The 57371-nt window shown below is 62.5% G+C and carries 50 protein-coding genes (1 of these 50 running past the window's edge); 23 read left to right on the forward strand and 27 right to left on the reverse strand.

The features are described 5' to 3' along the window. A partial coding sequence (locus tag HFC70_RS26770; protein ID WP_210259178.1) for a hypothetical protein occupies positions 1-265 on the reverse strand: 265 nt, incomplete at its 3' end. On the opposite strand from HFC70_RS26770, the gene HFC70_RS07195 reads away from it, so the two are divergent. The 3 genes from HFC70_RS07195 to HFC70_RS07205 all read left to right on the forward strand — a co-directional run bounded on the left by HFC70_RS07195 (position 264) and on the right by HFC70_RS07205 (position 1488). Then, on the forward strand, positions 264-500 hold the full coding sequence (locus HFC70_RS07195; RefSeq protein ID WP_168472557.1) for a hypothetical protein: 237 nt from the start codon (positions 264-266) through the stop codon (positions 498-500). The genes HFC70_RS26770 and HFC70_RS07195 overlap by 2 nt on opposite strands. A 112-nt stretch (positions 501-612) precedes the next feature. Further along, a complete protein-coding gene (locus HFC70_RS07200) occupies positions 613-828 on the forward strand; it encodes a hypothetical protein (protein WP_168472558.1) in 216 nt (71 codons plus the stop codon). A gap of 210 nt (positions 829-1038) precedes the next feature. Next, on the forward strand, positions 1039-1488 hold the full coding sequence (locus HFC70_RS07205) for a hypothetical protein (RefSeq protein WP_210259179.1): 450 nt from the start codon (positions 1039-1041) through the stop codon (positions 1486-1488). A 28-nt stretch (positions 1489-1516) separates the two neighbouring features. Here HFC70_RS07205 and HFC70_RS07210 read toward each other — a convergent pair whose 3' ends face one another. Continuing rightward, positions 1517-2773, reverse strand: a complete 1257-nt coding sequence (locus HFC70_RS07210) for an AGE family epimerase/isomerase (protein ID WP_168472560.1) — start codon at positions 2771-2773, stop codon at positions 1517-1519. Positions 2774-2957: 184 nt separating this feature from the next. Between HFC70_RS07210 and metH the strand changes: the two genes are divergently transcribed. Beyond that, on the forward strand, positions 2958-6734 hold the full coding sequence (gene metH / locus HFC70_RS07215) for a methionine synthase (protein WP_168472561.1): 3777 nt from the start codon (positions 2958-2960) through the stop codon (positions 6732-6734). A gap of 84 nt (positions 6735-6818) precedes the next feature. Here the strand turns inward: metH and HFC70_RS07220 are convergent, their stop codons facing one another. The 6 genes from HFC70_RS07220 to HFC70_RS07245 all read right to left on the reverse strand — a co-directional run bounded on the left by HFC70_RS07220 (position 6819) and on the right by HFC70_RS07245 (position 14821). Next, positions 6819-7730, reverse strand: coding sequence for a protein phosphatase 2C domain-containing protein (locus HFC70_RS07220; protein ID WP_168472562.1), 912 nt, complete (start codon positions 7728-7730; stop codon positions 6819-6821). 72 nt (positions 7731-7802) lie between these two features. Then, positions 7803-8588, reverse strand: a complete 786-nt coding sequence (locus HFC70_RS07225) for a carnitinyl-CoA dehydratase (RefSeq protein ID WP_168472563.1) — start codon at positions 8586-8588, stop codon at positions 7803-7805. Positions 8589-8836: 248 nt separating this feature from the next. Next, a complete protein-coding gene (locus HFC70_RS07230; protein WP_168472564.1) occupies positions 8837-10900 on the reverse strand; it encodes an acetate--CoA ligase family protein in 2064 nt (687 codons plus the stop codon). Positions 10901-10905: 5 nt separating this feature from the next. Next, a complete protein-coding gene (locus tag HFC70_RS07235; protein ID WP_168472565.1) occupies positions 10906-12066 on the reverse strand; it encodes an acyl-CoA dehydrogenase family protein in 1161 nt (386 codons plus the stop codon). A gap of 201 nt (positions 12067-12267) precedes the next feature. Continuing rightward, positions 12268-13758, reverse strand: a complete 1491-nt coding sequence (locus tag HFC70_RS07240) for a carnitine 3-dehydrogenase (protein ID WP_168472566.1) — start codon at positions 13756-13758, stop codon at positions 12268-12270. 160 nt (positions 13759-13918) lie between these two features. Next, positions 13919-14821 (reverse strand): 3-keto-5-aminohexanoate cleavage protein, encoded by a 903-nt coding sequence (locus HFC70_RS07245; protein ID WP_168472567.1) that lies wholly within the window; start codon positions 14819-14821, stop codon positions 13919-13921. 115 nt (positions 14822-14936) lie between these two features. Here HFC70_RS07245 and HFC70_RS07250 point away from each other — a divergent pair, with 115 nt between their 5' ends. After that, entirely contained in the window at positions 14937-15908 is a 972-nt protein-coding gene (locus tag HFC70_RS07250) for a GlxA family transcriptional regulator (RefSeq protein ID WP_168472568.1), read from the forward strand. Positions 15909-15919: 11 nt separating this feature from the next. On the opposite strand, the gene HFC70_RS07255 is transcribed toward HFC70_RS07250, so the two are convergent. The 5 genes from HFC70_RS07255 to HFC70_RS07275 form a co-directional block, all read right to left on the reverse strand. Next, on the reverse strand, positions 15920-16978 hold the full coding sequence (locus HFC70_RS07255; RefSeq protein ID WP_168472569.1) for an ABC transporter ATP-binding protein: 1059 nt from the start codon (positions 16976-16978) through the stop codon (positions 15920-15922). Positions 16979-16991: 13 nt separating this feature from the next. Next, positions 16992-17774: an iron ABC transporter permease gene (locus HFC70_RS07260; protein WP_168472570.1), complete on the reverse strand. Its 783-nt coding sequence runs from the start codon at positions 17772-17774 to the stop codon at positions 16992-16994. Then, positions 17771-18664, reverse strand: a complete 894-nt coding sequence (locus HFC70_RS07265) for an ABC transporter permease subunit (protein ID WP_168472571.1) — start codon at positions 18662-18664, stop codon at positions 17771-17773. The genes HFC70_RS07260 and HFC70_RS07265 overlap by 4 nt, the downstream gene beginning before the upstream one ends. A 98-nt stretch (positions 18665-18762) precedes the next feature. After that, positions 18763-19872: an ABC transporter substrate-binding protein gene (locus tag HFC70_RS07270; protein ID WP_168472572.1), complete on the reverse strand. Its 1110-nt coding sequence runs from the start codon at positions 19870-19872 to the stop codon at positions 18763-18765. Positions 19873-20039: 167 nt separating this feature from the next. Continuing rightward, positions 20040-20912 (reverse strand): MurR/RpiR family transcriptional regulator, encoded by an 873-nt coding sequence (locus HFC70_RS07275; protein ID WP_168472573.1) that lies wholly within the window; start codon positions 20910-20912, stop codon positions 20040-20042. A 176-nt stretch (positions 20913-21088) separates the two neighbouring features. On the opposite strand from HFC70_RS07275, the gene HFC70_RS07280 reads away from it, so the two are divergent. The 8 genes from HFC70_RS07280 (at position 21089) to HFC70_RS07315 (ending at position 29409) form a co-directional block, all read left to right on the forward strand. Beyond that, the gene (locus tag HFC70_RS07280) at positions 21089-21859 is read left to right on the forward strand and encodes an N-formylglutamate amidohydrolase (RefSeq protein WP_168472574.1); all 771 of its coding nucleotides are present in this window, start codon (positions 21089-21091) and stop codon (positions 21857-21859) included. A 120-nt stretch (positions 21860-21979) separates the two neighbouring features. Then, positions 21980-23524, forward strand: coding sequence for an amino acid permease (locus HFC70_RS07285; RefSeq protein WP_168472575.1), 1545 nt, complete (start codon positions 21980-21982; stop codon positions 23522-23524). A 106-nt stretch (positions 23525-23630) separates the two neighbouring features. Beyond that, complete coding sequence (locus HFC70_RS07290; RefSeq protein WP_168472576.1) at positions 23631-25001, forward strand: glutamine synthetase family protein; 1371 nt, start codon at positions 23631-23633, stop codon at positions 24999-25001. Positions 25002-25068: 67 nt separating this feature from the next. Continuing rightward, the gene (locus HFC70_RS07295) at positions 25069-25515 is read left to right on the forward strand and encodes a helix-turn-helix transcriptional regulator (protein ID WP_168472577.1); all 447 of its coding nucleotides are present in this window, start codon (positions 25069-25071) and stop codon (positions 25513-25515) included. Then, positions 25505-25924 carry a type II toxin-antitoxin system VapC family toxin gene (locus HFC70_RS07300; protein WP_168472578.1) on the forward strand — a complete coding sequence of 140 codons (420 nt, stop codon included), beginning with the start codon at positions 25505-25507 and terminating at the stop codon, positions 25922-25924. Before HFC70_RS07295 ends, HFC70_RS07300 begins: the two co-directional genes overlap by 11 nt. Before the next feature lie 17 nt (positions 25925-25941). Next, the gene (locus HFC70_RS07305) at positions 25942-27327 is read left to right on the forward strand and encodes an aldehyde dehydrogenase family protein (protein ID WP_168472579.1); all 1386 of its coding nucleotides are present in this window, start codon (positions 25942-25944) and stop codon (positions 27325-27327) included. After that, entirely contained in the window at positions 27324-28469 is a 1146-nt protein-coding gene (locus tag HFC70_RS07310; RefSeq protein ID WP_168472580.1) for an iron-containing alcohol dehydrogenase, read from the forward strand. The genes HFC70_RS07305 and HFC70_RS07310 overlap by 4 nt, the downstream gene beginning before the upstream one ends. A gap of 220 nt (positions 28470-28689) precedes the next feature. Continuing rightward, positions 28690-29409 carry a ParA family protein gene (locus HFC70_RS07315; RefSeq protein WP_168472581.1) on the forward strand — a complete coding sequence of 240 codons (720 nt, stop codon included), beginning with the start codon at positions 28690-28692 and terminating at the stop codon, positions 29407-29409. A 105-nt stretch (positions 29410-29514) separates the two neighbouring features. Here HFC70_RS07315 and HFC70_RS07320 read toward each other — a convergent pair whose 3' ends face one another. After that, entirely contained in the window at positions 29515-30795 is a 1281-nt protein-coding gene (locus tag HFC70_RS07320; protein ID WP_246735689.1) for a L,D-transpeptidase, read from the reverse strand. A 276-nt stretch (positions 30796-31071) separates the two neighbouring features. Here HFC70_RS07320 and HFC70_RS07325 point away from each other — a divergent pair, with 276 nt between their 5' ends. The 3 genes from HFC70_RS07325 (at position 31072) to HFC70_RS07335 (ending at position 32756) form a co-directional block, all read left to right on the forward strand. Beyond that, a complete protein-coding gene (locus HFC70_RS07325; protein ID WP_168472582.1) occupies positions 31072-31905 on the forward strand; it encodes an aldose 1-epimerase family protein in 834 nt (277 codons plus the stop codon). 77 nt (positions 31906-31982) lie between these two features. Then, entirely contained in the window at positions 31983-32321 is a 339-nt protein-coding gene (locus HFC70_RS07330; RefSeq protein WP_168472583.1) for a TIGR01244 family sulfur transferase, read from the forward strand. 93 nt (positions 32322-32414) lie between these two features. Beyond that, the gene (locus tag HFC70_RS07335) at positions 32415-32756 is read left to right on the forward strand and encodes a RidA family protein (protein WP_168472584.1); all 342 of its coding nucleotides are present in this window, start codon (positions 32415-32417) and stop codon (positions 32754-32756) included. 73 nt (positions 32757-32829) lie between these two features. Here HFC70_RS07335 and HFC70_RS07340 read toward each other — a convergent pair whose 3' ends face one another. The 5 genes from HFC70_RS07340 to HFC70_RS07360 form a co-directional block, all read right to left on the reverse strand. After that, a complete protein-coding gene (locus HFC70_RS07340; protein WP_168472585.1) occupies positions 32830-34482 on the reverse strand; it encodes a thiamine pyrophosphate-binding protein in 1653 nt (550 codons plus the stop codon). Next, positions 34479-35681, reverse strand: coding sequence for a CaiB/BaiF CoA-transferase family protein (locus HFC70_RS07345; RefSeq protein WP_168472586.1), 1203 nt, complete (start codon positions 35679-35681; stop codon positions 34479-34481). Before HFC70_RS07345 ends, HFC70_RS07340 begins: the two co-directional genes overlap by 4 nt. A 10-nt stretch (positions 35682-35691) precedes the next feature. Continuing rightward, positions 35692-36663 carry a DMT family transporter gene (locus HFC70_RS07350; RefSeq protein ID WP_168472587.1) on the reverse strand — a complete coding sequence of 324 codons (972 nt, stop codon included), beginning with the start codon at positions 36661-36663 and terminating at the stop codon, positions 35692-35694. A 164-nt stretch (positions 36664-36827) separates the two neighbouring features. After that, positions 36828-37280: a GNAT family N-acetyltransferase gene (locus tag HFC70_RS07355; RefSeq protein WP_168472588.1), complete on the reverse strand. Its 453-nt coding sequence runs from the start codon at positions 37278-37280 to the stop codon at positions 36828-36830. 26 nt (positions 37281-37306) lie between these two features. Further along, entirely contained in the window at positions 37307-38239 is a 933-nt protein-coding gene (locus HFC70_RS07360) for an alpha/beta hydrolase (RefSeq protein WP_168472589.1), read from the reverse strand. Between the two features lie 302 nt (positions 38240-38541). Between HFC70_RS07360 and ettA the strand changes: the two genes are divergently transcribed. The 4 genes from ettA (at position 38542) to metF (ending at position 45019) form a co-directional block, all read left to right on the forward strand. Beyond that, positions 38542-40191: an energy-dependent translational throttle protein EttA gene (ettA, locus tag HFC70_RS07365; protein ID WP_168472590.1), complete on the forward strand. Its 1650-nt coding sequence runs from the start codon at positions 38542-38544 to the stop codon at positions 40189-40191. 370 nt (positions 40192-40561) lie between these two features. Beyond that, a complete protein-coding gene (locus tag HFC70_RS07370; RefSeq protein WP_168472591.1) occupies positions 40562-42922 on the forward strand; it encodes a methyl-accepting chemotaxis protein in 2361 nt (786 codons plus the stop codon). A gap of 168 nt (positions 42923-43090) precedes the next feature. After that, the gene (locus HFC70_RS07375) at positions 43091-44104 is read left to right on the forward strand and encodes a metalloregulator ArsR/SmtB family transcription factor (RefSeq protein ID WP_168472592.1); all 1014 of its coding nucleotides are present in this window, start codon (positions 43091-43093) and stop codon (positions 44102-44104) included. Next, positions 44105-45019: a methylenetetrahydrofolate reductase [NAD(P)H] gene (gene metF / locus HFC70_RS07380; RefSeq protein ID WP_168472593.1), complete on the forward strand. Its 915-nt coding sequence runs from the start codon at positions 44105-44107 to the stop codon at positions 45017-45019. Between the two features lie 485 nt (positions 45020-45504). Here metF and HFC70_RS07385 read toward each other — a convergent pair whose 3' ends face one another. Further along, positions 45505-46422, reverse strand: a complete 918-nt coding sequence (locus HFC70_RS07385) for a DMT family transporter (RefSeq protein WP_168472594.1) — start codon at positions 46420-46422, stop codon at positions 45505-45507. A 125-nt stretch (positions 46423-46547) separates the two neighbouring features. On the opposite strand from HFC70_RS07385, the gene HFC70_RS07390 reads away from it, so the two are divergent. Next, positions 46548-47912, forward strand: coding sequence for a cation:proton antiporter (locus HFC70_RS07390; protein ID WP_368669569.1), 1365 nt, complete (start codon positions 46548-46550; stop codon positions 47910-47912). A 33-nt stretch (positions 47913-47945) separates the two neighbouring features. Here HFC70_RS07390 and HFC70_RS07395 read toward each other — a convergent pair whose 3' ends face one another. From HFC70_RS07395 to HFC70_RS07410, 4 genes are all read right to left on the reverse strand, one after another. After that, positions 47946-49136: a lytic murein transglycosylase gene (locus HFC70_RS07395; protein WP_168472595.1), complete on the reverse strand. Its 1191-nt coding sequence runs from the start codon at positions 49134-49136 to the stop codon at positions 47946-47948. Positions 49137-49298: 162 nt separating this feature from the next. After that, the gene (locus HFC70_RS07400; RefSeq protein WP_168472596.1) at positions 49299-50081 is read right to left on the reverse strand and encodes a GH25 family lysozyme; all 783 of its coding nucleotides are present in this window, start codon (positions 50079-50081) and stop codon (positions 49299-49301) included. Between the two features lie 131 nt (positions 50082-50212). Continuing rightward, on the reverse strand, positions 50213-50878 hold the full coding sequence (locus tag HFC70_RS07405) for a class I SAM-dependent methyltransferase (protein WP_168472597.1): 666 nt from the start codon (positions 50876-50878) through the stop codon (positions 50213-50215). Then, positions 50875-52122 (reverse strand): DUF3419 family protein, encoded by a 1248-nt coding sequence (locus HFC70_RS07410; protein WP_168472598.1) that lies wholly within the window; start codon positions 52120-52122, stop codon positions 50875-50877. Before HFC70_RS07410 ends, HFC70_RS07405 begins: the two co-directional genes overlap by 4 nt. A 192-nt stretch (positions 52123-52314) precedes the next feature. Between HFC70_RS07410 and HFC70_RS07420 the strand changes: the two genes are divergently transcribed. Beyond that, positions 52315-53874, forward strand: coding sequence for a bifunctional diguanylate cyclase/phosphodiesterase (locus HFC70_RS07420; protein WP_210259180.1), 1560 nt, complete (start codon positions 52315-52317; stop codon positions 53872-53874). Positions 53875-53969: 95 nt separating this feature from the next. Next, complete coding sequence (locus tag HFC70_RS07425) at positions 53970-55340, forward strand: serine hydrolase (RefSeq protein WP_168472601.1); 1371 nt, start codon at positions 53970-53972, stop codon at positions 55338-55340. Positions 55341-55343: 3 nt separating this feature from the next. Here the strand turns inward: HFC70_RS07425 and HFC70_RS07430 are convergent, their stop codons facing one another. The 3 genes from HFC70_RS07430 to HFC70_RS07440 all read right to left on the reverse strand — a co-directional run. After that, positions 55344-56255, reverse strand: a complete 912-nt coding sequence (locus HFC70_RS07430) for a lytic transglycosylase domain-containing protein (protein ID WP_246735681.1) — start codon at positions 56253-56255, stop codon at positions 55344-55346. A 101-nt stretch (positions 56256-56356) separates the two neighbouring features. Then, complete coding sequence (locus HFC70_RS07435) at positions 56357-56992, reverse strand: LysE family translocator (protein WP_168472603.1); 636 nt, start codon at positions 56990-56992, stop codon at positions 56357-56359. Positions 56993-57043: 51 nt separating this feature from the next. Further along, positions 57044-57371, reverse strand: the 3' portion of a protein-coding gene (locus tag HFC70_RS07440; protein ID WP_168472604.1) for a pyrophosphate--fructose-6-phosphate 1-phosphotransferase. Its footprint extends 887 nt past the window's final position; 328 of the gene's 1215 nt are visible here — the last part of the coding sequence; its start codon lies beyond the right edge, outside the window; the stop codon is at positions 57044-57046.

Genomic DNA, 57371 nt, shown 5'->3' on the forward strand with positions numbered 1-57371 from the left:
GGACGGGCCGGGCAGGCGGACGGGCGATGATCCGATTGGTACCGGCGCGCCATTTGAAGGGTGCAGCAGCAGAGATACCAGCCCGTACCGCAGATGGAAGCGGATGGCATCGAAATCCTGCCAGTTTCCCCGAGAGTGTTGCTCGGCGCGAGGCGAACATCAACGGACCGGCACCGGGGTCGATGCCTGTCGCGGCAATCAGCTTGACTTGCGGACAGTAATCGAACAAAAAGAGAACATTGCAACTGGAATCGGAATGCATCATGTCCCTGGCTGAAAAATACATCGTGCTGTCGTTCAAGAAGGTTCGCGGTGGCATTGCGCCGGGCGAGATGCGGCAGGCTTCCAATCCGGTTTCCGCCGAGAAGATCGCCGCTGCGATGGCCGACCGGCATGCCGGTGTTGCGGCCTATGCGGTTCAGGTCGACATGGAAAGCGGTGACATGACAAGCCCGCGCATCCTCTGCCAGTTCGGCGAGATTGCCGATATCGCGGCCTGATCGGCGTTTTAGACGCGATTTTTTCCGTCTCGCCACGTTTTCGCCATCGCCACGACATCTGCGCGTTACACCTTGTCGCTATTGTCTGGCTGCGACGGAGAACAAGCCGATGATGAATGACATGACAATGGCGGAAGTGCTGAGGGACCCCCTGATCCGGCAGATGCTGCGTGCCGATGGCATCTCGCTCAGCGATTTTGCATCCCTGCTTCAGAATGCGGCGCGGCAGAAAAGCGCCGACCGTAACGCGGCTTTGGTGGCTGCGGACAGGATGCCCTATTTTGTTCCAGCCCGGCCGGACGGCTGCTGCGTCGCATTGGCGCGGTAGGCAGCGGAAGAGCGACCGACACATTTCACTGCGGCCATCGCGAGATGGATCTGAGCGCTGTCGGCATGGTCGAGAGTGCTTCTTCGGACCCTTGATTGGCGGCAGCATGCAGCCGGTCGCCTTGCTTTGAGAGCGGGCAGGGGCCATGCTGGCCGGCATGGACAAGCGGAGGCCGGTGCGATTCTCGTTACCCTGAAAACAGTTCTGGCAATGGCCTGTATGCTGGTGTTGCCGGCGGGCCTCGCCGGGGCGCAAGATGTTGCCACGCCGCCGATCATGATGCTGAGCGGCAAATGCCTCAGGGTCATCGTCGGCGAACAGGACATGACGGCGGCCTGTTCCGGCAAGCTTGGGCGCACCGTGCTGGCCGACGGCCGGTCCGGCTTCTATTTCCTGCTCGGGCAGAACCATATCCTGACGTTTAGCGGCACGGATGTCATGCGGAAGAATGCCAAGGGCGCGTCGATCAAGGTCGACCGGCTGATCTTCAACGAGGGGCTGGAAACCAACAAGCCGAAGGTGCTGTCGGCGCGCGGCCAATGCACCTATGGCAATCCGTCCAAGGGACAGATCACCGTTCGCTGTTCCGGCTCGTTGCGCCAGGGCACGAAATTTTCCGCGTCCTTCCAGTCCGACGGAACGCCGCCGCAGCAGCCCTGACGGACGGCTGCGGCGACGCTTGGCTTGGTCAGAGCGTGCCGCCGGTCTCCGAGATCATCTTGGTCAGGCTACCATCGGCCGGGAAAAGCGGGATCAGGCAGGCCTGCAGGGCGTGGTAGATGTCGCCCTTGCCCGGAAACAGGCTGTTGGCGGGTTGCAGATCCTCGGTCAGTTCCTCATGCCACCCGCCGAAGGTCCGGTCGAGGCTGTGACTGGCGATGAAGCTCCAGATGCGGCGGTAGCTCTCTTCGTGGAAATCGCTGGGGCTGTGGGCATTGAGGAAATGGGCGGCGGCTGCCCCTTCGCAGAGCGGCCACCAGAGTTTTGATGTCTTGTCGGGCACATTGGCCCAGTCGAGCGTGTAGAAGAAGCCGCCCTTCTCCTTGTCCCAGCCGAGCGACATGGACTGGAAGAACAGGCCGCGGGCGGCCTCCGGCATCCAGTCGTGCCGCTTGCCGCCCAGCACCCAGAGTTGCAGCACGAGGCGGGCCCATTCCAGCCAATGGCCGGGCGTGGTGCCGGCCGGGCGGAACATTTCGTTCGGATGGTAATAGCTCCGGTCGACGGTCCACTGCTCGTTGAAATGTTCGGCGACTCGGAAGGCCTCATCACGGGCGCGGCGGTTGATGAGCAGATCGGCGATGCTTTCCGCCTTGTCGAGATAATGGCGCTCGCCCGTCGCCTCGAACGCGGCCATCAGCGCTTCGGTCAGGTGCATGTTGGAATTCTGGCCGCGATAGCCGGGGATCGGCTGCCAATCGGCGGAAAACTCCTCGGCGATGGCGCCATGGGCGGGCTCCCAGAATTTCGTGTCGAGCACGTCGGTGATATCGGCCAGCATGGCGTCCGCCAGCGGATGGCCGACCACCTTGGCGGAGGAGGCGGCCAGCAGCACGAAGGCATGGCCATAACCCTGCTTGGAGCTGTCGGCGGCCCCGGTGTCGTCGACCTGCCAGAAATAACCGCCATTCTGCGGGTCGCGATGGCGGTTCCACAGGAAGGACATGCCGTGGTCGACCATATCGGCCGAGCCCGGCCGGCCAAGCAGGTCGCCGATCGCGAAACAATGTACCATGCGGGCGCTGGCATGGATGCCGCGCAGCGGATTGTCGGTGGCAAGCGGCGCGCCTTGGCGATTGAGATCGTAAAAACCGCCCTTGGGGTTGAGGCTCGGCGCCTGAAAGAAATCGAACAGGCCGTCTGCCTGCTTCAGCAGCCATTTGCGGTGGTAGGAGCGGTTGCTCCAGAGCGCCGGCAAGGGGCTCGTGGTTGGCGTTTCGGTCATGCTGTCCTCCCGGCATGGTCTTATAATCGGTTGAAATCCTATATCGCCCGAGGTCCGGCTTGTCACCGCTCAACTTGCCTCTAGGTGAGGGCTATGATCTTGATGTTTCGCAAATGATATATTGACATAAAGATATCTTTATGTGAATTCGAAGTTGTCGCATTTGGAATAAAGGATTTCGCCCATGCTCGACGATCTGTTCGGTTCTCCCGATGCGAAGCGGGATGGCGCAGAGGTGTTTGCGGCGCTGAGAAAAGCGGCGCGCGAACGCATCCTCATTCTCGACGGTGCCATGGGCACGCAGATCCAGGGGCTGGGTTTCGACGAAGATCATTTCCGTGGCGAGCGATTTGTCGGCTGTGCCTGTCACCAGCAGGGCAATAACGACCTGCTGATCCTCAGCCAGCCCGATGCGATCGAAGAGATCCATTATCGCTATGCGATGGCCGGCGCCGATATTCTGGAAACCAATACCTTTTCCTCGACGCGCATTGCCCAGGCGGATTACCAGATGGAAGCGGCGGTCTATGACCTCAACCGTGACGGTGCGCTGCTGGTGCGACGGGCGGCCATGCGCGCCGAGCGGGAAGACGGCAAGCGCCGTTTCGTGGCCGGCGCGATCGGCCCGACCAACCGCACCGCCTCGATGTCGCCCGACGTCAACAATCCCGGCTACCGCGCTGTCTCCTTCGACGACCTGCGGCTGGCCTATGCCGAGCAGATCGACGGCCTGATCGACGGCGGCGCCGATATCATCCTGATCGAGACGATTTTTGACACGCTGAATGCCAAGGCGGCGATCTTTGCCTGCGAGGAGCGCTTTGTCGAAAAGGGTATCCGCCTGCCGGTGATGATATCCGGCACGATCACCGATCTCTCCGGCCGCACGCTGTCGGGCCAGACGCCGTCGGCCTTCTGGAACTCGGTGCGCCATGCCCGGCCGTTCACCATTGGGCTGAACTGCGCGCTCGGCGCCGACGCCATGCGGCCGCATCTGCAGGAATTGTCGGGGGCTGCCGACACCTTCATCTGCGCCTATCCGAATGCCGGCCTGCCGAACGAGTTCGGCCAGTATGACGAGAGCCCGGAGGACATGGCGCGGCAGATCGAGGGTTTTGCCCGCGACGGCCTGGTCAATGTGGTCGGCGGCTGCTGCGGCTCGACGCCCGAGCATATCAGGGCGATTGCCGAGGCCGTTGCACCGTTCAAGCCGCGCGAGGTGCCGGAGCACCGGCCGTTCATGTCGCTGTCGGGGCTGGAGCCCTTCGTGCTGACCAAGGACATTCCCTTCGTCAATGTCGGCGAGCGCACTAATGTCACGGGATCTGCCAAGTTCCGCAAGCTGATCACCGCCGGCGACTATTCGGCTGCCCTGGTGGTTGCCCGCGACCAGGTGGAAAACGGCGCGCAGATCATCGACATCAACATGGACGAAGGCCTGATCGACAGTGAAAAGGCCATGGTCGAGTTCCTCAACCTGATCGCTGCCGAGCCGGATATCGCCCGCGTTCCTGTGATGATCGACAGTTCGAAGTTCCAGATCATCGAGGCGGGTCTGAAATGCGTGCAGGGCAAGGCGATCGTCAATTCGATCTCCATGAAGGAGGGCGAGGAGGCCTTCGTCAAACAGGCGAAACTGGTGCGCAATTATGGTGCTGCGGTGGTCGTCATGGCCTTCGACGAGAAGGGCCAGGCCGATACCTACGAGCGCAAGGTGGAGATCTGTACGCGCGCCTATGAGCTGCTGACCCAGGAGGCGGGGTTTGCGCCGGAAGACATCATCTTCGACCCCAATGTCTTTGCCGTCGCCACCGGCATCGAGGAGCACAACAATTACGGCGTCGACTTCATCGAGGCGACGCGCACGATCCGCCAGAACATGCCGCTGGTGCATATATCCGGCGGTGTCTCCAACCTGTCCTTCTCGTTCCGCGGCAACGAACCGGTGCGCGAGGCCATGCATGCGGTGTTCCTCTATCATGCGATCCAGGCCGGCATGGACATGGGCATCGTCAATGCCGGCCAGCTGGCGGTCTATGAGAGCATCGACCCGGAGCTGCGCGAGGCCTGCGAGGACGTGGTGCTCAACCGCCGCGACGATTCCACCGAACGGCTGCTGGAGATTGCCGAGCGCTATCGCGGCACCGGCGAGAAGCAGGTCCGCGCCCAGGACATGAGCTGGCGCGAACTGCCGGTCGCCAAGCGGCTGGAACATGCGCTGGTCAACGGCATCACCGAATTCATCGATGCCGACACCGAAGAGGCACGGCTTTCGGTCGAGCGGCCGCTGCATGTCATCGAAGGACCGCTGATGGCCGGCATGAATGTCGTCGGCGACCTGTTCGGCGCGGGCAAGATGTTCCTGCCGCAGGTGGTCAAATCGGCCCGCGTCATGAAGCAGGCGGTGGCCGTGCTGCTGCCCTACATGGAGGCGGAAAAGCTGGCCAATGGCGGCAGTGGCGAGCGCGAGGCGGCCGGCAAGGTGCTGATGGCGACCGTCAAGGGCGACGTGCACGATATCGGCAAGAACATCGTCGGCGTGGTTCTGGCCTGCAACAATTACGACATCATCGATCTGGGCGTCATGGTGCCGGTCACCAAGATCTTCGAGACGGCGATCCGCGAGAAGGTCGATATCATCGGCCTGTCGGGCCTCATCACCCCGTCGCTCGACGAGATGGTGCATGTCGCCGCCGAGATGGAGCGGCAGGGCTTTTCCATTCCGCTGCTGATCGGCGGGGCGACGACCAGCCGCGTGCACACGGCGGTGAAGATCAGCCCGCAATACAAGGCTGGCCAGGCGGTCTATGTGACCGATGCCAGCCGCGCCGTCGGCGTCGTCTCGGCGCTGCTGTCACCGGATAGCAAGCAAAGCTATGTCGAAACGATCCGCGCCGAATATGCCAAGGTGGCCGAGGCCCATGCCCGCAACGAGCGCGACAAGCAGCGCCTGCCGCTTGCCAAGGCGCGCGACAATGCCGCCCGGCTGGACTGGTCGGGCTACGCGCCCGTCAAGCCGTCGTTCTTCGGCACCAAGGTGTTCGAGGATTACGATCTGGCCGATCTGGCGCAGTATATCGACTGGACGCCGTTCTTCCAGACCTGGGAGCTGAAGGGACGGTATCCGGCCATCCTGCAGGACGAGGCGCAGGGCGAGGCGGCGCGCCAGCTGTTTGCCGATGCGCAGGCCATGCTGTCGAAAATCATCTCGGAAAAATGGTTCCGGCCGCGCGCCGTGGTCGGCTTCTGGCCGGCCAATACCAGCGGCGATGATATCCATCTCTACGCCAGCGACGACCGAGGCGAGGCGCTGGCCACCTTCTACACGCTGCGCCAGCAGCTGTCGAAACGCGATGGCCGGCCGAATGTGGCGCTCAGCGATTTCGTGGCGCCGAAGGACAGCGGCGTGGCCGATTATATCGGCGGCTTCGTGGTAACGGCGGGCTTTGAGGAAATCGCCATTGCCGAGCGTTTCGAGCGGGCCAATGACGATTATTCCTCGATCCTCGTCAAGGCGCTGGCCGACCGCTTCGCCGAAGCCTTTGCCGAGGCCATGCACCAGCGGGTGCGGCGCGAGTTCTGGGGCTATGCACCGGACGAGACGCTGGCGCCGGAAGAGCTGATCGGCGAAACCTATGCCGGCATCCGCCCGGCGCCGGGCTATCCGGCCCAGCCCGACCATACCGAAAAGGCGACGCTGTTTGCGCTGCTCGATGCAGAAGCGGCGACCGGCGTGACTCTCACCGAAAGCTACGCCATGTGGCCCGGCTCCTCGGTCTCCGGCCTCTATATCGGCCATCCCGACAGCTACTATTTCGGCGTCGCCAAGGTCGAGCGCGACCAGGTGGAAGATTATGCGGCCCGTAAGGGCATGCCGGTCGCCAAGGTCGAGCGCTGGCTGGGGCCGGTGCTGAACTATGTGCCGAAGCCGGCGGGGGACGTGGTGGAGGATGCGGCGTGATGAGGGGCTTGGGGCTGCTTTGCGCTTAAGAGATTGATTCAACGACCTTGGTATCTGAATCATCCTGTTGGTCCAAGGCCTTGTTTAGAAACGAAAATCCCGAAGCGGACTATTCGCCTCCACGCTCAGCCGCAACAATATCGCCGTCGTATCGTCGCTCTGCTTGAAGCGTGGATATTGCAATCCGTCCGGGTCGAGTTCTCGTTCGAAATGGCGGAGTTCGGCGACCAGAGCGGCGAGGCCTTTGTCCATGGCGGCGCGAACCAGCGAACCGGCATCATAGGCTTTGTAGAGGGCGACGAGATCGGCCAGGCCATCCGAGCAGAGCAGGGCAGTGGCACCGCCGCCAGACACGGGCACGTCGACCATAACCAGATGATCGGCGGCTTCCGGCACGATGCCGAAGGTCCAGGTGAAACCGTCGGGCGTGTTCTGCAGGGCGCGGCCGCGGCGCAGGTCTTCGAGGGTTTGCGGATCGCTGTTGGCGCTGCCTGTTGCGCCGATGCCGCCGAGGCGGGCGATGTGTTCGGCGGCGCGGTGCTGCTCCCATTCATAGGCGCCGGGAATGGGGATGACGAAGTCGCTCGTGCCGCCATCGTGCAGCAGGTAGAGGCAGCTGTCGCCGAGGCCGAAATACTGGAAGCCGGTCGGCGTGGTGCGCAGCGCCGTCAGGCTGCAGAGCGGCCAGGCATAGCGCGGCTGGTCGCCGGCAATGGCCAGGAAGGTGTCGCGGGCTTCCGCCGAGATGGCGCGCAGGATGTCTCGGGGATCGGCATGAGCGTCCAGCCGCTGCGTCAGCCGCTCCGTGCCGAACTCGGCGATCCAGGCGGCATCCGAGCCATAGCCGTCGATGAACTGACGGTCGCCCAGCCCCGTCGCGCCATCCAGCACGAAGGCGGCATCGGCATTGTGACCGAAACGGTCCTCATTCGGCCGGCCGGGTTTGCCGGCGTCGGTGATGGTGTCGAGAACGGTGAGGCGACAGGGTTGCGGCATGAAAGGGACTCGTGTGGGGGAGCAATGACCTCAGACTATCGGCCCGATCCCGGTTGGCAAAGTGCCTAAACCCTATTTGCCCTTCCACACCGGATCGCGCTTTTCCGCAAAGGCGCGGGCGCCTTCCAATTGGTCCTCGCTGGAATAGAGCACGTCGACGGTCTTCAATTGCCGGCGGGTGACTTTGTTCATGGTGTCCTGGAATTTGGACCCTTCCGCCTCGCGCACCACTTCCTTGATGGCGGCATAGACCAGCGGCGGGCCGCTTTCGAGCAGGCGGGCGAGCGCCCAGGCGCGGTCCATGAGCTTGTCGGCCGGCAGGATCTCGTTGACGAAACCCCAGCGGTGGCCTTCCTGGACATCAAGCCAGCGGCCGGTCAGAAGCATGTCCATGGCGATGTGATAGGGGATGCGCTTCGGCAGCTTGATCGAGGCGGCATCGGCGACCGTGCCGGAGCGGATTTCCGGCAGCGCGAAGGTGGCGTGCTCGGCGGCCAGGATGAGATCGGCCGACAGAGCGATCTCGAAGCCGCCGCCGCAGCAGATGCCGTTGATGGCGGCGATGACAGGCTTGTTGAGGTCGCGCAGCTCCTGCAGGCCGCCGAAGCCGCCGACGCCATAATCGCCATCGACCGCATCGCCCCCGGCGGCGGCCTTCAGATCCCAGCCGGCACAGAAGAACTTTTCGCCGGCCGCGGTGATGATGGCGACGCGCAGGGTCTCGTCATCGCGAAAATCCCGAAAGATCTCGCCCATCTGCCGGCTGGTGACGAGATCGATGGCATTGGCCTTCGGCCGATCGATGGTGACCTCGAGAATGCCGCCCTCGCGGCGGGTTTTGATGGGGGTGTCGGTCATGATGGTCTCCCTGGTTATTTCGTTGTGTGCGGGGACACCCCCCTCTCTGTCCTGCCGGACATCTCCCCCACACGGGGGGAGATCGCCTTGCCGCTGATGCCGTGCCTCAATCCCGCGGTGTTGGCCCTAGACTACGTTCGCGTTTGGGCAAGACGGTCACTCCATCCTATCTCCCTCCGTGTGGGGAGATGTCCGGCAGGACAGAGGGGGGTAAAACCGCTGCCGCCAGCACTGCCATAAACCTCATCCTACACGCGCATCCTGACCAGCGCATCCACCGCGACGACGCCCTGTCCCTCGGGCAGGACCATCAGCGGGTTGATGTCGAGTTCCTCGATCTCAGCGGCATGAGCGGTGACGAAATCGGCGGCGGCGGAGACGGCGTTGACGAGGGCCGCTAGGTCGCCCTTCGGCTGGCCGCGATAGCCGTTCAGCAATGTCGAGATCTTCAGGCCGGCGATTGTCCTCTCGATCTCGGCTTTGGTGGTCGGCAGGGTGATGACGGCGGAATCGTCGAGCAGTTCGACCAGAATGCCGCCGGCGCCGATGGTCAGCACCGGGCCTGCGACCGGATCGCGCAGCGCGCCAAGGATCAGTTCGGCAACCGGTTTGGCGGCCATGCGCTCGACGAGATAGCCGTCAGCGACCGCGGCCATGGAGCGGGCGGCGGCGATGACCTCGGCTTCGCTCGACAGGTTGAGCCGGACTGCGCCGGCCTCGGTCTTGTGGGCGACGCCCGAGCCCTTGAGCGCCACCGGGAAACCGATCGCCGTTGCGGCCTTGGCGGCGTCTTCCGGCGCTTCGGCAAAACGTCCGAGCGGTACGGGAAGCCCGAAGGGGCTCAGCACCCGTTTGCTGTCATATTCGCTGAGCGTCACCGCTTCGCCGGAGGCGAGGCCGGAGCTAAGGAGCGGGGCAGGCAGCGGTGCGGCCCAGGCCCGATGGATGCCATGGGCGATCTCGGCGGCGGCAAGCGCCTCGTCGATGCCGGAAAACGGCGTCACGCCGGCAGCCACCAGCCGTTCGGCGATCACCTCCGGCATATTTTCCGCCATGCTGGCCACAACGCCGGCATTGGCGCCGGTGGTTTGTGCCGCGGCGATCACCGCGTCGACGGTGGTCACCCAGTCCAAGGGATCGCAGCGGTCAGCGCGGGGAAAGTCGAGCACGACAAGATTCAGGGCATAATCGCCCTGCATCATGGTGGTGAAGGCGGCGGTCTGGCGGTCGAGATTGCCCCAGACGAAGGTGTGGTAATCGAGCGGATTGGAGATCGTCACCATCTCGCCGAGGATCTCGCGCAGCGGCTGGCGCTGCTCATCCTTCAGGTCGCGGAAGTGGATGCGGCGGCCGGTGCCGGCATCGGCGATCAGCGAGGCCTCGCCGCCCGAACAGCTCATCGAGGAGATGGAATTGCTCATAAGCGGGCCTGCGACATGCAGCAGTTTCAGGGTTTCCAGCAGTTCGGGAAGCGTCTCGACCTGGCCGATGCCGAAACGGGCCAGTACCGCCGAGGAGACCTTGTGATTGCCGGCCAGCGATGCGGTATGGGACACCGTCGCCTTGCGGGCGGCCTCCGATTTGCCGACCTTCAGCGCGATGACAGGTTTTTTCAGCTCGCGGGCGCGGCTGCCCAGTCTCTCCAGCGTGGCGAGGTCGTCGAAACCTTCGATATGCAGGCCGACCGCCGTGACGCGCGGGTCTTCGAGTGCGGCCAGCGCCAGTGCCGACAGGCCCGTCTGCGCCTGGTTGCCGGCAGTCATCAGATAGGCGAGCGGCAGGCCGCGCTGCTGCATGGAAATGTTGCAGGCGATGTTGGAGCTTTGGGTCAGCACCGCCACGCCGCGGTTCTGGCGCTGCATGCCGTGCTGGTCGGGCCAGAGCAGGGCGCCGTCGAGCATGTTGATGAAGCCGTAGCAATTGGGGCCGACGACCGGCATGTCGCCGGCGGCTTCGACCAGCCTGGCCTGCAGTTCATCGCCATCGGGCAGTTCCTTGACCGCTTCGGAAAAGCCCGAAGCGTAGCAGATCGCCCCGCCGGCGCCGATCCCGGCCAGCGCGCCGATGATCTCGATGGTGAGCATCCGGTTGACGCCGACGAAGCTGGCATCGGGGGCGGCCGGCAGGTCGGCGACCGTGCGATAACATTTCCGGCCGAGAATCTCGTCGAGTTTCGGATGCACCGGCCAGATGGCGCCGGCAAACCCCATCTTGTCGCATTGCTCGATGACCCGCCGCGCCTCCTTGCCGCCGAACACGGCGATGGAGGTGGGGCGGATGAGGCGGGAGAGGTCTTTCGGCATATGCCTCATACCGCTCACGCTCCAAACGGCCGCAGCAGATCGCGGCTGATGATGTGGCGCTGGATCTCGGAAGTGCCGTCCCAGATGCGCTCGACGCGGGCGTCGCGCCAGAAGCGGGCGAGCGGCAGGTCGTCCATCAGGCCCATGCCGCCATAGATCTGGATGGCCTCGTCGGTGACGCGGGCCAGCATTTCCGACGCGTAGAGTTTTGCCGAGGCGATTTCGCGATTGGCCGGAAGCTTCTGATCCAGCCGCCAGGCGGCAGCCAGCGTCAGCCAGTCGGCGGCATCGATTTCGGTGATCATGTCGGCCAGCTTGAAGGAGACGCCCTGGTTGGCGCCGATCGGCTTGCCGAACTGTTTGCGCTCGGCGGCATAGGGCAAAGCCAGATCGAAGACGCGGCGCGCCCGGCCGACGCAGGTGGCGGCAACCGTGATGCGGGTGGCATGGAGCCAGTCATTGGCGATGTCGAAGCCCTTGTGCACTTCGCCGAGGATCTGGGCCGAGGGCAGGCGGCAATCGTCGAAGGTGAGGATGCAGTTCTTGTAGCCGCGATGGGAGACGGAGGAATAGCCTTCGCGGATCTCGAAGCCTGGCGTGCCACGATCGACCAGGAAACAGGTAATCTTCTTTTTCGGGCCGCGCGGCGTGTCTTCTTCGCCGGTGGCGATGAAGACGATGACGAAATCGGCGATATTGGCATGGCTGATGAAATGCTTGGTGCCGTTGACGATCCAGTCGTCGCCGTCGGGCCTGGCAAAACATTTCATGCCGCGCACGTCGGAACCGGCATCCGGCTCGGTCATCGCCAGCGCATCGAATTTTTCGCCGCTGACGGCGGGCAGAAGATAGCGTTGGCGCTGCTCGTCATTGCAGGCCATCAGGATGCCCGAGGGGCGGCCGAAGAATACGGTGAGGCCCATCGAGGCGCGGCCGAGTTCGCGCTCGACCAGCGTGAAGGTCAGGTGATCCAGACCGGCGCCGCCGACCTCTTCGGGGAAATTGCAGCCGAAGAAGCCGATCTCCTTGCATTTGCGGGCGATGTCCTGACCGAGCTCCGGCGGAACGATGCCGGTGCGCTCGACCTCGTCCTCATGGGGATAGATCTCCGTCTCGACGAAATCGCGGACCGTCTTGACGATCATCTCCTGTTCGTCGGTCAGTGCGAAGTTCATGGCTGCTCCTCCTGATTTTTATGGTCTGCTGCCCCTCATCCCCGGCGCAACGTGTTGCGCCTGACCTGCCGGCACCTTCTCCCCGTAAACGGGGAGAAGAGATCCGCGGCTCCCTCTTGCACCGTAGCTCTGCTCAAGGCAGGTCCCCTCTCCCCGTTTACGAGGAGAGGGCTAGGGTGAGGGGCTGCCTTGCCGTGTCCGTTACCGCTTCTGTCCAACGGCGCGTCCGACACCGTCCGGCTTCGGCAGGCCGGCATGGGCTTCGGCGATAGCGGTAACCCTGGTCAGCACGTCGGGCAGGGCGGCGACGGATTTGCCGGCCTTGCTGTCGACATGCAGCATCATCTGTTCGGCGGTGGCAATGGCCACGTTTGTGTCGGCATTGTAGATCGTCGAGAAGATGTGCAGGCGTTTGTCATCGACCGAGAGAATCTGGCAGGTCGAATAGAGCGCCTCACCGAGTCTCGCTTCACCCAGATGCCGGATATGGGTTTCGACGGTGTAATAGCTGTGGCCGTTCTTGACATAGTCGAGATCGACGCCGATCAGCCGCAGCAGGCCGTCGGAGGTATCGCCGAACACCTGCAGATAACGATGCTCGGTCATGTGGCCGTTATAGTCGACCCAGGCGGCATTGACGCGGGTGTCGATGATGCGCAGCGGCTTGGCCTCGCCGAGATCGGCGGCAGGCTTTTCGGCCTCGGCCCAGAGGCGGGCCTCGAAATCGGCCAGCAGCTTGCCGGCACCCCAGCCGGCGCCGCCATTGCCGCCCTTCAGCGCCTGCATGATGCCGACCAGGTTCTCGTCGCGGATGCGCTCCAGCTCGCGGATCGAGCGGCCGGCGGCCTGGGCATCCGACTGCGCGCCGATCTTTTCCACCAGTTCGTCGGTAAGATCGACGACATCGGTGAACTTGGTCCAGGGCCATTTCAAGCATGGGCCGAACTGCGCGAGGAAATGGCGCATGCCGGCCTCGCCGCCGGCAATGCGATAGGTCTCGAACAGGCCCATCTGCGCCCAGCGCATGCCGAAGGAATAGCGCATGACATTGTCGAGGGTCTCGGTGTCGCAGATGTCGTCCTTAATCAGCCACAGCGCTTCGCGCCACAGGGCCTCCAGCAGGCGGTCACCGACAAAGGCCTCGATCTCCTTCTGGATGACGACGCCCTTCATGCCGATCTGCTCGACGCCGGTCATGGCGCGGGCGATCGTCTCCGGCGTCGTCTTGCTGCCGCCGACCAGTTCGACCAGCGGCAGCAGGTAGACCGGGTTATAGGGATGGGCGACGAACAGGCGCTCGGGATGGGCCATGTCGCGCTGCAGGTCGCTTGGCAGCAGGCCCGAGGTGGAGGAGCCGATCAGCGCGGTCGGGTTGGCGACGGCATCGATTTCGGTGATCACGCCGCGCTTCAGGTCGAGGCGCTCGGGCACGCTTTCCTGAATCCACTCAGCGCCTTCGACAGCTTCGTGAATGCTGTTGCGGAAGGTGAGGGTGCCCTTTTTCGGCAGGGGCGCCATGGTCAGCAGCTTGTAGGCGCGCTCGGCATTGGCGAGCACCTCGCCGACGATGCGGGCCGCCTCCGGATGCGGATCGAACATCGCCACATCGATGCCGGCCAGCAGAAAGCGCGCCGCCCAGGCCCCGCCGATAACCCCGCCGCCGATGCAGGCGGCTTTTTTGATCTTGGTCATGAATTCACCTTCCATGAAGAGAGCGCACGGCCTGGCCCCTCACCCTGACCCTCTCCCCGCAGGCGGGGAGAGGGGAAAGAGACGCTGCGGCATATGCCTTCTCCCCGTCTGGACGGGGAGAAGGTGCCGGCAGGCGGATGAGGGGCGGCCGCACGAGACATTACCGCTTCGTCAGCTTCAGTTTTTCCCGCACCTCGGCCGGCCCGATGATCCTAGCACCCATGCCTTCGATGACGGTGACGGCTTTTTCGACCAGTTGCGCATTGGTGGCGAGCTGGCCCTTGCCGATATAGAGATTGTCCTCAAGCCCGACGCGCACATTGCCGCCGGCCAGCACCGCTGCGGCCGGGTAGGCCAGCGCATTGCGGCCGATCGAGAAGGCCGAGAAGGTCCAGTGTGCCGGCACGTTGTTGACCATGGCCATGAAGGTATTCAAATCGTCCGGCGCGCCCCAGGGAATGCCCATGCAGAGCTGGATCAGCACCGGATCCTCGATCAGGCCTTCCTCGACCAGTTGCTTGGCAAACCACAGATGGCCGGTATCGAAGGCCTCGATTTCCGGGCGCACGCCGAGATCGGTCATCATCTTGGCCATGGCGCGCAGCATCGACGGCGTGTTGGTCATCACGTAGTCGCCGAGCGAAAAGTTCATGGTGCCGCAGTCGAGCGTGCAGATTTCCGGCAGGCATTCGGCGACGTGGCTGACGCGCTCGGTGGCGCCGGCCATGTCGGTGCCCTTCGGGTTCAATGGCAGGGGATTTTCGACATTGCCGAAGATCAGGTCACCGCCCATGCCGGCGGTAAGGTTCAGGACGACATCGACATCGGCGGCGCGGATGCGGTCGGTCACTTCTCGGTAGAGGTCATTGCGCCGGGAGGCGGCACCGGTCTCCGGGTCGCGGACATGGCAGTGCACCACCGCGGCGCCGGCCTTGGCCGCATCGATGGCGCTTTCGGCGATCTGCTTGGGGGTGATCGGCACATGGCTCGATTTCGAGACCGTGTCGCCGGCGCCGGTGACGGCACAGGTGATGAAAACGTCGCGGTTCATGGTCAAAGGCACGGGGTAAGCTCTCCCTTTTTGGTGAGGGTATTACGGGCCAAATTTTTAGCGCATGCTTTGCAGATTTGGTGCTAAACTGTACATTATCGGAAATAGCAGGGAAGGCGGAGAGTCCATGAACGGCCCATCCGGGGAAACGCTTGCCGTCGATATCCTGGTTCTGCCGGAGACCAACCTGATCCTGGTGGCCTCCGTCATCGAGCCGATGCGTGCGGCCAACCGGATCTCCGGGCTCGATCTCTACGACTGGCGGATCTTCAGTCCGGATGGTGCTGCGATCGAGACGCGCAGCCATATTCCGATCCCGGTCGATGGGCCTTTCCGGCCGGCACGCGAGACGGGACCGCTATTCGTGTTGTCGAGCTATAACTGGCAGCGCAGCGCCACGCCGCAGCTGAAAATGCTGCTGTCGCAGACGGCGCGGCATCGCTCCGTCGTGGCCGGCATCGAATCCGGCACCTGGCTTCTGGCGGAGGCGTCATTGCTGGACGGGTTTGCCGCGACCACCCATTGGGAGGATTTCGACGAGTTCGCGGCCGCCTATCCGCAGATCGCCGCTGTCCGCGAGCGTTACGTGATCGACGGCAAGCGGATCACCACGGGCGGATCGCTGCCGACGCTCGACCTGATGCTGGAGCTGATCCGGCGGCGGCATGGCTACTCGCTGGCGCTCGAGGTGTCGCGGCTGTTCATCTACGAGCAGGCCAGTGCATCCGGCGAGACCTCGGCGCGTCCCTCGACCGGCAGCATGCGCATGGCCGATCCGCGGGTGAGCCTCGCGGTGCGGCTGATGGAGGAGACCATCGAACAACCGCTGACGCTGGCAAGGCTTGCAAAACGCATCGGCATCAGCGCCCGCCATCTGCAGACGCTGTTCCTGGAAACCATCGGCGTGCCGCCGCATGTGCACTATCTGGCGCTAAGGCTCAATGCGGCCCGGCGCAAGGTGATCGAGACGCGGCTGGCCTTTGCCGATATCGCAGCGCTTTGCGGCTTCAACTCGGCCTCGGCCTTCGCCCGCAGCTATCGCGAGCACTATCACGAAAGTGCCTCGGAGACCCGGCGGCGGCTGCGCGCCGGGACATAGTGTCCGGTTGACTATTCGGCCAGGACCAGCAGGTCCTCGGCGGCAAAACGCAGGCCGACGGTTTCGCCGATAGCGGGCGGCTGGGCGCCCGGATCGTTGAACATGTCGAAGGATACCGAGTGGCCCGAGACATCGAGCTTGGTGCGGATGACCGAGCCCAGGAAATGGCTGGACACGACCTTGCCCTTCAGAACCGTATCGCCATGGGCCGCCTCGCCGAGCGAGCCGGCCTCCGGGCGCAGGGCGAGCTGGATGGTCTGGCCGGCCCCTTGTGTCACGGGTGCTGCCAGGCGCACCGTCTGCTCGCCGATCTTGACGGTGCCGCTCGACGGCTCGACGACCACGGCGTCGATGAGGTTGAGCGTGCCGACGAAGGAGGCGACGAAGCGGGTGGAAGGCGTGTTGTAGATCTCGAAGGGCGTGCCGATCTGGTCGGCCTTGCCGGCATTCATCACGACGATGCGGTCGGAGATCGACAGGGCCTCTTCCTGGTCATGGGTGACGAAGACGGTGGTGATGCCGAGCTGGCGCTGGATGGCGCGGATTTCCTCGCGCAGCGAGACGCGGATCTTGGCGTCGAGCGCCGAGAGCGGTTCGTCGAGCAGCAGCACCTGCGGCTTGGGCGCCAAGGCGCGGGCCAGTGCGACACGCTGCTGCTGGCCGCCGGACATCTGGTAGGGATAGCGGTCGGCGAGATGATCGAGCTTGATCAGGCCGAGCATTTCCTTGACGCGGGTCTCGATCTCGGCCTTGGGCTTGCCGGCGACCTTCAGGCCGAAAGCGACGTTTTCAAAAACGGTCATGTTCGGAAACAGCGCATAGGCCTGGAACACCATGCCGATATTGCGCTGGTTGGGCCTGAGGTCGGTCTGGTTCTTGCCATTGATCGTCACGGTGCCGCCGGTCGGCGTCTCGAAACCGGCGATCATGCGCAGCACCGTGGTCTTGCCACAGCCGGAGGGGCCGAGAAAGGACACGAACTCCCCTTTCTCGATGGTCATGTTGAAATCCTTGACCACCTGGATCGGTCCGTAGGATTTCTGGATGCTGCTGAGGGTTAGAAATGTCATCGGGCAAATGTCCTCAGGCCTTGGCGGGCGCGGTTTTCTGGAGGCGGGAAACGAGCTGGATCAGTCCGAGGCAGCCCCAGGTGATGCCGAAGGCGATCACGGCGAGGGCGGCAGGCTCATAGGCGCGGTTGGCGCCCAGAAGCTGCATATAGGGACCGAAGGCCGGGCGGTTGAGCAGGGCGGCCATGGTGAACTCGCCGATGACGATGGCGAAGGTCAGGAAGGCACCCGACAGAACGGCCACCAGCACATTCGGCAGGATGATGCGCGACAGGATGGTGACCCAGCCGGCGCCCAGACTCTGGGCGGCTTCGGTCAGCGTTGCCACGTCTATGGTGCGCAGCCCCGTGTCGACGGCGCGGTACATGTAGGGCAGAGCAAGCGTCGCATAGCCGAACATCAACAGGATATTGGTGCCCATGATCGTGCCGGTCAGCGGCAGCCAGCTCGATGTATTGTAGAGCCGGATATAGCCGAAGACGATGACGATAGCCGGGATGACCAGCGGCAGAAGGGTGATGAATTCGATATAGGGTCGCAGCCACGGCATCTTCAGCCGCACCCAATAGGCGGTCGGCACGATCAGCACCACGCCGAAAATGATGGTGACCAGCGCCATGATAACCGAATAGCTAAAGGTCTGCTGGAATTGCGGGTCACCGAGCACCTTGGCATAGGCGTCGAAGGAATATTCGCCGCGCCGCATCTTCAGCGAGAAATTGGTCATGCCGATCAGCGGCAGGAAGAAATACAGAAGCCCGAACAGCAGGGCTCCCCAGGACCAGATACGGGTCATTTCAGCCACCTTTCGCTGCGGGCGCGCAGCCAGATGTAAATGGCATTGGCAATGCCGGTGATGACGATCATGCCGAAGGCCAGCGCATAGCCGAGATGAGGATCACCCAGCACATCGCCACGGATCTGCGCAAACAGCAGGATCGGCACGATATTGAGCGAAGATCCGGTCAGCGCGATGGCGGTTGCGACGGCGCCGAAGGCATTGGCAAACAGCAGGGCCAGCGTGCCGAGCAGCGAAGGAAACAGGATGGGAAAGGCGACCATGCGCCAATATTGCAGTCCGGTGGCGCCGAGAATGGAGGCGGCTTCCTTCCACTCGCGCTTCAGGCCATCGAGGGCCGGCGTGATGATCAGGATCATCAGCGGGATCTGGAAGAAAAGATAGGTGAGCGTGAGGCCCCAGAAGGACAGAATATTGAAGCCGAGCAGCCGCAGATCGAGGCCGAGCTGAGTCTTGAGGAAGACCGTCAGCAGGCCGACCGGCCCAAGCGTTGCCAGAAAGGCGAAGGCCAGCGGCACGCCGGCAAAGTTCGAGGCGACGCCGGAAAAGGTGAGCAGGGGGCCGCGGATGACGCGCGGCAGGCCGCCGAGGACGACCGCTGCCGAAACGGCAAAGCCGATGGCACAGCCGAGCAGCGCCGAGGCAAGGCTGATCTTGATGGAGATCCAGTAGGCGGCGATGATCGACGGCTTGAACAAGCCGCGGATATTGTCCAGCGTCAGGCTGCCATCGGGCGTCTGGAAGGCGCCGAGCACGATGCGCATGGTCGGCATGATCAGGAATAGCGTCACGAAAATCAAAAACGGCAGCACACCCAGCCAATGCATGGGCAGTTTGCGCTTCGGCGGTATCGCGACCGCGTGGGAGCTGGGTTGGTCCGATGGCATTCTGCTTGTTCCCCGCCAAGTCTTCGTGCTGCTGGCTCATTCATAAGGCAAAACCCGCCCCGGCCAAAGAGGCCGGAGCGGGCAATCGTCAAGTCTGCTTACTGGACGTTGGCGCCGACGACAGCGTCCCAGCCGCCGGTGACGGCAGCCTTGTTGGCATCGACTTCTGCGAGGGTCGGGAAGTAGGCCTTTTCATAGGAAGCAGCCGGCGGCAGCGCCTTCAGCAGATCTTCCGGAACCTTGCCGGCCTTGACCAGCGCGTTGAAGCGGGCCGGGTGGCAATAACCCTTGAGCCAGGCCAGCTGACCTTCGTCCGAATAGAGGTATTCCATCCAGAGCTTGGCAGCGTTCGGGTGCGGAGCGTAAGCCGAGATCGCCTGAACGTAGACGCCGGCCAGAACGCCCGATGCGGGAACGACGACTTCAACCGGCGGGTTGCCGGCCAGCGTGTCCTTGGCAGCAAGGGCGTTGTAGTCCCACATCACGACGATCGGGGTTGCACCCTGGGCGAGCGTGCCCGACTTGCCGATGACCGGCACGAAGTTGCCGGCCTTGTTCAGTTCGCCGAAATACTTCAGGCCGGCTTCGCCAGCTTCCTTGCCGGCCTTGGCGCCGGAGGCGAGGCCAGCGGCCAGAACGCCGAGAATGGCCTGGTTGGAGGCGCGCGGGTCACCGGCAAGAGCGACCTGACCGGCATAGTCCTTCTTCAGAAGATCCGACCAATCGGCCGGGGTATCCTTGACCAGATCCTTGTTCACCAGAAGCGACATCACGCCGTAATAGTCGCCGTACCAGTGGCCGTCGGCATCCTTGACGCCTTCCGGAATTTCGTCCCAGGTGGAGACCTTGTAAGGCATGGTCAGGCCTTCGGCCTTCATCTGCGGGCCGAAGGCCAGACCGACGTCAACGACGTCAGGAGCCTGCGGGCCCTTGTTGTCCTTGTTGGCCTTGATGGCTTCGACTTCGTCGGCCGAGCCGGCGTCCGGATTCAGTTCGTTGACCGAGATCTCCGGATACTTCTTCTTGAAACCATCGATGACGGCGCCGTAGCCGCACCAGTCGTGGGGCAGGGCGATGGTGGTCAGCGCGCCTTCAGCCTTTGCTGCGGCGATCAGGTCGGCGCTCGGCTCGGCGGCGGAGGCCAAAGCGGTGGAGGCGACGACCATGGCGGTCGTCAGCGAAAGCAGGCGGCGGGTGTGGGAAATCACTGGTTTTCTCCTTGTTGGATTTCAGCGTCGCGCGACTGTTAATCGGCTTGCATGATAGTTGTATGACGGTCGTTCAGCTCCCTATCGGCATCCGTCAGCGCCGGCGGTTCCTTGAATTGACAAACGTTTTCTCGTCTCCCTCCCTTGCTCCCTTGGTATCTGGAACGTCAGCGCGGCTTGCGGAACAGGCGTGCCTGCTCGAACAGGCCTTCCAGCGTGTTCATGCGCTCGCGGGTTTCGTCCCAGGCGGTGTTTTGCACGGCTTCGATCAGCGCTTCGACGACGAACAGCGTCACCACGGAGGAATCCCAGGCGGACGGCGCTTCGATCTGGACCTTGAAGGCATGCCGGGCAAGCTTAGCGACCGGCGATGTCCACTGGTCGGTGAACAGGATGATCTCGATGCCGGCGCGGCTGGCGACTTCGGCCAGCGTCACCATGTCGGCCTCGTAGCGGCGGATGTCGAAGATCACCAGCACGTCGCCGGCGCTCATATTCAGCACATGCTGCGGCCAGGAGGAACTGTTGGACGACATCAGCGTGGTCTTGGGCCGAATGACCTGCATATGCGTGAAGAAATATTCGGCCAGTGCTCCGGTGATGCGCCCGCCGACGAAGTAGAGGCTGCGCTTGCGGTCCGATAGCAGGCCGGCGGCCTCGTCGAAGGTCACCGTGTCCAGCTCGCTCAGCGTCTGGCGCATGTTGCTGATCACGGCTTCGGCAAAGCGGTTGAGAATATGGGTGCCCGGTGCGTTCGCCGCCCAGCGGTCGTGCTTGGTGATCGGGTTGGAAATCGTTGCTTCCAGCTCCTGGTGCAGATGGGCCTGGAATTCCGGATAGCCCTTGTAGCCGAGCTTCTGCACCATGCGGGCAACGGTCGGGGTCGAGACACGGGCGTTCTCGGCCACGGTCGTAATGCTGCCGAGGCCTGACACAGGATAATTGTCCAGAAGGCTCTCGGCCAGTTGCCGTTCAGCACGGGTCAGCCCGCCGAAATGGGCGTGGATGACGTCCGATACGGTCCTTGATGGGTTGGACACGTTTTCATTTCCCCCTGGCCGATCTTCTGCCGGCTGTCACAAAATTTATCACGGGCAAACGACGACCTGTCAATCTTCAAAATGAAGAGAATTTTTCAGTTTGCCGATTGACACTGTCTCAAACCTGAAGAATTCTCTTCGGTGGGTGGAGTTAAGATTTCCGAAAGGTTTGCGGCATGCTCTTGAGGTCTGATATTTTGACCAAGGCGGACGGCGATGCCGTTGCCGTGGAAAATATCGACGGCACCGGCCAGGTGGTACTGGTGTGCGAGCATGCGTCACGCACACTGCCGCTCAATGCCGGTGATCTGGGCTTGAGCGAAGAGGCGCTTTCCAGCCACATTGCCTGGGATCCGGGCGCCCTTGCCCTGTCGCGGCTTTTATCGGTGCGGCTTGATGCCGTGCTGGTGTTCCAGCGCTTTTCGCGGCTGATCTACGACTGCAACCGCCCGCCGGAATCGCCCGCCGCCATGCCGGAGAGCAGCGAGATCTATGAGATTCCCGGCAACCGGGACCTGAGCGTGGCCGAGCGTTATGCCCGCACGGCGGCACTTTATGTGCCGTTTCACGACCGGGTGGCGGCGGTGCTGGCCGACCGGCAGGCCAAGTCGCGGCCAAGCGTCGTGGTGACGGTGCATAGCTTCACGCCGGTCTATATGGGCGAGAAACGGACCGTCGAGATCGGTATCCTGCATGACGAGGATAGCCGACTGGCCGACAGCATGCTGGCGGAGGCGGCAAAGGGCTCGGACTTCCGCGTGGAGCGCAACGCGCCTTACGGTCCGGCCGATGGCGTGACGCATAGCCTCAGGCTGCATGGGCTGCCGAACGGATTGATGAATGTGATGATCGAGGTCCGCAACGACCTGATCGCAGACGAGGTTGGCCAAGGGGTCATGGCCGAATATCTGGCGGGACTGATCAAGGCGTCGCTGGACGCCCGCTAGACAATAATAACTGACCCCAGGGAGCAGTTGAACTGCAATCCGGCCGATCGGCAAAGCCGACGGCAAAATTGGAACGGATTCGCCCGCAATTCCGTGGGCGATCGGCAAACGGGGGACGTCATGTCGGACTATTCGGAAACAGACAAGAAGCAGGATATGCATGTCCTGCATTCCATGGGCTATGCCCAGGAACTTGAACGCAGCATGAGCTCGTTCTCGAATTTCGCGATTTCATTTTCCATCATCTGCATCATGTCCGGCGGCATCAATTCGCTGGCTCAGGCGACATCGGGCGCCGGCGGTATCGCCATCGGTATCGGCTGGCCGCTCGGTTGCCTGATGTCCGGTCTCTTCGCCCTGGCGCTGGCACAGATTTCGTCCGCCTATCCGACCGCCGGCGGTCTTTACCATTGGGGTTCGATCCTCGGCAACCGCTTCACCGGCTGGCTGTCGGCCTGGCTCAACCTGCTCGGCCTGATCACGGTTCTGGGTGCCATCAATGTCGGCACCTACTACTTCTTCTTCGGAGCCTTCGGTGCCTATTTCGGCATGGAAGACACGCTGATGGTCCGCATTCTCTTCGTCGGTGCGATCACCGGCCTGATGGCGCTGATCAACCATGTCGGCATCGGTCTAACGGCCAAGCTCACCGACATGTCCGGGTATCTCATCCTGGCGGCCGCGATCGGCCTGACGATCGTTTGCCTGGTATCGGCGCCGTCCTACGAGTTTGCGCGGCTGTTCACGCTCAGCAATTATTCGGGCGAAGCCGGCGGCAATGTCTGGCCTTCGGTGTCGAGCGGCTGGGTCTTTGCGCTCGGCCTGCTGCTGCCGGTCTACACGATCACAGGTTATGATGCCTCGGCCCATACCTCGGAAGAGACCGTGCGGGCTCAGCATTCCGTGCCGCGCGGCATGGTGTCCTCGGTTCTTTGGGCGTCGATCTTCGGCTATATCATGCTGTGCTCGTTCGTCCTGATGATCCCCAACATGGACGATGCTGCCAAGCAGGGCTGGAACGTGTTCTTCTGGGCGATGGACACCCAGGTCAATCCGACGATCAAGTTCGTGCTCTATGTCGCGATCTTCATCTCGCAGTTCCTGTGCGGCCTGGCGACGGTCACCTCGGCCTCGCGCATGATCTTTGCCTTCTCGCGTGACAAGGGCCTGCCGGGCTCCAGCGCGCTGGCCAAGGTCAGCCCGAAATACCGCACGCCGGTTGCTGCCATCTGGACGGCCGCCGTCCTGTCGGTATTGTTCGTCTGGGGCACGTCGCAGGTCACCATCGGTGAGGCGTCCGCCTATGCGATCGTCGTCTCGTGCACGGTCATCTTCCTGTTCCTGTCGTTTGCCCTGCCGATCGGTCTCGGGCTGTTTGCTCATGGCACGCCGAGATGGCATGCCATGGGTCCCTGGGATCTGGGGGCAGCACGCTTCAAGATCGTCGCCATCCTTTCGCTGGTGTCCATGGCGGTGATCTTCGTCATCGGCATCCAGCCGCCGAACGACTGGGCGCTCTACATCACGCTCGGCTTCTTCGTGCTGACGGCGATCGTCTGGCTGGTGTTCGAAAACAAGCGCTTCAAAGGCCCACCGATTGGTGCGGAAGTGGCCAAGCGTCAGGCCGAGATTGCCGCCGCTGAAAAGGCAGTCGGCGAAATCTGATCGCGCATCGCAGGCGGGGGCCGTTTGAGCGGTCTCCGCCTGCCAAGTTTTCCACAGGATTACGGCCTGAACCAGTATCGTCGGGCAATCACGGGACCCAAGCGTTATGAGCACCACTTACACTTTCGACGACCTGAAGAGAGATGTTGCCGAAGGCCGCATCGATACGGTTCTCGCTTGCCAGGTCGATATGCAGGGCCGGTTGATGGGCAAGCGCTTCCAGGCGGAGTTCTTCGTCGAGAGCGCCTACAAGGAGACCCATAGCTGCAACTACCTGCTGGCGACCGACATGGAGATGGAAACCGTTTCCGGCTATGCCGCCACCAGCTGGGAAAAGGGCTATGGCGACTATACGATGAAGCCGGATCTTTCGACGCTGCGCCGCGTGCCGTGGCTGGAAGGTACCGCTCTCGTGCTGTGCGACATGCAGGATCACGCCACTCATGAAGACGTGCCCCATTCGCCGCGCGCCATCCTGAAAAAACAGGTGGCCCGGCTGGAGGCCATGGGCCTGAAGGCCTTCATGGCGACGGAGCTGGAATTTTTCCTGTTCGACCAGACCTATGAGCAGGCCCATGCATCGGGCTATCGCAACCTGAAGCTCGCCAGCCCCTATAACGAGGACTACCACATCTTCCAGACCACCAAGGAAGAGGATGTGATGCGGGCGATCCGCAAGGGCCTGCAGGGCGCCGGCATCCCGGTCGAAAACTCCAAGGGCGAGGCGTCGGCCGGCCAGGAGGAGATCAACGTTCGTTATGCCGAGGTGCTGGATATGGCCGACCGGCATGTGATCATCAAGAATGCCTGCAAGGAAATCGCCTGGTCCAAGGGCAAGGCCATCACCTTCCTCGCCAAATGGCATTACAATGCGGCTGGGTCGTCGTCGCATATCCATCAGTCGCTGTGGAGCATCGATGGCAAGACGCCGATGTTCTTCGACGAGAACGGCACCTACGGCATGTCTTCGACCATGAAGCATTACATGGCGGGACTGCTGGCCCATGCCAGCGAGATCACCTATTTCCTGGCACCCTACATCAATTCCTACAAGCGCTTCATGGCCGGCACCTTTGCGCCGACCAAGGCGATCTGGTCGAAGGACAACCGCACCGCCGGCTACCGGCTGTGCGGCGAGGGCACGAAGTCGATCCGCGTCGAGTGCCGCGTCGGTGGCTCCGATCTGAACCCCTATCTCGCCATGGCGGCTCTTCTGGCCGCCGGTATCGACGGCATCGAGAAGGCGATGGAACTTGAGCCGGCTTTTACTGGCGACGCCTATGGCGCTGCGGAAGCCCGCGAAATTCCGCGCACCTTGCGTTCGGCAACCGAAGCGCTGTCCGGCTCCGCCATGCTGCGCTCGGCATTTGGCGACACCGTGATCGATCACTATGTGCGTGCAGCCGAATGGGAGCAGGAGGAATACGACCGCAAGATCACCGACTGGGAGGTGGCCAGAGGGTTTGAGAGGGCGTAAATCACAACGGTTTTGTTGCTGAAATCGCCTCACGATGATATTATCGCAACGAACAAGGGATACTCTCATGATCGATAGCGAATGGTTTTATCGTGAGCTCGACAGCCGGGGTCGATCGCTGCGCGACATGGCAAAAGCCCTGGGGCTGGATTCCAGCGCCGTGTCCCGGATGCTGCGTGGCGAACGCAAGATGAGTGCGGAGGAGCAGGACCGGATTGCGGACTATCTTGGTGTGACGCTGCATGAAGTCGCGGCGCGGCGCAGGGGCGAGCGGCTCGGCTTTGCCGAGGAGGGGCAGGAGCGGTTCAGCTTTGACGAGCAGGGCCGAAAGGAAGAAACGGCAGTGGTGCTTCCAAGGTTCACGCAAAGGGAGATGGAGGGAGGGCTCAACCTATCGGCTGACAATTTTTACGATCGTGTTCGTGGATGCATGAAGGGCACGGTCACGATTGCTCCGGGCGACGATCTGACGGGGCCGGCTGATCCAGAGTGGGCAAAGGTTTATGACGACTGAGCGATATCTGTTGGATACCTGTGCGCTCATCTATCTTGCCGAAGATCAGCCAGTTCTACCCGCCGCACAGTCGGCCTTGCGTTCGGTGTCGCCTGTATCCGATCGTATATGGGTATCGGTTTTTTCGGCCTGGGAGGTCGGGATGTTGCTGAGCAAGGGTCGATTGACGATCACAAGGGAACCGAAGGACTGGTTCGACAGCGCGGTGGGGAAAATAGCGGCAGGCCTTCTGGCGATCACCCCTGAACTATTGCTGCGTTCGTTCTTCCTGCCGGAGCCCCTACACGGCGATCCCGCCGACCGTATCCTGATCGCGACCGCGCGCGCGCATGATCTGACCATCATAACCCGTGATCGCGCCATTCTGTCGTATGGCGCGGCCGGACATGTAAGAGTACTGGCCTGCTAGGCTTTTTGGAGACGAAAATGACAATGATCCAATGCATTTCGCCGATCGACGGATCGGTTTATGCCGAACGCCCTGCCATGTCGCTGGAGGCGGCGAGCGCTGCCGTGGCGCGGGCCCGCAAGGCGCAGAAGAGCTGGGCGCGGCGCCCGCTCGAAGAGCGCGTGCAACTGGTGCTGAAGGGCGTCGCGCGGCTCAATGAGATGGTCGATGAGGTGGTGCCGGAACTCGCCCATATGATGGGCCGGCCGGTGCGCTATGGCGGCGAGTTCAAGGGCTTCAACGAGCGCTCCAACTATGTCGCGACGATTGCTGCCGATGCCCTGGCGCCGCTGGTGATCGAGGCCAGCGCCACCTTCGAGCGCCGCATCGAGCGCGAGCCGCAGGGCGTGGTCTTCGTCATCGCGCCGTGGAACTATCCCTATATGACGGCGATCAACACGGTGGCTCCGGCGCTGATGGCCGGCAATACCGTCGTCATCAAGCACGCCACCCAGACGCTGCTGGTCGGCGAACGCATGGTGCGCGCCTTTGTCGAGGCGGGTATTCCGGATGACGTGTTCATCAACCTGTTCCTCGATCATGGAACGACCTCAGCGCTGATCGCTGCCGGCAATTTCAATTTCATCAACTTCACCGGTTCCGTCGAGGGCGGCCGGTCGATCGAGCGGGCCGCGGCCGGCACCTTTGCCGGCCTTGGCCTCGAACTCGGCGGCAAGGATCCGGGCTATGTGATGGAGGATGCCGATCTGGAGGCCGCCGTCGATACGCTGATGGACGGTGCCACCTACAATTCCGGCCAGTGCTGCTGCGGCATCGAGCGCATCTATGTGCATGAATCGCTGTTCGACAGCTTTGTCGAGAAGTCGGTCGCCTGGGTGTCGAACTACAAGCTCGGCAATCCGCTCGATCCGGAAACCTCGCTGGGACCGATGGCCAACAAGCGTTTTGCCAAGGTGGTGCGCGAGCAGATCGCCGATGCGGTGGCCAAGGGCGCCAAGGCACTGGTCGATCCGAAACTGTTCCCGGCCGATGATGGCGGCGCCTATATCATGCCGCAGGTGCTGGTCGACGTGGACCATTCGATGGCCTTCATGAAGGACGAGACTTTCGGTCCGGCCGTTGGTATCATGAAGGTCAAAAGCGACGAGGAGGCCTTGGCGTTGATGAACGACAGCCCCTATGGCCTGACGGCGTCGCTGTGGACGAAGGATCCGGAGCGCGCCGCCCGCATCGGCCGCGACATCGAGACCGGCACCGTGTTCATGAACCGCGCCGACTATCTCGATCCGGCGCTGTGCTGGACCGGCTGCAAGGAAACCGGAAAGGGCGGCTCGCTCTCCGTCATCGGTTTCCAGAACCTGACCCGTCCGAAATCCTACCATTTGAAGAAAGTCACGAAATGAACATCGTCGCCAACTGGAGCTATCCCACCGCCATCAAGATGGGCCGCGGCCGGATCAAGGAACTGGCCGATGCCTGCAAGACGCTCGGCATCAAGAATCCGCTGCTGGTGACCGACCGGGGCCTGGCCTCGATGCAGATCACCAAGGCAGCCCTCGACATCCTCGAAGAGGGTGGCCTTGGCCGGGCGATCTTCGCCGATGTCGATCCGAACCCGAACGAGATCAATCTTGCGGCCGGCGTCAAGGCCTACAAGGACGGCGGCCATGACGGCGTCGTCGCGTTTGGCGGCGGCTCGGGCCTGGATCTCGGCAAATGCGTGGCCTTCATGGCCGGCCAGACCCGTCCGGTCTGGGATTTCGAGGATATCGGCGACTGGTGGACGCGGGCCAATTCTGACGGCATCGCGCCGATCGTCGCCGTGCCGACCACGGCCGGCACCGGATCGGAAGTCGGCCGCGCCTCGGTCATCACCAATTCGCAGACCCATGTGAAGAAGATCATCTTCCACCCGAAATTCCTGCCAGGCGTCGTCATCTGCGATCCGGAACTGACCATGGGCATGCCGAAGGTGATCACCGCCGGTACCGGCATGGATGCCTTTGCCCATTGCCTGGAGGCTTATTCCTCGCCCTTCTATCATCCGATGAGCCAGGGTATTGCGCTTGAAGGCATGCGGCTGGTCAAGGAATTCCTGCCGCTCGCCTACAAGGACGGCACCGATCTCGAGGCGCGCACCAACATGATGTCGGCCGCCGCCATGGGCGCCGTTGCCTTCCAGAAGGGATTGGGTGCCATCCACGCCCTGTCGCATCCGATCGGTGCGGTCTACAACACGCACCACGGCATGACCAATGCCGTTGTCATGCCGCCGGTGCTACGCTTCAATCGGTCGGTCATCGAGGACAAGATCGAGCGGGCGGCGGCCTATCTCGGCATTTCCGGCGGGTTCGATGGGTTCTACGACTACGTGCTGTCGCTGCGCGCTGAATTGCATGTTCCGGAGAACCTGACGGCCATGGGCATCGCCGCCGACCGCATCGATGAGCTGTCGGCTATGGCGATCGAAGACCCGAGCGCCGGCGGCAATCCGGTGGCGATGACGCTGGAGAACACCAAGGTCCTGTTTGCCGACTGCTTCTGACTCCTGTTCTTTTCGACCGACAAGGCCCGCGACCGATGTCGCGGGCTTTTGTCGTTTTACGACAGGACCTTAGTTCTGCCCCATAAGAATTGGGGAGGGGGAACTTCCGGCGATCTTTGGGGAATATTAACTAATTTTAGAAAGACTGCATTAACCAGGCCCCATGAAGCAGGAAGCCTTTAGAGCGATGAATGGCTCTTTCAGACCGACGAGGAATTCCATGCCAGTCATCACATTTGCCAATGCCAAAGGCGGAGCCGGCAAGACGACAGCTGCCCTTCTGCTTGCCACCGAACTTGCTCACCAAGGCTACCGCATCACCATTCTCGACGCCGATCCGCAGCACTGGATCACGCAATGGCACGAGATTTCCGGCCCGCAGTTCAATATCGAGGTTATCTCGGAAGTGTCCATGGCATCGCTGCAGGGGCATATCCGCGAAGCCAGCCGCGAGTCCGACTACGTGGTCATCGATCTGGCCGGCGCCCGTGACGCGCTGGTGACCATGGCGATCGGCCTGTCCGACCATGTGATGATCCCGGTGCAGGGCTGTGCCATGGATGCCCGTGGGGCCGCCCAGATCATCGACCTGATCAAGCTGATGGAAGACACCGGCAAGATGACCATCGCCCATTCCGTCGTGCTGACCCGCGTCGCCTCCATGGTGACCACGCGGGCGTTGCTGACCATCAAGGGCCTGCTGGCGGCCCGCGGCGTCAATGTCATCAATACGCCGATCGCCGAGCGCAATGCGTTTCGCGACATCTTCGACTGTGGCGGCACGCTCTATTCGATGGATCCGGCCCGCGTCAGCAACCTCGACAAGGCCCGCGAGAATTCGCAAGGCTTTGCCAGCGAAGTGATGCGCATGCTGCCGATCAAGGTGATCCGCACGATGCGGCCGCGCCGCTTCCTGCGCCTGGTCGGCAAGGCCGCCTGATCCGCCGCATCTCTCCCATCGTCACCTCCCAGGACGATCCAAGAAAAATGCCCGCGCTCTTGAAAAGGAGGCGGGCATTTTTGCATTCAGGACGATGATTCGTGCTCAGTCGACGAATTCGACGGTAACGCCGGGCTGCACCATCTTGGCGAGTTCGGTCGCATCCCAATTGGTCAGGCGGATGCAGCCGTGGCTCTGGGTGCGGCCGATCTTGGAGGGCTCCGGGGTACCATGGATACCATAGGTCGGCTTCGACAGGGCCATCCAGACCGTTCCGACCGGACCGTTCGGCCCTGGCGGAATGTTGAGGACCTTGTCATTGGCGCCCTGCTGGAAATTGATCTTCGGATTGTAGGTATAGCCGGGATTGAGCGCGACACGCTCGACATTGACCAGGCCCGACGGCGATGGCGTGTCGGACGAGCCGATGCTGGCGGGATAGGCCGAAATCAGGGTGTTGTATTCGTCATAGGCAAAGACCTGCTTGCGGCCCTTGTCGGCGACGATGCGGGCCACCTTGCCGGTCATCGGTTCGCCGGGATTGACCACCTTGATCGTCGTACCCGGAATGGTGAAATCGGCTTCGGGATTGAGTTCTTTCAGATAGGCTTCATCCATGTGGAAGCGCTCGGCCAGCATTTCGGTGGTCGAGGTGAAGGCCAGCGACGGCAAAAGGGCCTTCTGGCTGTAGTCTTCCGGAATTTCCGCGACAAAGGGTCCGGCGGCATCGCCGGGCGTAATCGTATAGCTGGTGATCGCCAGTCCGCCGGAAAACCGCAGGCGTTCGATGATGTCGTCGGTATTGTTGGGATCCAGCGTCTCGCCGGTCTTTTCCTGCCAGGCGGCAATGGACTTGTCGACATTGCTGCCCATCTTGCCGTCGATCACGCCGGGCGACATGCCTTCGCGGTCGAGGAAGACCTGCAGCGCGGTGATCTCCGGCCTGGACCGGGTCTTTACGGCAATCGTCGGCTTCATGTCGTGGCGCGGCAGGTTTTCGGACTGCGGCTCGATGGAGGTCATTTCCTGCGTGACATCGTCAGGAAAAGCCTGGTCGAGCGGCTGGCGTTCCACAGGCGCGATGGTTCCCGTGGTGACCTGTTCGTTGCCCCAGGCATCGGTTGGCGGAGCGTCCTGGTATTCGACCGGATAGCGGTTGCGGCGCACCTGCGGAAAGTAGGTCTCCGCCGGCACTTCGGTTGCGACCACGTTGCCGAAATTGTCGATCAGCACGGTGCGGCCCAGACGGTCGCGGCTGATGATCACGGCGCCGCGTTCCGGCACATAGTCGAGAAGATCGCCATTCGGCGCCACGAGCACCATCTCGCCCTGCGGGGCGCCATAGGGAGCCTGAGCATAAGCGGTTCCGGCCAGCAAGGCGGGCATACTTGCCAGTGCGGTCAAAACCAGTCCGGCTTTCCACATGTCATTCACGCTCATGATTCTTCCCGTTAAATTCTGGTGCGACAAACACGGTAATTTTGACCCTAATGTGGAAAAGGTGAATTCGCAGTGAACAATCGGTTAAATTCCTTGTGATCGTTGGCCTGCGGTACCCGAGCCGATGGGCTTGGCTTCGCCTTGAAGATATTGCATTTGTCCGTTAGGTCTGGCGCCGTCCCGGAGCTTTGGACCCGGTGACGGATAAGTAGGAGTAACGCTATGGAATTCAAGGCTAAATCCGGTCCTGTTCTGGCGCTTGATCCGGCATCGGTGCTCGATATCGGCGCCTGTCTGGTCCATGGCATCGATCTGGCGCCGGGCAGGGCCATTCCCGACGACGGCGACCCGCGCATCGACCATTCGCTGCAGGGTTTTCTGTTTACCTGTGGCCCTGACCATATCCGCCATCCCGAACCGATCGGCCAAGGTCATCCCGGCCGCTATCCCCTGCATGGTTCGTTCTCGTCTCATCCGGCAGAGATCCTCACATCGGTTACTCACAGCGGCAATGCGCAGTGCACGGCTTTGGTTCCGGTGCAACTGGCCGATGGTGGCACGGCGCGGCTGGAGCGATCGTGGCGGATCGACGGCGACAGCGGCGAGGTGTTTCTGGCCGACCGGGTGGTCAATACCGGCGACACGCCGTTTCCGGCCATGCTGATGTATCACATGAATATCGGCGCACGGCTGTTTGACGATGCGGTGCGGCTGGAAGGCGCCATGCTGGAGGGCGGCGGTTTTCCCTGGACTTTCGGCGAAGCGGATGGCGGCATTTTCTGCGTTCCGGCGATGGCCGGCGATGACGGCGTTGCAGAACTGCGGCTCGGGCCGATCGCGGCCATCGGCGGCTTGACGCTGCGCGTCCGGTTCAAGACCGACACGCTGCCCTTCCTGCAGGTCTGGCGCAATCAGCGGGCGCCGGCGCATGTGCTGGGCATCGAGCCGGTGTCGCATCGCTGGGAGGGCAGGGCACAGCTTGCCGAGCGCGGCGAACTTGATCTTCTGGCGCCAGGCGAGGGGCGCGATTACGCGCTGTCCTTCGCGTTTGTGTGAGCGGTTTCAAGCAGCGATTGACGGTTTGGGCGTGCCATCGTAGATGTGTCACCCGTTATCGAGAGAGGGACCAGGCGATGAACATCCGAGAGATCAACGACGAATACTCCGTCAGCGGGCAGATCGCCATCGAGGACCTCGACACCATCAAGGCGCTGGGCTTCAAGTCGATCGTCTGCCATCGTCCGGACCATGAAGAGGCCGGTCAGCCGACATTCGCCGCCATTGCCGAGCGCGCCGAAGAGCTGGGCCTGAAGATCGCCCATGTGCCGGTCGGCCCGATGGGCGTGACCGCCGAAGCGGTGGCCGGCATGGTCGATGCGCTGGACGATTTCGACCGGCCGATGCTGGGCTATTGCCGGTCCGGTGCCCGCTCGACCGCCATCTACGAAAAAAGCCAGCATCTGCGCGGCTGAGTTTTTGAACGGCTCGGGCCTCTGCCTGGGCCGGCCATCGTGCTGCCCGCCGGTGGCTCAAACCTTTCCCACAAAACCATCAGGAGTTTTCCCATGACCATCAAGCGTATCGAGCCCGGCGCCCGCATGAGCGGCGCAGTCGTCCACGGCAACACCGTTTACCTGGCCGGCCAGGTCGGCGACGGCACGTCGGTCACCGAACAGTCGAAGTCGGCGCTTGCCGAAGTCGATCGCCTGCTGGCGCTGGCAGGCTCCGACAAGTCGAAGATCCTGCAGACCATCATCTACCTCTCCGACATGTCGACCTTCGGCGAAATGAACGCCGTCTGGGAAGGCTGGATCGACCCCAAGAACCCGCCGGCCCGCGCCACCAGCGAAGCAGCGCTGGCAACGCCCGACTACAAGGTCGAGTTCATCGTGACGGCTGCTCTCTGAGCCCCAAGTTCATGCTTTGAATCAACAAAGGCCGGGAGTGATCCCGGCCTTTGTCTTTTGTTTCAAAGGTTTGTCAGCGCTTGTCGCGGATCTGGCTTAGGGTCCTCGTCGGCGTGATGGCTTCCGGGTCGAGCTTGATCTCGATGATCGACGGCTTGCCGCTTTGGCGGGCGCGGGCAAAAGCGCCGGCGAAATCCTCGGTCTTTTCCACCGTCTCGCCATGGCCGCCATAGGCTTTTGCAAAGGCGGCGAAATCGGGATTGGTCAGGCCCGTGGCGCTGACGCGGCCGGGATATTCCCGCTCCTGGTGCATGCGGATCGTGCCGTAGATGCCGTTGTTGACGATAACCGTGATGATCGGCAGCTGGTAGCGCACCGCGGTCGCAAATTCCTGGCCATGCATCATGAAGCAGCCGTCGCCGGCAAAGCAGATCACCTCGCGGTCCGGAAACAGCTGCTTGGCGGCGACGGCGGCCGGCAGGCCGTAGCCCATCGAGCCGGAACATGGGGCGGCCTGGGTGTTGTAGGCGCGGAACTTGTGGAAGCGATGCACCCAGGTGGCGTAATTGCCGGCGCCATTGGTGAAGATCGTGTCATAGGCGGTATTGGCCTCGATCCAGTCCATGATCGGCCCCATCTGCACCGCGCCCGGCCCGGTCTGCGGCGGTGTCGACCATTCGCGGTAGGCGACATGCATGGCGGCAGTGCGGCTTGCCCAGACGGGCACGTCGGGCGCTGCCAGGCTTTTCAGGGCCTCGACGAAATCGGTCGGTGCGGCGCAGATCGCCAGATCCGGACGGTAGACGCGGCCGAGTTCGGACGGGTCGGGATGCACATGCACCAGGGTCTGCGAGGGGTAGGGGATGTCGAGCAGCGAATAGCCGGACGACGGCATTTCGGAGAACCGGCCGCCGATCAGCAGCACCAGATCGGCCTGTTTGATTTCGCTGGCCAGCGCCGGATTGATGCCGATGCCGACATCGCCGGCATAGGAGGAATGCGTATGGTCGAACAGCATCTGGCGGCGGAACGAGCAGCCGACCGGCAGCTGGAAACGGGCGGCAAAATTCTGGAAATCGGCGACGGCCTGCTCGCTCCAGCGGGTGCCGCCCAGAATGGCGATCGGGCGCTTGGCACCCGCCAGCAGGGCGCCGAGGCGCGCGATCTGGCTTGGGCCGGGATGACTTTCGACAGGCAGGTAGGGTTTTGCCTCAGGGGCCTCGACCTCGTCGACCAGCATGTCTTCCGGCAGGGTGAGGACAACCGGGCCGGGGCGGCCCGATGTGGCGACGGCAAAGGCGCGGGTGACGAATTCGGGGATGCGGCGCGCGTCGTCGATCTCGCCGACCCATTTGGCGAATTCGGTAAAGGCGCGGCGGTATTCCACTTCCTGGAAGGCTTCGCGCTCGCGCGCCTCGCGCTGCACCTGGCCGATGAACAGGATCATCGGCACGGAATCCTGGCGGGCGATATGCAGGCCGGCCGAGGCATTGGTGGCGCCCGGACCGCGGGTCACCATGCAGATGCCCGGCTCGCCGGTCAGGCGTCCCCAGCAATCGGCCATCATGGCGGCACCGCCTTCCTGGCGGCAGACGATGGTGTCGATATCGGTGTCGTGCAGGGCATCCAGCACGGCGAGATAGCTTTCGCCGGGAACGCAGGCGATGCGTTTCACGCCATTGGCCTGCAGCGCCTCGACAATCAATTGTCCGCCGGTTCTCTTCATTTCGAAGCCTTTCTTTCGATCTCCGCCAGTTCGGCGAGTATGTCTTGCTGGTCCTGTCCAAGCCGCGGGCTCGGCCGCTCGTAGCGCAGCGGCGTTTGCGACAGCACGATGGGGCTGCGCACGCCGGGGATCATCGTGCCGTCGACATCGGGCAGGTCGATGCGCAGTTCGCGGGCCTTGACCTGCGGATCCTCGAACATTTCGGCAATCGAATTGATCGGGCCGGCCGGCACGGCATTCTGCTCGCAGGCGGTGAGCAGGTCGCGCTTCTGCCTTTTGGCCGTCTCGGCGGTCACCAGCCGGCGCACCTCGATCCGATTGGCGACGCGGGCCTTGTTGGTGGCGAAACGTTCATCGTCGGCCACGGCCTCGATGCCGAGGATGCGGCACAGGCGGCGGAACTGGCCGTCATTGCCGATGGCCAAGATCAGGTAACCGTCGGCGGTGGGCACCACTTCGTAGGGCGAGATGTTGGGATGGGCATTGCCAAGCCGCGACGGGGCGGTGCCGGAGACCAGATAGTTCATGTTCTGATTGGCAAGCACGGCCGACTGCACATCAAGCAGCGCCATGTCGATATGCTGGCCCTCGCCGGTGCGCAGCACATGGATCAGGGCCGCCTGGATGGCCGTGACGGCATAGATGCCGGTGAAGATGTCGGCAATCGCCACGCCGGCCTTCATCGGCTGGCCGTCCGGCTCGCCGGTGATCGACATGAAGCCGGACATGCCCTGGACGATATAGTCGTAGCCGGCAAAATTGGCATAAGGGCCGGTCTGGCCGAAGCCGGTGATCGAGCAATAGATCAGCTTGGGATTGATGGCCTTCAGGCTGTCGTAGTCGAGGCCGTATTTGGTCAGGCCGCCGAGCTTGAAGTTCTCGATGACGATATCGGCGCTGGCCACCAGGCGGCGCACGATCTCCTGGCCGGCTTCGTCCTTCAGATCGACGGCGATCGAGCGCTTGCCGCGGTTGGTGGCGTGGTAATAGGCGGCCGACAGGTTTTCGCCGTTGGCGCCTTCGACGAAGGGCGGCCCCCAGGCGCGGGTGTCGTCGCCGCCATCGGGGTTTTCGACCTTGATGACATCGGCGCCCATGTCGGCCAGCATCTGGCCTGCCCAGGGGCCGGCCAGCACGCGCGCCAGTTCGATGACGCGAATGCCGTCAAGGGGTGCCGGTTTCCTGTCTGTCTCGTGCATCTCTCGTTCCTTAAGGAGCAATCGCCGTGCCGGCAGCATCCGAGACCGGTTTGCTGGCAAAGCGGCGCTCGCGCCAGATGATGTAAAGCCCGGAGCCGATGATGATGGCGATGCCGAGCCATTTGATGGGGTCGGGGAAATCGCCGAACACCATCCAGCTGAACAGCGTTGCCGTGACGATTTCGAGATATTGCAGCGGCGCAAGCGTCGAGGCGGGGGCGGCGCGATAGGCATAGACGCCGAGGATGCCTGACACGGCGGCGCTGAAGCCGACGCCGAGGAGCCAGAGCAGGGCTTGGGCGTCGGGCAGGACCGGATCGAAGACCGACAAGCCAGTGCCACTGCCAAGCGCCAGCAGGACCACGCAGAAGGCCAGGCCCCAGACACCAGTCTCCACCTGCATGGACCAGGGGTCCTGGGTATGGGCCATGACTCGCGTCAGGATGGCCGATATGGCGATGCAGAAGGCGGTGACAACAGGCAGCAGGGCGATATAGCCGACTTCCTCGAAACTCGGCTGGATGACCAGCATGGCGCCGAGAAAGCCGACAGCGCAGGCCGTATAGCGCCGCCAGCCGATCGTTTCTTTGAGGAAAATGCTGCTGAGAATGGTGAGGATGATCGGCTCGACGAAGAAGATGGCGATGGCGTCCGCCACTTCCATGACCTTCAGCGTCATGACGAAACAGACCATGGAAATGGTGATGACGCCGCCGCGCAGGGCATGGAAGCCGCTGCTGCGCAGGGTGAAGCGCGGCCAGGACCCCCGCCAGACGAAGATCGGCAGCATGAACAGGATCTGCAGCAGGAAGCGCGCCGAGGTGATTTCGGCTGCGGGCACGGTCGAGGTGGCAAGCTTGGAAAAAATGTCGATGAGCGGCGCCAGCAGGACGGCGAGCACCATCAGGATCATGCCGGTCATGACATTCGCGGTGGCTGCCATGCTCCGGGCGGGCGGATTTGCTCCGGGGGAAATGCTCATGTCGGCCTATTCTCGCTTGCGGTGTTCGACACCCTGCCGCACGGCCCCGTCGAGCCTTGTACAACCGTTCTTCCTATAGCGATCGACAAGCGCCGGCGCACTTGAATTTCTGTCATGGGTTCATTCCGTTTCGGTCGCATGTGCGGCCCTGCGGCTGGGCTTCGCTAGGGCAGAAGGGCTTTGGTCATGAAAACGCGGGCGAGGCCCTTGTCTTCGCAGCGATGGGTTTCGACATAGCCAAAGGCGCGATAGAGGGCCTGGTTTTCGACCATCTTTTCGTGGGTGTAAAGCCGAATGGCCGAAAGGTTTGCGTCGCGCGCCTGCTGTTCGGCAAACGCCATCAGGAGACGGCCGAAGCCGCGCTTCTGCGTCTTGGGACTGACGGCGATGTTGTCGAGCAGCAGTGTCTGGGTCTCGGGGATCAGCACGATCAGGGCGAGCAGCGCCTCATTGTCTTCCAGGACATGCACGAAACCGCGGGCGATATAGTCGGCATAGTCGTCGAACAATGGGCCAGGGCGAACGCCGATCGTTTCGAGATAGGGGCTGTAGGCATCCTGGACGAGGCTTTCGACGGCCGCAAGATCGTCGGGGACGGCAGGGCGGAGGGCTGGCATACGGTGTTCGTCTCGTTGCGTGGGGATCAGGCGGCAAACAGGCTTTTTTCGCACCAGGCCGAGAAGTCGTCGACGGCCTGTTCCCAGCCGATTTCGTTCAGGGTCTCGTGGCGCATCTCCTCATAGATCCGCGTTGTGACATTGCGAAGGCCGTGGCGCTTCAGACGGTCGGAGAGCCAGCGGATCTCGCGGCCGCCGCAGGTGGCGGGGTCCTGGCCGCCGCCGACCAGATGGATCGGCAAATGCTTCGGCAGACGTGCCAGCATGGCAGAGGTGGGCGCGCGGAATGTCAGGTCCAACACATCGATCCACATGGACACGCTGGCATCGAAGCGGCATAGCGGATCGCGCGCATATTTGTCGACCTGTTCCGGATCGCGCGACAACCAGTCGAATTCGGTACGGCGGTCCGCAATCGATTTGCCCCAGGCGTCGAAGGTCGCCTTCGGCATGATGCGGCTCGGCACATCGGAGCCTTTCAGCATGCGCTCGACGGCCAGCAGGAGGCGTGCCGCATGGCCGGCCAGTCCCGGATTGAAATTGGAATTCCAGATGGCCAGCGCCTGAAAGGCCTGGGGATGGGTGACGGCGGCGTTGAGCGCGATCAGCCCGCCCATGGAATGGCCGAACAGGATGACCGGCAGGCCGGGGTTTTCTTGCTCGACCATGTCACGCATGGCCTTTACATCCGCGATGACCTTGTCGACCCCGTCCTCCCGGGCAAACCGCCCGAGCGGCGCCTCATCCGACTGGGTTTCGCCATGGCCACGATGGTCGTGGGCAAAGACCTGACAGCCACGTCCGGCCATGGCCTCGGCGAAGCGCTCATAGCGGGCGGAATGCTCGATCAGGCCGTGACATACCAGCAGAGTGGCGCGAGGAGGACCAAGCGGTAAAGCACTGCGATAGGCGAGCAGCGCCCCGCTTGGGCTCGAGAACCGCCGAATTTCGGAAAACATGCCATCCTCCAGAACAATCTGAATTAGAAGATGTGATTTTTTTCAATGACGCAATGGCAAGGGCGTATTTGCTACCCGATCTGCCCAATATGTCCCCAGTTGTAAGACAAGTGGCTGCCTGTGCGGGATAAACGCGACAGGTTTCCCTTGTGTTCCTCATACGCTCTGCCTTGCGGGTTCGGCCGTCAGGCCGTCGGCAATAGCGGATAAATGCAGGAATTGCGGCATCCGCGATTGCCCCGGTCGTGGGTTTCGCCTACATAGCGGGCAAATCCCCTCATCCCTTGCGGAGCAGTTTACCGATGGCACGTCAGTTCATCTATCACATGTCGGGACTGAACAAGTCCTACGGCGCCAAGAAAATTCTCGAGAACGTCAACCTGTCGTTCTATCCCGATGCCAAGATCGGTATCCTCGGCCCGAACGGCGCCGGCAAGTCCACCGTGCTGCGCATCATTGCCGGCAAGGACAAGGAATTCACCGGTGAAGCCTGGCTGGCCGAAGGTGCGACCGTCGGCTACCTGGAGCAGGAACCGCATCTGGATCCGACCAAGACGGCCTTCGAGAACGTCATGGAAGGCGTTGCCGAAAAGACGGCGGTGCTGGAGCGCTACAACGAACTGATGATGAACTATTCCGACGAGACCGCAGACGAAGGCGCCAAGCTCCAGGACATCATCGACAGCCAGAACCTCTGGGACCTGGAGCAGCAGGTCGAGATGGCGATGGAAGCGCTGCGCTGCCCGCCGAAGGAATCCGACGTCACGCTGTTGTCGGGTGGTGAACGCCGCCGCATCGCGCTCTGCCGCCTGCTTTTGTCGCAGCCGGACCTGCTGCTGCTCGACGAACCGACCAACCATCTCGACGCCGAGACCATCGCCTGGCTGGAAAAGCACCTGCGTGCCTATCCCGGCGCCGTGATGATGATCACCCACGATCGCTACTTCCTCGACAATGTCACCGGCTGGATCCTCGAACTCGACCGCGGCCGCGGCATTCCCTACGAAGGCAACTACTCGGCTTACCTGACCGCCAAGGCCAAGCGCATGCAGCAGGAAGCCCGCGAGGATGCCGGCCGCCAGAAGGCGATCAGCCGCGAACAGGAATGGATCGCCTCCAGCCCGAAGGCCCGTCAGGCCAAGTCGAAGGCGCGTATCAAGTCCTACGAACAGTTGGTGGATGCCGCTGAGAAGCAGCGCCCCGGCGACGCGCAGATCATCATTCCGGTCAGTGAGCGCCTCGGCCAGGTGGTCATCGAGATGGAACACATCACCAAGGGCTTTGAAGGCCGCACGCTGATCAACGACCTGTCAATCAAGCTGCCGCCGGGCGGCATCGTCGGCATCATCGGCCCGAACGGTGCCGGTAAGACCACCCTGTTCAAGATGATCACCGGCCAGGAAAAGCCCGACTCCGGGTCGATCCGCATCGGTGACACCGTGCATCTGGGCTATGTCGACCAGAGCCGCGATGCGCTCGATGGCTCGAAGACCGTCTGGGAAGAAATCTCGGGCGGGGCTGAAATCATCAAGCTCGGCAAGTTCGACATGAACAGCAGAGCCTATTGCGGCGCCTTCAACTTCAAGGGTGGCGACCAGCAGCAGAAGGTCGGCAATCTCTCCGGTGGCCAGCGCAACCGCGTGCACCTGGCCAAGATGCTGAAGGCCGGCGGCAACGTGCTGCTGCTCGACGAACCGACCAACGACCTCGATACCGAAACGCTCGGTGCGCTGGAAACGGCGCTGGAAAACTTCGCCGGCTGCGCCATCATCATCAGCCATGACCGCATGTTCCTCGACCGCCTGGCCACCCATATCCTGGCCTTCGAAGGCGATGGCCATGTGGAATGGTTCGAAGGCAATTTCGAAGACTACGAACAGGACAAGGTCCGCCGTCTGGGTGCGGATGCGCTCAACCCCGGCAGCCAGGCCTATAAGCGCCTGACGCGCTGATCGGACCGGCCAAGAGCCAGTCGAATCGAACCTTTTTCCCAAGGGCTCCGGTTTTGCCGGGGCCCTTTTCATGTCGTACGATTCGGCCGGGCGCAGTCCAGCGCGGAGCTTTGCCGGATTAGCGGAGCGCTTTTTCCGGGTTTCGACGCGGTGCGAAGTCTCCTGAATTGTGACCTGTTATAAATCGCAGATCCGTTGGCTGGAAAGCAGGAATTCCTGCCAAGTGCATCTATTTCGGCATGTATATGCCGAGGCGGGTCAAGATTGATTTGCTGCGCCGCGATACGTTGTTCAAAACGGTACAATGTTAACCGCAGTTTATCCAAATTGGCTTTGAATAGACCGATATTCGCAAACATCGGGACTTGTCATGACATTCTCCATCAGAAATGTTCTCATCAGTGTTTTCGCCCTGCTCAGTCTTATGCTGAGTGTGCTGGTCGGAAATTCCATGCTGGCCTCCTACCGAAACTACCAGGTCTATGCCGAAGTGTCGGAGCTGACCGGATTCGACAAGGCGTTGTTCAAGGCGCTCCTGGCGTTTCGTAGCGAGCGCGGTGACAGCGCATCGGCCTTGTCGCTTGCGATTGCCGATGCCACCGGCTCCGTTCAGTCGGTGCAGAAGAACCGAGCGATCGTCGATGCCGGCATGAATGAGGCAAAGGCGATCACCGCGGGGATCGGAGCTGCCGAACTGTCGGCGCCGATCGCAACGGTCATGGCGACCTATGAAAAGGTCGCCGCCTACCGCCAGACGATCGATGCCGAACTGGCAAAGCCACTGGAGGCCCGCGATGCAGGCATCACCAAAGCGTCGATGGATTTGGGCGGTACGTTCCTCGCCGATCTTGAGAAGGCCTCCGAGGCCGCCGAGGGCCGCATGCGCACGCTCGACGCGGCGATGATGCCGATGATTCAAATCCGTGCCTATGCCTGGTCGACCCGTGCCCTTGGCGGCGGCGGTGCGCTGATCCTCAACAGCGCCGTTGCGTCCGGCCAGCAGATCTCGCCGGAGAACCAGTCCAAGCTGGCCGTCGCGGACGCCAATGTCGCCTATGCCTGGAAAGCCGTGCGTGTGCTGGTGGATCACCCGGAGACGCCCCAGGCCATCAAGGATGGCTTCAAGGTGGCCGATGCGGCTTACTTCACGGGCGATTATGCCACGATGCGTGCCGATGTCATCGCCAAGCTGAGCGCCGGCGAAAAGTCACCGATGACGATCGACCAGTGGCGGGCGCCTACCACCGCGGCTCTCGGCAAGGTTGCCGATATCGCATCGCTTGCCATGGATACGCTGAATGCCAATGCCGCGACCGCCAAATCGACGGCGCTGACCCAGGCTCTGGCGTTCCTGGCGCTCTTCGTGTTCGTGCTTGCGCTTGGCATCATCGGCATGACCGTCATCGTCCGCAAGGTCATCCGCCCGATCGGCGCGCTGACGCGCTGCATGGGCGCTCTGGCTGATGGCGATCTTTCGGTCGTCGTTCCCGGCGCGAAACGCCGGGATGAAATGGGCGAGATGGCCCGATCTGTCGAAGTGTTTCAGGTGGCGGCGGTCCGCAACAGGGAGTTGGAGGCCAGCACCGAAGAAAACCGCAAGATCGCCGAGCGGGATCGCATCGAGACGCAGCGCCGGGTCGAGGCCGAAGCCGAAGAGCGGCTGACACGGGCCACCGGCGCCCTGGCAAGCGGCCTGCAGAAGCTTGCAGCCGGCGATCTGCTCTGCGAAATCTCCGAAGAGTTCGCGCCACAGTTCGAGGAGTTGCGAAAGGACTTCAACACCTCCGTCAGCCAGTTGCGCGCCACGCTTCTGGCGGTCGGCGGCTCGGCTTCGGTCGTGTCGGGCGGCAGCAGCGAAATCTCGCATGCCTCGGACAATCTGGCCAAGCGCACCGAGCAGCAGGCGGCTTCGCTTGAAGAGACAGCCGCCGCCCTTGAGGAAATTACCGCCAATGTGACGGCAACCTCGAAGCGGACCGGAGAGGCCCGCGATCTGGTGCGCGATACCCGAAGCCGGGCCGAGCAGTCGGGCGTCGTCGTCAACAATGCGGTCTCGGCCATGGAGCGCATCGAACACTCGTCGCGCCAGATCGGCCAGATCATCGGCGTGATCGATGAGATCGCCTTCCAGACCAACCTGCTGGCGCTCAATGCCGGGGTCGAGGCAGCCCGTGCCGGCGATGCCGGCAAGGGCTTTGCCGTCGTCGCCCAGGAAGTGCGCGAACTGGCACAGCGTTCGGCCAATGCCGCCAAGGAAATCAAGTCGCTGATCTCCAATTCGGAAGTGGCGGTCTCCGAGGGTGTCAAGCTGGTCAACGATACGGGCGAGGGGCTGACGGCGATCGCCGGTCTCGTACAGTCGATCAATGTCCACATGGATGCGATCGCCACGGCGGCGCAGGAACAGTCGGTCGGGCTTGGTGAAGTCAATACTGCCGTCAACCACATGGACCAGGCGACGCAGCAGAATGCCGCCATGGTCGAGGAGATGAATGCGGCGGGCGCCGGTCTGGCGCAGGAAAGCGGCAAGCTGACCGAGTTGCTCGGCCAGTTCCGCACGGGAGACGATCGCCAGCGCAGCAGCCGTCAGGACAGCTATACGCCGGCGCCTGCCGCCCGCGCTCCAGCCGCCCCGGCCAGATCCGCACCGCGGCCCGCAGCCTCGTCTCGTCAGGCCTATGCCACCCACGGCAATGCGGCGGTCAAGGGCGAGAACTGGGAAGAGTTCTGACCGATCAAGCTCTGATCCAATCGATACTGCAGGCGGCCGTCACTGACGGCCGCTTTCGCTTTGAAAGCATGGTGCTGGGTTCTCTCGGGTCAAAAAACGCTTGCGCAATGAATTCAAATCACATAAAGATATCTTTATGTCTTGATTGGATTGAAAGTTGCGTGTCGCATGAGCTTTGGTGTGGATGAACTTGTTGAATTGCTGAAGGCCGCCGGGGAACCGACCCGGTTGCGGCTGCTGGCGCTTCTGGCGGGCGGCGATCTCACCGTTTCGGATCTGACCGAAATCCTCGGTCAATCGCAACCGCGCATTTCGCGTCATCTGAAGCTTCTGACCGAGGCTGATCTGATCGACCGTTATCAGGAGGGCGCCTGGGCCTATTTCCGCCTCAAGCAGGATGGACGGGCGGCAAACCTCGTCCAGATGCTGCTGATGTCCGCTTCACCCGCCGACCCGGTGCTGTTGCGCGACGGCGAAAGGCTGACCACGGTCAAGAAGGCGCGGGCCGAGCGCGCCCAGGACTATTTCAGCCAGAACGCTGCCGAATGGGACGAATTGCGCCGCCTGCATGTCGATGATCGCGATGTCGAGGCCGCCTTGATGAGGTTGATCGGCTCGGAGCCGGTCGAAGCCCTGCTGGACCTTGGCACTGGCACCGGGCGCATCCTGCAATTGCTGGAAGGGGTTTATCGTCGTGCCGTCGGTATCGATGCCAGCCGCGACATGCTGGCCGTGGCCCGCGCCAATCTCGACAAGGCAGGCGTCCTGAAGGCTTCGGTCCGCCAGGGCGACATTCTCAACCTGCCGCTCGATGGCGCGGAATTCGACGTGGTGATCATTCATCAGGTCCTGCATTTCCTGCTGCAGCCGGAACTGGCCCTGCAGGAGGCGTCGCGCATGCTGCGGCCCGGCGGCCGTCTGGTCATTATCGACCTGGCGCCGCATCAGCTCGAATATCTACGTGATGACCACGCCCATGTCCGCCTGGGCTTCTCCCACCAGACCATGGGGGAATGGTTGGCCAAGGCGGGCCTCAGGGTCGAGCAGGCGGTCGATCTCAAACCGAACAGCAATGGCGCCCAGGCTTTGACGGCAACGATCTGGGTGGCCCGGCAGGGACGCGCCACATCGTTGGCGCCGGCCGATGCCGATATTCTACCAGTCTCTGTGGGGGGAAATTGAATGGCACTCGACCTAGCGAACCCGGCCCAGACACCGCATCTGCGGCTGTCCTTCGAGTTTTTTCCGCCGAAGTCGGAGGAGATGGAAGGGCAACTCTGGGCAACCGTTCGCGATCTCGCCGGCTGGCAACCCGACTTCGTGTCGGTCACCTACGGGGCCGGTGGCACGACGCGGGCGCCGACCCTCTCAACGGTGCGGCGGCTGATTGCGGAGACCACGCTGCCGACGGCGGCGCACCTGACCTGCGTGGATGCCACGAAGGCGGACGTGGCCCATGTGGTTGAGGAGTTCCGGGCAGCCGGTGTGAAACATTTCGTGGCGCTGCGCGGCGATCCTTCGGGCGGCGTGGGAACGGCCTACCAGCCGCATCCGGGCGGCTATGAGAATGCTGCTGCTCTGGTGCGCGGGCTGCGCGACATCGATGATTTCGAAATCTCTGTGTCCGCCTATCCGGAAAAACATCCGGAAAGCCCGGATGAGGTGCTCGATATCGACATGCTGAAGCGTAAGGTCGACAATGGTGCGACGCGGGCGCTGACCCAGTTCTTCTTCGACAACGATATTTTCGAGCGTTATCTCAATCGCGTGCGGGCGGCCGGAATCACCATTCCGATCGTGCCGGGCATCATGCCGATCCAGAACCTGACGCAACTCAAGCGTTTTGCGTCCATGTGCGGCGCGACCGTACCGGCACGGCTCGATCCGCGGTTTGCCGGGTTGGACGACAAGCCGGAAGAGCGGGCGAATGTTGCCGCGGACGTGGCTGCCGAACAGATCGACGATCTGACGACGCGCGGCGTCAATGAATTCCATCTCTACACGATGAACCGGGCGCCTTTGGTCAATGCGACGCTGGCGCGGCTGGGACTGGTTCGTGCAGCGTCGGCAGACAATTCGGCGGGAGCCGCTGCCTGACGGGCATCGATCAATCCAGTCAGGAAACGCTCTAAAGAGACTAACGAGAACGGGCGCATGCAATGCCTGCATGCGCCCGTTTTTTTAATTAGAGTGTCGTGTCATTCTTGCCCGAGACGGACCACTTTCTATCGGCCTCCCGGCTTTCATTCATGCACTGTGTCTCAGATGAAGAGCATCGTTGCAATGAATACAAACGCCGCACCGACGATCAGGACGTTGAGAGAATGTGTAAGTCCCATCTCTGCCTCCTTGCGTTGACCGTTAAATAATATGTCTGTTTTGTGTCGTTTGAAAAGGAGATTCTGTGCTGCAACGCAGCGCCCGGCAGTGGATAACTTGCGATAACGGCGCCTAACGCAGTGAAATATTTCGAGAAAGAACGAATTTAAAATGCGGGCTTATCTGTTAACAAATTTCGCGCCGGGGGGCTGGTCAGGCCCCTGACTGTGCTGATGCGGAGCGGTTGTGTGCCACGCCCTCTTTTACGCTCCCGCCGGTCTTGCGCGCAGCACGCGCCCGTCCAGCACCAGAAGACCGGCGCCGATCAGCAGCATGCCGCCGAAATCGAGCAGTTGCAGCCGTTCGCCAAGGAACAGGGCGCCAAGCAGGATGGCGCTGGGCGGCACAAGCAGCGTTACCAGCGAGGTATTGGTGGCGCCGGCCAGTGCCATGATACGGAAGAACAGGATATAGCCGAAGGCAGTCGAGGCCAGCGCCAGTGCCAGGATCGCCAGCACGGCTGACAGCGGCGGCATGGCGAGGTGGAAGGGCTGGTCGACGATCAGCGACACCGGCAGCATCATCATGGCGGAAGCCGTCAGTTGACCCGTTGCCGTCACGGGTGCGGGTATGCCTTTGAAACGCTTTCCGAAAATTCCCGCGAAGCCGTAACTGATGGCGGCCAGCAGAGGCAGGCTCACGGCCCAGAGCGGCACCGACGAGGTGTCGAGGACGCTCGGGCCGATCAGCAGGACCGTTCCGGCCAGACCGAGCAGGCAGCCGGCGATCTTGGCCGGGCTCAACTTCTCGTCCGTCGTCAGGCTATTGGCGATCAGCACGGTCCAGATCGGCGTGGTGGCGTTGAGAATGGAGGCGAGACCGGCGCCGATCTGCGTCTGGCCGAGAAAGATCAGGGTGTGGGGAACGGCATTGTTGATCAGGCCCAGCACCAGGAAGGACCGCCAATGGGTCTTCAAGAGGCCGTAGAGGCCGAACCGGCCGCGCAGATAAAGATGCAGGGCGAGCGCTGCCAGCGACAGACGCAGGAAGACCAGGGTGAACGGCGGCACATGGGCGACCGCGATGCGGGCGAAAAAGAACGAACCGCCCCACAGCAGGCCAAGCAGCATAAGCAGCGCCCATGTTTTGGAATTCAACTGGTTGGCGGTGGCATTCGGCATGGGACTCTCCTTTGATCGAACCGCAGACTAGGAACAGGCCGCCGGATTTGCCACCCGAAACCTGCCGTGCATGATGCATCAGACAAAAGAATCGTTGAAAAAGGAGCGGGACACTGGAGGCAACAGTGACGGAAAGCGTAACCCATGCCGCGGGCCATGGCACCGCCATGCTCGGCATCGCCATCGTGGTGGCAGTCGCGACGCTGCTCGGCCTGCTGTTTCTTTGGCTCCGGCAACCGCCGCTGGTCGGCTTCATCGTGGCCGGGGTGGCGCTCGGCCCGACGGGGGCGGGGCTCATCTCCAATTCCGACAATGTCGCGTTGCTCGCCGAAATGGGCGTCGTCGTGCTGTTGTTCTTCATCGGCATGGAATTGTCGGTCAAGGCCTTCGTGCTCAGCCTGCGGCAGGCGCTGCTGGTCACCGGCGGGCAATTGCTGGCGGCCATGCTGCTGGCCGTGGCGATCGGCCAAGTCATCCACGCCTCCGTCTCCGAGACCATCATCCTCGGTTTCGTCATCGGCATTTCGTCGACCGTGGTGGCGATGAAAATGCTTGAGGAGATGGGCGTGCTGCGGGCCAATGCCGGGCGGGTGGCGGTCGGCGTGCTGATCGCCCAGGACATTGCCGTCGTGCCGATGCTGATCTTCGTCGCCGGCATGGGCAGTGGGGAGGCGGATTATGTCGACATCGCCGTCAAGGTTGCCGTTGCGCTGTCGCTGCTCGGCGGGTTGCTATGGTGGTTCGGTCACCATGGCAAGATCAGGGTGCCGTTTGCCGAGCGGGTCGAGGACAAGATCGAGATCCTCGCGCTGGGATCGCTGGGGCTGTGCTTCAGCGCGGCCTCGTTGTCGGGCGTCGCCGGGTTGTCGCCTGCCTATGGCGCCTTCCTGGCCGGGCTGCTGGTCGGCAATTCGACGCTCAGAAGCCGGGTCATCCCGGTCATCGAGCCGATCCAGAGCGTGTTGCTGGTGGTGTTCTTCCTGTCGATCGGCCTCTTGATCGACCTGAATTTCATCTGGGCCAATCTCTGGCGCGTGCTGCTAGTGTCGCTGCTGGTGATTTCGGCCAAGACCGTGCTCAACATCTTCCTGTTGCGTCGGACGGGGTCGGACGCCCAGACGGCGCTGATCGCCGGTCTGTCGATGGCGCAGGTCGGAGAGTTTTCCTTCGTGCTGCTGGCGGCCGGCTTTTCGGCGCAGGCGATCAACAGCGAGCTGTTTCGCCTGTCGATTGCCGTGACGGCGGTGTCGCTACTGTTTTCCCCGCTCTGGGTCAGCGTCATGCACCGGCTGGAGAATATCGCCAGCGGTGGCTTGCAGGACTATCGCCATGCGCTGGCGGTCGCCTATGCCCACGAGTTGCATGAAATGAGTCGTGGTCGCGCAGCGTTGGCGGGCGGCATGCACTGGCTCAACGTGCGCTACCGAGCAGTTCGGCTGGCGCTCTATCACCGCCGCGCGGCAGACAGGCGTGACCGCGGCGAGAGATGATCCCGCCGCGGCAGATATGCAGATGAGATTGGCTCAGAGAGCGCTCAAAAGGGCAGGCGTCGGCCAGCCATCGGCCGGAATGCCGAGCCGCTGCTGTTCCTTCTGGATGGCGGTGCGGGTGCCGGCGCCGAGGATGCCGTCAATCTTGCCGACATCGTAGCCGAGGCCCTGCAGCTTGGTCTGCAGCGCCTTCATCTGATCGTCGGAGAGCCCCTGTTCCGGATTGCCCTTGATATAGGGTTCGGCGCCCATCAGGCGGGTGGCGAAATAGGCCGCCGAGGTGGTGTAGATGAACGACTGGTTCCATTCGAGATAGATGCCGAAGTTCGGATAGGTCAGGAAGGCCGGGCCCTTGCGGCCCTGTGGCAGCACGATCGAGGCATGCAAAGCGCCGAACTGGGTGTTGCCGTCGCGCGGCTTGACGCCAAGCGCGAACCAGTCGGCAGCCGTCAGGCCGCTGTCGAAGCCGGTCTTTTCCCAGGGCAGGTTGTCGGGAACGGTGATTTCCTGGATCCACGGCTCGCCGCGCTTGAAGCCGAGATGTTCGATGAACTTGGCGGCCGTCAGGATGGCGTCGGGCGAGCTTTTCTTGACGTTGACATGGCCATCGCCGTCACCATCGATACCGAAGGCGACGATGTCCTTCGGCAGCATCTGCACCTGGCCGATTTCGCCGGCCCATGCACCGGTGTTGGTCGCCGGATCGACATCGCCATGTTCGACCATGGTGATCAGCGCCATGAGCTGCGGGCGGAAGAGTTCCGGGCGGCGGCAGTCATGCGACAGGGTGACGAGCGCGTTGCGGGTGTTGAAATCGCCCTGCACGGCGCCAAAATCGGTCTCCATGGCCCAGAAGGCGGCGATGACGCCGGCCGGCACGCCAAATTCGCTCTCGGCCCGGCCGAAAACCTCGGCATATTGCTGCATCTTCTGGCGACCGATGTCGAGCCGCGCCTGGCTGACGGTGCGTTTGGAAAATTCCTGGAAGGTCTGCTTGAAGACGCCCTGGGCGCGGTCGCGGCTCAGCACCTTCTGGTCGATCTGTGCACCGGCAAGGGCTGCGTCGATGGCGGAAGGAGAGGCACCGGCCGCGGCCGCCTCGGCCTTCACGCCGGCGAGGAAGGTTGCGAGATCGCCGCCGCATTCGGCCGCACCGGCGGCGACTGTCGAGGAGAGAAAGGCTGCAAGTGCAGCGGCGATGGTCAGGCGGGTGGCGCGGGGCATTCGAACATCCTTGTTTCTGTCGGAATAGCGTTCTTCTTCAAAAGCATTGTGACGGAAGCAAGGAGTTTCACCAAACAACTGCATGGCGGCAGCAATCTATTGTCCGCGCGTCGTTGTCGAACAGGTGTGGCCGATGTCTCGATCGATCGATGTCAGCTGCGATTACTGCTTGGAAACGGCAGCGACCCAGTTCTTCCAGTTCTTCTGCGTGCCGGCGAACACGTTGATATCCGTGTCGCCCTTGATGCCCGGCACCACGCCGGTCGAGGTATATTGCCAGAATGCCCAACGCCGATCCGAATAGATCTCCTGGGGATGCTGTGCCACGGCGCGGACCCAGAAATGATAGTCCTGGAACTGCCCGACCAGATTGTCGCGATGGAAATCGACTGACGTGTAGATGATCGGCCGCTTGCCGTAATGTGCCTCGATGCGGTTCATGAAGCGCTGCATTTCGCTGCGCACGGTCAAGGCGCTCGGCTGGTACTTGCAGGTCTTGGACGTATGGTTCCACTCGACGTCGATGACCGGTGGCAGATGCATGGAGGCCTTCGGCACATTGCGAATGAACCAGTCGGCCTGCTCGTCGGCCGTCGAACAGAAATAGTAGAAATGGTAGGGCGCATGGGCAATGCCGGCTGCGGCGGCCTGCTTCCAGTATTCCTCGAACTTCGGATCCACCATGTCCTTGCCTTCGGTCGCCTTGATGAAGACGAAGGAGACACCGGATTGTTTGACCTTGCCCCAATCGACGTCGCCGTTCCACTTCGACACGTCGATGCCGTGAACGGCGTGGCGGTTTGGGGTCTTGTCACCGAAATCCTGGGGATCCTTGTCGCCAAAGCGCGGCGGGATCGACGCCGTTTCCATCAGATCGTAGCTCACAGACGTGCATCCGCTGATCATCAAGGACAGGGGCAAAAGCGCCAGGAGAAGCCACCGCATCGCTGATCCGTTCGTTGCGATTGAAGATACCCCCTAATGCAGCGCGCACACACGCAATGACAAAAGAGGAGCTAGGCCCTTTTGCCGCTATCATCGTAAAAAATTCGTTATTTTCAACTGCTTTATCGGCTTCAGGTGCGAATTATGGCGTGCCAGGCATAACCGCGGCCGATTTTCTCGAATTCCAGGCGGAATCCGGCCTGGTCCGAGCGGGATTTGAGCGCCGCATGCAGATCCTGTCGCGGCATGACATGGAAGCGGGCCAACCATCCCTTCAAGAGGCGACCGAAACGCGGCGGCAGACCTTCCTGCTGGCCGAAATCGACAATGTGCAGGGAGCCGCCCGGCACAAGTGCGGCAAGCCCGGCGTCAATCGCCTTTTCCCAATCGGGGATCATCGACAGGGCATAGGAGATCAGCACGCGGTCAAAACCGCCAAGGCCGAAGTCCGCTGCGTCAAACGCCGTGGCATCGGCCACTTTCAGCGCCGGCTGCTGGGCCTTGCCGCGGAAATTGGCGCGCGCCGAGGACAGCATCTCGGCGGAGATATCCAGCCCATAAAGTCTCGCTGTCGGATAGAGCTTGTGGGCCAGAAGCAGGTTGCGACCCGTGCCGCAGCCGATCTCCAGAACGGTGCCCGCCTCCGGTACGTCGAGCCTTACAATCGCCCGGTCTCGTCCGAGCAGGTAATATTTGCGCGTCAGGTCGTAGATGTGGCGCTGATAGCGGTACATACGGTCCATGCGCCGGGCATGGCCGGCGCTGGAGGGGTCGACAATCGTCCCGGCGCCGCTCATGCGCGCTTCTCATAGATGTGGAAGCCGCCATAGATGGCCGAGCGGTCGAGGCGGTTCAACTCCTCGGAGCGTTCCGGCAGGTAGGTCCACTGGTCGAGCAGGGCGGGCGACAGCCGGCCGTCGAGCACACTTTTTTCGGCGGCGGTGCGGAAGATGACGCGGGCCGATGCAGAGGCTGTCCGGGTGATCTCGGTCCAGAGGTCGTTCAACTGGCCGTCGGTCATCCAGTCCTGCGCATCGAGCAGCACATAGCGGTCGACGCTGGCCGACGGCTTGGTGGCGAGCAGTTCGGTGACGCTGGCGTGATGAACGGCGACGCTGTCGGTGTGCTTGCGGATCGCCGCATAGTGCTCCGGCCGCAGATAGGTGGGCAGCGTGCCTTCATGGGGCTGGGGATAGCGGCGGGCAAAGGCCTGCCAGGCGAAATAGTTGTCGCGAATGGGGAAATGGCAGGCGAGCTTTTCAAGCCGGCCGCGCAGCACCGGAGCGATGGTGCCGCCCTCCGACAGGCTTGCCAGTTCGTCATATTGCTGGGGCGGGATGCCGAGGCCGAACAGCGAGCTCTTGCGGCTTGTCATCCAGCGGATGACCGGCCGCTCGAACAGCGGAGCGATGCGGTCTTCGAAGAATTGGCGCTGTTCGCGCAGCGAGCGCGCCTTGGTGATGTCCTGCAGCTTGACGCCATGCAATCGGGCAATCAGATGGCCGGCGCCGATGAAACGGCCGAGCAGGCCGGTGCGGTAGAAATTGCGGTTGAAGGCGGCGATGCGGCGGCGGCCCGTCAGGCCGCGCTTGTTCCAGTAGTCACGGGTGGCGCTGTCGAGATTGGGAGCGATGTAGCGGTCGAAGGAGCGGCTGTTGGTGCGCACGCGGTCGGCGCCGAGATGCCGCACGACGGCGCCGTGATCGGGCAGGTGGCGAAAGGCCGCCAGCTTCAGCCGGTTCAAGGCAATGTGGTGGGGGTTGAGGTCGACCACGTCGATATGGGCCGGCTCGCAGGACAGATAGGCCAGCATGTTGCAGCCGCCCGAGCCGATCGTCACGACGCGGTGGCCGGGGCCAAGCTCCATGGCCGCCATGTCGACATCGGGGTCTTCCCAGATCTGCGGATAGACAAGGCCGGAGAACAACAGGCCGAACAGACGCTCGGAAAAGCCGTCTTTCGAAAGCGCCTTGTGCTGGAGCAGGGCGCTCTTCAGTTTGTGGTTCTTGCGAAAGCCAGCGTCCGGAGCAAGATCGGTCATGGTGTTTCAGCCTTCCCGTTCGAAGTTCACGGCGTTTAACCCGCCAGTGCTACAGTTTGATGACGAGGGATGTGCATGGCGGTTATAGGCGTGGTTGCACCTCTCATATTATAGCTCGCGAACCGCGTAGTAATAACGAAGCTTTAATCGCTCATGCCGTAAGGTTTCGGCACAGTTTCGGGGGCGATTAACATGATGTTAAATGCGTTTCTGCCGATCACCCGTATGCGATATGTTTTCGTGGGCTCGGCAATCGGTGCGGCTTTGCCGCTTTTGGCGTTTTCAGCCATGGCCTGGATCGACGGGCCTTCTGCGGCAATAGAATTTTTCCGGATAGGCTCGGGCCATAGTGCCACGGCGGCGCTGGCTGCTTTGCTCGGAGTGGTTTCCTGCCGGCAGCAGAATAGGCTTCGCCGTCGGATCAGGGATCTGGAACGGGACGAACAGCGGCTGCGATACGAGGCTCGGCACGATCGGCTGACCGGCTTGCCCAACCGCGCGGCGCTGGAATGGGCATTGCTGCGTCATCTGGCGGCACCGGACACGACGTCCGATCTCGCGGTTCTGCTGCTCGATCTGGATCGCTTCAAATTCGTCAACGACACGATGGGGCACGATGCGGGCGACGAATTGCTGATCGCGCTCAGCCAGCGTCTGGTTGAGGTTCTGGGCGAGACCGGCCGGTTGTTTCGCCTGGGCGGCGACGAATTCGTCGCGGTGGTCAGACGCGTGGGGGACAGGGCGGATGTCGAGGCACTGTGCCGGCGCATCGAAACCCGGGTTGGGGCGCCGTTCGATCTGTCGCGCGGCCGGGTGGTCAGCGGCGTGAGCATCGGCGTGACGTTTGCCGAGATGGGCGATGTCGGCATGTCGCAGATCCTCAAGCGAGCCGATCTGGCACTTTATAAGGCCAAGGAGGCTTTCGGCTCGACCCATTTCTTCTACACCACCGACATGGCCACCGAGGCGCTACTGCACATCGAGATTGAACGGGATCTGGCGCGGGCGTTGCAGGATGACGAACTGTTCCTGGAATATCAGCCGATCATCGGTGTTGAAAGCGGTGCCGTGCGCTCGCTGGAAGCCCTGCTGCGCTGGCGGCATCCGCAGCGCGGCGTCATCGCGCCCGGCGTGTTCATTCCGCTGGCCGAGAAGACCGGCATGATCCTGGCAATCGGCCGGTGGGTGGTTAAAAACGCCTGCCGGGAGGCGGCGGGCTGGCCGTCGCCCACCGGCGTCGGCGTCAATGTATCCGGCGACCAGTTCAAGGACCGCGGCTTCGTCGCCTATATCAAGGACTGCCTCGATGAGGCGGGACTGGCGCCCGGCCGACTGACGATCGAGGTGACGGAAGCGGTGTTTTCCGTCGACATGGAGGTGGTTTGCGAGAGCCTGACGGCGCTTCGGGCAATGGGCGTCCGCATCGCGCTCGACGATTTCGGGACCGGCTTCTCGTCGATCAACAATCTGAAGATGTTCCCGCTCGACCAATTGAAGATCGACCGGTCGTTTGCCAAGGAAATGCTGGAAAGCCAGCGCGATGCGGATCTTGTCGATCTCATGCAGAAGCTGTCGGCCACCTTCCAGATCCACACGACGATCGAAGGCATCGAAACAGAACAGCAGATGGCGTTCGTGCGGACGCTGGGGATTTCCGAGGCGCAAGGGTTTCTGATTTCAAAGCCCGTTCCGGCCTGCATGGTCGGTCCATTGCTCGTCTCGCACGGCCCGTTCGCGGCCATGGTCTCCTGAACCGGGCGCCGAGCGATCCATGAAAGTTTTGGCGAGGTCTTTCGCCTGCAACATTTTCCTGATTGCATGCAGCGCTGGCCGCGGGAGGAATCGTCATGCGCGTTGTTCGTCTGGTGCTGCAGGGCTTTGTCCTGGTCTTCGTCATGCTGCTGGTCGGCGTGATCGCCTGGCTGTCGGTGGCGCCGCCCGAACTGCTGCGCGTCGGCACCGGCTATGCGGCCAAGATCGTCTGCTCGAACGTGTTTCTCGCCAAGCGCGATGGGGCCCAAGTGCTGGCGCAGGATGTGCAGGCACCGGGCCATCCGCTGCTGCGCACGGTGCATGTCGACGTCGACCGGGAACAGGGCAGCGTCACGGCAAGGCTGCTGCGCGTCTTCGTTCCGGCAACGGCCGTCTACCGGGAAGGGCTTGGCTGCGTCAGTGTCGCCGATGGCGATCTGGAGACGGTGCTTGCCGCGCCGCCGGCCGCCTTGCCGCCGCTGCCGAAACCTGCGGCCGGACCTTGGCCGGCAGGCGGCGACAGTGCTGCAAACGATCCGCGCCTTGCCTCCGTTCTTGGCGACCGGGACCTGACCGGCAGTGGCATGCGCGCGGTGGTCATCATCAAGGACGGGCAGTTGGCGGGCGAGGCCTATGGCCCGGATTTTGACCGAGACACACCGCTGCTCGGCTGGTCGATCGCCAAGACCGTCAATGCGGCGATCCTCGGCCGGGCGGTGGCCGAAGGCCGCATCGACCTCGAGGCCAAGGGAGTTTTCGCCGAGTGGAGCGACGATGCGCGTGCATCCATCACCCCGACTGACCTGATGGCGATGCAGAGCGGGTTGCAGTTCAACGAGGACTACGGCGGTGTCGCCGACGTGACGCGCATGCTTTATCTCGAGCCCGACATGGCGGCCTTTGCCGCGGCCATGCCGTCGATTGCCAGTCCGGGCGCGGCCTTCAATTATTCCTCCGGCACCAGCGTCATGCTGGCGCGTTTGTGGATGAACACGTTCGAGGATCCGGCCGCAGCGCTCGCCTATCCGCGAACCGCGCTGTTTGGGCCGCTGGGCATGACCAGTGCGGTAATGGAGACCGACCAGGCCGGGACTTTCGTGGCGAGTTCCTATCTCTATGCCACGGCGCCCGATTGGGCGCGATTCGGCCAGTTCCTCTTGCAGGACGGTGAATGGAACGGCGTGCGATTGCTGCCGGCCGGTTTCGTGCAGTCGATGCAGGCGCCAAGCCGGGCCTCAGGCGGGCGCTACACCAATGGACAGGCCTGGCAGGTCGGGCCAGGCGACGAGCCGGACGGGCGTTTCGGTCTGCCGGGTGACACCTATTGGGCACAGGGCCATGACGGCCAGTCGATCGCCATCGTGCCGTCGGAGCGACTCGTCGTGGTCCGGTTGGGTCTGACGCCGTATTCCGTCGGCTATCGGCCGCAGCCACTCGTCAAGGCGGTCATCGATGCCTTGAAGTGACGGTCAGGGCTGCAGGACGTGCAGCATGCCCTTGCTCTTGGCGTCGTAATAATAGCCACGGGCATAAAGACGGACCGCATTGTCATTGCTGTTGTCGGCCACCAGCCAGGCGCCACGCAGGTATTTCGCGGCATATTTGATATTGGTCTCGGCATCGAACAGACCTGCGGCCGGGCCATCGTAACCCATCGACTTGGCGGTCGCATATTTGATCTGCATCAGCCCGTAATGGCCGCCATTGTAAGCGGCCGGATTGTAGCGGCTTTCACGATGCACGACGCGATGGATCAGCGCCTCGGGCATGTCGTAGATCTTGGCATATTTGCTGATCAGGCCGTTCAACGCCGTCGGGCCGGAGAGCGAGGCGGCCGCCGGCGGCGGCGGGATGATTTGCGGGGCAGCCGGGCCTGAGAGGTCGTACTGGTTGTCGATCGCGGCCAGCGATCCGCCCTTGCTCGGTGCGGCATAGGCCAGCATGGTGGCGGGCTTGGGGGTCGGCACGATGGACTGGACGGCGGAGATCTCGGCGGTCAATGTCGTGTCGGTCGGGGCGACCATGGCGGTCACCAGGCCGTTCTGGGCCGATGCCACGGCGACGGCTGCGGTCGGTGTTTCGGGAAGGACGGCGGCGTTGGCTGCAACGACCGGTGTTGCGACCGCCGGAGCGAGGGCCAGCGATATCTCGCTTCCAGGCTTGGGGGTCGGCAAAAGCACGGCTACTTGCGTGCCGTCCTCCTTGTCATACATCGCAGGGGCGGTAACGACGGCGGCCGTATCGGTGGACGCCGCCGTGGGCGTTGATGCCGGAGCGGGCTTGAGTTCGGCCGTTTCGTTCATGGCCGTGCAGCCTGTCAGGGCGGTCATCAGCACGGCGGCAAACCCCGGCGCGTAGCTGCTTTTCCAATTCACCATCATGCCGATCACCATAGTTTCACGAATCTTTCAATCACTGCATAAACCGTGATCACAAAGCGTTCATAGTCCAAAGGTTAAAATTCGGCAAGGTGGACGGTTTGTCACGCGGCGATCTTGCGGTAGCCGGCCGTCACTGCACCGGCTGCAATCAGCATCGTTCCGCCGGTTCTGTTGACGATGCGCTGGGTCGAGGCCTTGCGGATATAGCGACGGGCACGGTCGGCCAGCAAGGCATAACCTGTGGCATTCAGCATGGCGAGGACGACGAAGGTCGCCTCGAAAATCGCCACCTGCGGCAGGAAGGGCAGCGCCGGGCTGATGAATTGCGGAACGAAGGCGACGAAAAACACGATGCTCTTCGGGTTCAGCGCGGTCACCATGAAGGCGTGTCCGAAGATCTTGAAAAACCGTTGCTGCGGCAGGTTATCGTTGTCGGCGAGCGGACCATCGACGATCGGCGCCCGCCACAGGCGGATGCCGAGAAAGACGAGGTAGGCCCCGCCGATCCATTTCAGCACCATGAAGGCCGTCGCTGATGTGGCCAGCAGGGCGCCCATGCCGGCAATCGAGGCGGTCATGGCAACCAGGTCGCCCAGGGCCACGCCGGTCACAGTCGCAAACGCCGTTTTGCGGCCATGACCCAGGGCATAAGACGTCACCAGCAGGATCGTCGGGCCGGGAATGGCCAGCACGATCGCCGAGGCTGCGGCAAAGGCCAGCCAGTGTTCAATGGTCATGATATGCACTCCCTCAATCAAGAAAGAGCAAGCCACCATTTGCCGGAGTCGTCAATTGGCCGGATCGTATTTTTGGCCGATGAAATCCATCACCTCCCCAAACCAGGGGGTGTTGAGATCGAAGGCCTTGCCGCCCTGGATTCGCGAGAATTCGATGGCGCGCAGCTTGCCATTCTGGTCCTCGTCGTGGCCGGTGACGCCGGAGACCTTGTTGAGGCCGCTTTCGACCGCCAGATCGACCATGCTCTGGATGAGGCGCAGGTCTTCGTAATTGGCCGGCGCGGAGCGGGCATAGTAGCCGGACTTCTGCACCATGGAGCGCTCGGCATCGAGCAGCTTGGCGAAATGCTTCTGGAACCAGTTGCCGACATTGATCGTG

Source organism: Agrobacterium sp. a22-2 (assembly GCF_012276985.1).
Taxonomy (GTDB): Bacteria; Pseudomonadota; Alphaproteobacteria; order Rhizobiales; family Rhizobiaceae; genus Allorhizobium.

What these genes read in the sequence shown, in the direction of transcription:
- HFC70_RS07195 (WP_168472557.1), top strand. Translation starts at nt 264, where the DNA reads ATGTCCCTGGCTGAAAAATACATCGTGCTGTCGTTCAAGAAGGTTCGC.
- HFC70_RS07200 (WP_168472558.1), top strand. Translation starts at nt 613, where the DNA reads ATGAATGACATGACAATGGCGGAAGTGCTGAGGGACCCCCTGATCCGG.
- HFC70_RS07205 (WP_210259179.1), top strand. Translation starts at nt 1,039, where the DNA reads ATGGCCTGTATGCTGGTGTTGCCGGCGGGCCTCGCCGGGGCGCAAGAT.
- HFC70_RS07210 (WP_168472560.1), bottom strand. Translation starts at nt 2,773, where the DNA reads ATGACCGAAACGCCAACCACGAGCCCCTTGCCGGCGCTCTGGAGCAAC.
- metH (WP_168472561.1), top strand. Translation starts at nt 2,958, where the DNA reads ATGCTCGACGATCTGTTCGGTTCTCCCGATGCGAAGCGGGATGGCGCA.
- HFC70_RS07220 (WP_168472562.1), bottom strand. Translation starts at nt 7,730, where the DNA reads ATGCCGCAACCCTGTCGCCTCACCGTTCTCGACACCATCACCGACGCC.
- HFC70_RS07225 (WP_168472563.1), bottom strand. Translation starts at nt 8,588, where the DNA reads ATGACCGACACCCCCATCAAAACCCGCCGCGAGGGCGGCATTCTCGAG.
- HFC70_RS07230 (WP_168472564.1), bottom strand. Translation starts at nt 10,900, where the DNA reads ATGAGGCATATGCCGAAAGACCTCTCCCGCCTCATCCGCCCCACCTCC.
- HFC70_RS07235 (WP_168472565.1), bottom strand. Translation starts at nt 12,066, where the DNA reads ATGAACTTCGCACTGACCGACGAACAGGAGATGATCGTCAAGACGGTC.
- HFC70_RS07240 (WP_168472566.1), bottom strand. Translation starts at nt 13,758, where the DNA reads ATGACCAAGATCAAAAAAGCCGCCTGCATCGGCGGCGGGGTTATCGGC.
- HFC70_RS07250 (WP_168472568.1), top strand. Translation starts at nt 14,937, where the DNA reads ATGAACGGCCCATCCGGGGAAACGCTTGCCGTCGATATCCTGGTTCTG.
- HFC70_RS07255 (WP_168472569.1), bottom strand. Translation starts at nt 16,978, where the DNA reads ATGACATTTCTAACCCTCAGCAGCATCCAGAAATCCTACGGACCGATC.
- HFC70_RS07260 (WP_168472570.1), bottom strand. Translation starts at nt 17,774, where the DNA reads ATGACCCGTATCTGGTCCTGGGGAGCCCTGCTGTTCGGGCTTCTGTAT.
- HFC70_RS07265 (WP_168472571.1), bottom strand. Translation starts at nt 18,664, where the DNA reads ATGCCATCGGACCAACCCAGCTCCCACGCGGTCGCGATACCGCCGAAG.
- HFC70_RS07280 (WP_168472574.1), top strand. Translation starts at nt 21,089, where the DNA reads ATGCTCTTGAGGTCTGATATTTTGACCAAGGCGGACGGCGATGCCGTT.
- HFC70_RS07285 (WP_168472575.1), top strand. Translation starts at nt 21,980, where the DNA reads ATGTCGGACTATTCGGAAACAGACAAGAAGCAGGATATGCATGTCCTG.
- HFC70_RS07290 (WP_168472576.1), top strand. Translation starts at nt 23,631, where the DNA reads ATGAGCACCACTTACACTTTCGACGACCTGAAGAGAGATGTTGCCGAA.
- HFC70_RS07295 (WP_168472577.1), top strand. Translation starts at nt 25,069, where the DNA reads ATGATCGATAGCGAATGGTTTTATCGTGAGCTCGACAGCCGGGGTCGA.
- HFC70_RS07300 (WP_168472578.1), top strand. Translation starts at nt 25,505, where the DNA reads ATGACGACTGAGCGATATCTGTTGGATACCTGTGCGCTCATCTATCTT.
- HFC70_RS07305 (WP_168472579.1), top strand. Translation starts at nt 25,942, where the DNA reads ATGACAATGATCCAATGCATTTCGCCGATCGACGGATCGGTTTATGCC.
- HFC70_RS07310 (WP_168472580.1), top strand. Translation starts at nt 27,324, where the DNA reads ATGAACATCGTCGCCAACTGGAGCTATCCCACCGCCATCAAGATGGGC.
- HFC70_RS07315 (WP_168472581.1), top strand. Translation starts at nt 28,690, where the DNA reads ATGCCAGTCATCACATTTGCCAATGCCAAAGGCGGAGCCGGCAAGACG.
- HFC70_RS07320 (WP_246735689.1), bottom strand. Translation starts at nt 30,795, where the DNA reads ATGCCCGCCTTGCTGGCCGGAACCGCTTATGCTCAGGCTCCCTATGGC.
- HFC70_RS07325 (WP_168472582.1), top strand. Translation starts at nt 31,072, where the DNA reads ATGGAATTCAAGGCTAAATCCGGTCCTGTTCTGGCGCTTGATCCGGCA.
- HFC70_RS07330 (WP_168472583.1), top strand. Translation starts at nt 31,983, where the DNA reads ATGAACATCCGAGAGATCAACGACGAATACTCCGTCAGCGGGCAGATC.
- HFC70_RS07335 (WP_168472584.1), top strand. Translation starts at nt 32,415, where the DNA reads ATGACCATCAAGCGTATCGAGCCCGGCGCCCGCATGAGCGGCGCAGTC.
- HFC70_RS07340 (WP_168472585.1), bottom strand. Translation starts at nt 34,482, where the DNA reads ATGAAGAGAACCGGCGGACAATTGATTGTCGAGGCGCTGCAGGCCAAT.
- HFC70_RS07345 (WP_168472586.1), bottom strand. Translation starts at nt 35,681, where the DNA reads ATGCACGAGACAGACAGGAAACCGGCACCCCTTGACGGCATTCGCGTC.
- HFC70_RS07350 (WP_168472587.1), bottom strand. Translation starts at nt 36,663, where the DNA reads ATGAGCATTTCCCCCGGAGCAAATCCGCCCGCCCGGAGCATGGCAGCC.
- HFC70_RS07355 (WP_168472588.1), bottom strand. Translation starts at nt 37,280, where the DNA reads ATGCCAGCCCTCCGCCCTGCCGTCCCCGACGATCTTGCGGCCGTCGAA.
- HFC70_RS07360 (WP_168472589.1), bottom strand. Translation starts at nt 38,239, where the DNA reads ATGTTTTCCGAAATTCGGCGGTTCTCGAGCCCAAGCGGGGCGCTGCTC.
- ettA (WP_168472590.1), top strand. Translation starts at nt 38,542, where the DNA reads ATGGCACGTCAGTTCATCTATCACATGTCGGGACTGAACAAGTCCTAC.
- HFC70_RS07370 (WP_168472591.1), top strand. Translation starts at nt 40,562, where the DNA reads ATGACATTCTCCATCAGAAATGTTCTCATCAGTGTTTTCGCCCTGCTC.
- HFC70_RS07375 (WP_168472592.1), top strand. Translation starts at nt 43,091, where the DNA reads ATGAGCTTTGGTGTGGATGAACTTGTTGAATTGCTGAAGGCCGCCGGG.
- metF (WP_168472593.1), top strand. Translation starts at nt 44,105, where the DNA reads ATGGCACTCGACCTAGCGAACCCGGCCCAGACACCGCATCTGCGGCTG.
- HFC70_RS07385 (WP_168472594.1), bottom strand. Translation starts at nt 46,422, where the DNA reads ATGCCGAATGCCACCGCCAACCAGTTGAATTCCAAAACATGGGCGCTG.
- HFC70_RS07395 (WP_168472595.1), bottom strand. Translation starts at nt 49,136, where the DNA reads ATGCCCCGCGCCACCCGCCTGACCATCGCCGCTGCACTTGCAGCCTTT.
- HFC70_RS07400 (WP_168472596.1), bottom strand. Translation starts at nt 50,081, where the DNA reads ATGCGGTGGCTTCTCCTGGCGCTTTTGCCCCTGTCCTTGATGATCAGC.
- HFC70_RS07405 (WP_168472597.1), bottom strand. Translation starts at nt 50,878, where the DNA reads ATGAGCGGCGCCGGGACGATTGTCGACCCCTCCAGCGCCGGCCATGCC.
- HFC70_RS07410 (WP_168472598.1), bottom strand. Translation starts at nt 52,122, where the DNA reads ATGACCGATCTTGCTCCGGACGCTGGCTTTCGCAAGAACCACAAACTG.
- HFC70_RS07420 (WP_210259180.1), top strand. Translation starts at nt 52,315, where the DNA reads ATGATGTTAAATGCGTTTCTGCCGATCACCCGTATGCGATATGTTTTC.
- HFC70_RS07425 (WP_168472601.1), top strand. Translation starts at nt 53,970, where the DNA reads ATGCGCGTTGTTCGTCTGGTGCTGCAGGGCTTTGTCCTGGTCTTCGTC.
- HFC70_RS07430 (WP_246735681.1), bottom strand. Translation starts at nt 56,255, where the DNA reads ATGATGGTGAATTGGAAAAGCAGCTACGCGCCGGGGTTTGCCGCCGTG.
- HFC70_RS07435 (WP_168472603.1), bottom strand. Translation starts at nt 56,992, where the DNA reads ATGACCATTGAACACTGGCTGGCCTTTGCCGCAGCCTCGGCGATCGTG.